Here is a 55,143-nt window from a genome sequence, read left to right on the forward strand (position 1 = left end):
ATGTTGCCGTTTGTCACCATGGTTCGCTTCGAAAGCTCACCAAGGCGCAGTCCGTCCGTTTCGCGATAGAGTTGTGAGAGTACATCGAATTGCGGCAGCGTCGCGCCGAATTCCCGGCGAAGACGGCGGCGGATTTCCTGCGACACCAGCTTTGTCGTCGACAGCAGACGCAACCAGAGGCGCAGCTCCTGCTTGCCTTCCTCCTGGTCGGTGGCGATGACTGCCTCTAGATCCAGTGCCATGTCGTATTGTTCCTCCCGATGCGAAGCACCAGAAACAATATCACTGTAGGCGAAGTCAATCTATTTCAACCTTGAAGCACCGTTGTGCCCAGCGTTGGCTTCATCAATGGAGTGTCGGGGCAAATTCGCCGGAGTGATGGGCGTTTGTTCGCAGACCGCCCATTCGCGATCGCCAGATTATGAGGCGATGCGCATGGCAGGCGAGCGGCAATTTCATAGTTCGAATTCTGCCGCTCGCCGTAAGATCCTTGGGAGCGCCGCGCGTTACTCGGGCTTGTAGGCGATGACGTCCATCTCGACCTTGACGTCGACCATCATCGGGGACTGGACGGTGGAGCGGGCCGGCGGGTGGTCGATGAAGTGTTTCTGGAAGACGGCGTTGAAGCTCGAAAAATCACGGGCGTCGTCGAGCCAGACATTGACCTTGACGACATGTTCCAGCGTGCAGTCGGCCAGAGCCAGGACCGACTTGATGTTCTCGATCACCTGTTCGGTCTGGGCAACGATATTGCCGACGATGACTTCGCCATCAACGGTCGGGACCTGGCCCGAGACGTAAACGAAATCACCGGCGCGAACTGCCTTGGCAAAGGGACGGCGCTGGCCACCGGCCTGGGCGTCGGCGACATCGTAGCGGATGAGTTTGTTGCTGCTCATGGGGTGGTCTTTCTATTCCAGTGGGGGAGTGCAGGGCGGCTTATGCCACTTCCTGCACGAAATGGCCCGGCGAAACTTCGCGATATGTGCGTTTCGGGGCGACGTAATCGAAGGGCCGCACTGGGCTCTTGATTTCTTCGGTAAGCGGCGGCGGTGTCTGGCCGCGACGCGACGGGTCGGGGATCGGCACGGCCGAGATCAGCCGCTGCGTATAAGCATGTTGCGGATTGTCGAAGATCGCGGCGCGGGGCCCGATCTCGACGATTTCGCCCAGAAACATCACGGCGACGCGGTGGCTCATGCGTTCGACAACGGCCATGTCGTGGGAGATGAACAGATAGGCGAGGCCGCGCTTTTCCTGTAGGTCGAGCAGCAGGTTGGAGACCTGTGCCTTGACCGAGACGTCTAGCGCCGAGACCGCTTCGTCGGCGACGATGAATTTCGGGTCGAGCGCGAGAGCCCGCGCGATCGAGATACGCTGGCGCTGGCCGCCAGAGAATTCGTGCGGATGACGGTCCGCCATCGCGGCGGAAAGGCCTACCTGTTCGAGAAGCTCGGAGACGCGCGCCTTGGCTTGCCTGCGGCCCATCAGGCCGTGGGCGAGGATCGGTTCGGCAATCGCGGAACCGACGGTGATGCGCGGGTTGAGCGAGGCAAACGGATCCTGAAAGATCATCTGCGAGGTGCGGCGCATCGTGCGCAATTCGCGCGTGCCGGCATTCGTCACGTCCTGCCCGCCGATGACGATCGAGCCGGCGGAGGGGTTGAGCAGGCGGATGATGGCGCGGCCAGTGGTGGACTTGCCGCAGCCGGATTCGCCGACCAAAGACAGGGTTTCGCCAGGGCGCAGATCGAATGAAACGTCTTCCACAGCATGGACGCGGCCGTTCGGCAGGTCGAAACGGACGGCAAGGTTTTCGACCTTGAGGATAGGCTCTACGGTTGCCGACACCGGGTTCATTTCGCGGCCATCAGTCGCTTCGCCGGTCGAGGCATCGACTTCGGGGAAACGTCTTGGCGCGACGGCGGCACCCATCGTTCCCAGCCGCGGGATCGAGGCAAGCAGCGATTTCGTATAGGTGGCGGTGGGGGCGGCAAAGATCTCGTCGGTCTTGCCGGTCTCGACCATGTCGCCACGGAACATCACCACGGTGCGGTCGGCGATTTCGGCGACGACGCCCATGTCATGGGTGATGAACAGCACGCCCATGTTTTCCTCCCGCTGCAACTCGCGCAGCAGGTGGAGGATTTCGGCCTGGATCGTCACGTCGAGCGCGGTCGTCGGTTCGTCGGCGATCAGCAGTTTCGGACGGCAGGCGAGCGCCATGGCGATCATCACCCGCTGGCGCATGCCGCCGGAAAACTTGTGCGGATATTCGTGAAGACGCGTTTTGGCGGCGGGTATACGGACACGCTCCATCAGCCGCACGGTTTCGGCTTCCGCCTCGCTCCATGAAAGGCCGCGATGGAGAACCAAGGCTTCGGCGATCTGGTTGCCGATGGTGAAGACCGGGTTGAGCGAGGTCATCGGCTCCTGAAAGATCATGCCGATCGAGCCGCCGCGCACCTTGCGCATTTCGGCTTCGCTGGCCTTCAGCAGATCGGTGCCGTCGAGCAGGATACGGCCTTCGGTGCGCGAGCGACCGGGGGGCAGGAGCCGCATGGTCGAGAGCGCGGTGACGCTCTTGCCCGAGCCGCTCTCACCGACGATCGCAACCGTCTCGCCGGCATCGACATGAAGGCTGATATTGCGGATGACGGCTTTCCAGCCTTCCGGCGTCTTGAACGAGGTGGTCAGGTTCTCGACCGCAAGCACCGGCTTCTTTGTGTTCGTGTCGGTCATGTTCAGCTTTCCTTGGCGAGACGCGGATCGACGAGATCGCGCAGGCCGTCGCCCAGCAATTGCAGGGAGAGAACCGAGAAGACGATGGCGAGGCCCGGAAACACCATCAGCCACGGAGCGTTGTTCATGTATTCACGGCCCGACGCCAGCATCGTGCCCCAGGTCGGCATGTCGGTGGAAACGCCGACGCCGAGGAAGGAGAGGCTTGCTTCCGCCAGCATTGCCGAAGCGAAGACGAAGGTTGCCTGCACGAGGATGGGGGATGCGAGGTTGAGCAGCACATGGCGGGCAAGGATCTGCCAGGTCGGCAGGCCCATGGCTACGGCTGCCTCGATATAGGGCAGTTCGCGCAGAACTAGCGTCGAGCCGCGGACGATACGGGCAAGACGTGGGGCGTAGGTGATGCCGAGTGCAAAAATGACGGTTGTCAGCGACGGCCCGAGGGCGGCGACCAGTGCGATGGCGAGCAGGATGTCGGGGAAGGACATCATCGCATCGAGAAGGCGCGAGATCGGCGCATCGAGCTTGCGGAAGAAACCGGCGGCAACACCGAGGATGACGCCCAGCACGGTGGAGATCAAAACCACACCGAGGCTGACCAGCAGCGAGATGCGTCCCGCAAAGATGGCGCGGGAAAAGATGTCGCGGCCGAATTCGTCTGTGCCGAAGAAATTCGTCATCGACGGCGGTTTCAACCGGTTGATGATCGACAGCCGGTTCGGCGCATAGGGTGCGATCCAGGGCGCGAGGATCGCGGCGATGACGACGATCGCAAGGATGATCGCACCGAACAGCATGGCGCGGTTGCCGAACAGGCGGCGCAGGCCAGATGCGAAGGGCATGGAGAGCGAGGCCATCGTGGTCATAGGCGCACCCTGGGATCAACGAGAATATAGAGCATGTCGACGATGAAGTTGATGAGGACATAGATGGCGGCGACGACGAGCAGCGCGCCCTGAATGACCGGATAGTCACGGCGCAGCACGGCCGAGACGACGAGATTGCCGACGCCGGGCAGGCCGAAGACGGTTTCGGTGACGACGGCACCGGCAACCAGCATGGCAACCGAGAGGCCGATGACGGTGATGATCGGGATCATCGCGTTCTTCAAGGCATGCTTGAGGATGACACGGCCCTCGCCGGCGCCCTTGGCGCGCGCAGTGCGGACATAGTCATCGCCCAGAACATCGAGCATCGCGGCGCGGGTGAAGCGGGTGATCAGTGCCGAATTGACCACACCAAGTGCGATGGCCGGCAGAACGAGATGGTGCAGGCGCTCAAAGAACGGTGTTTCGGGTCCGCCGTAACCGGAGGCCGGGAACCAGCCCTGGCCGACGGCAAAGACCTGGATCAGGATCAGGCCGAGCCAGAAGCTGGGCACGCTGGCGGCGACCATGGTGAGGGTCACGACGATCTGGTCGAAGATCGTGCCGCGCTTGACGGCCGACAGAATGCCGACCGGCAGCGCGATACCGACTGCGATCAGGATCGAGAAGAGAGTGAGGAAGAAGGTCGGCTCGGCACGCGCGGCAAGTGCCGTCGTGACCGGCTGATTGAGGAAGATCGACTGGCCGAGATCTCCCTGCAATATGCCCAGAACGAACTGGCCATATTGCATGAGGAGCGGCGCATCGAGCCCCATGCGGGTGCGCAGTTGCGCGATGTCTTCCGGGGTCGCATCCGACCCCAGCATGACGGCGGCAGGATCGCCGGGTGTGACGCGGACGATGATGAAAACCACCGTCACGACCAGCGCGAGCACGATTGCCATGCCCCCCAGCCGTTTCAGCAGCGCCTGTGCGATCCTTGCCATAGTCAGTCCTCAGTTTTTTACGCAACTCCAGCAAAACCGTTGCCGCTCTTGCTGGAGCCGTTTTCAGCCTTACTGCTTCGGAGTCACGTTCCAGAAATGCGGCCAGTAGGTCGGCTCGTAACCGGAAACGCCGTTGGCGAGGCCGGATACAGCGTTGAAGTTGCCGACCTTGTAGAGCGGTGCATCATCATAGATGACCGTCTGGATGCCGTCCCATGCCGCCTTCTTGGCGTCGTCGGTGGTGGCGTCCATATAGGTCGCGACCGCCTTGGTCTTCTGGTCGGATACGTACCAGCCTGGATAGGTATCGGTGATCGTGTTGATCGTTGTCGGGTCGCCCGGGAAGTTGGAGTGGGTGATGAAGATATCCCACTGCTTAGAATCCGCGCGACGTGTGGTCAGCGTTGCCCAGTCGACCACCTGCAGATCGACCTTGAAGCCGGCCGCTTCGAGATAGGCCTTGGCGACTTCGCCGATCTTGTAGTGGAACTCGTACTGGCGGCTGGTCAGCAGGCGGATCGGCGTGCCGTCATAACCGCCCGCTTCGAGCAGCTTTGCGGCTTCTTCCGGGTTGCCGTCACCGTAACGGGCGACACCTTCTTCCGTATGCCAGAAGGAGCCTTCCGGGAAGATCGAGGCATCGACGCTGAAGAAGCGGGTGTCGGAGAACGCGGCCATCATCATGTCGTTCGGGTTGAGAGCAACCTGAACCGCCTGGCGCAGCTCCTTCTTTACCAGAAGGCCTTCCTTCATGTTCATGTTCATCGAGGCCCAGCCGGCGTCGCGGAAGATGACCGGCTTGGCATTGGCGCTCTGTTCGACACGCTCGAAGGCGCTGACGGGAAGCGAATCCGCATAGTCGAACTGGCCGGAAATCAGACCTTCGACGCGCGTATTGGCATCCGGAACCGGAACGAAGCGGATTTCCTTGGCGATCGCCTCGCGCTTGCCGGCATAGTTGCTGGGCTCACCTTCCGGCGACTTGTAGCCGTCGAAGCGGACGAGCTGGGTGTACTGGTCGGGGCGACGCTCCTTGAGCGCGTAGGGGCCTGTGCCGACGAATTCGGTCAGCGTGTCGGCAATCTTTTCCGACGGCAGAATGACGGAGGCCTGGGACAGCGTCGCGAGCAGCGGCGCGTAACGGGACTTGAGCTTGATGACGATCGCGTGGTCGCCATCTTCCGTCAGGCTTTCGACGATGCCGGCAACCTGCTTGCCCTTGGAGTTGATCGCCATCCAGCGGTTCAGCGAGGCGGTCACATCCTTGGCATCGAAGGCGCTGCCATCGTGGAAGGTCACGCCTTCGCGAAGTGCGATGCGATAGGTGAGGCCGTCTTCGGAAATCGTCGGCATGCCGGCTGCCAGCAGCGGCACGGACTTCCATTCCGCGTCATAGGTATAGAGCGTTTCGAAAATGTGCTGGTCGATGGTCAGAACGATATCGGTCGGCGTCTGCATGACGTCGAGCGTCGGCGGCTCGCCGATCGTAGCGACGGTCAGCACGCCGTCGCCTGCCTGGGCCAAAGCCAGGTTGCTGGTGCCGGCCAATGCAGCCAGCGTCATCAGAACAAGTGCACTCTTTTTCATGGTCATCCCCTTGTTAAGTTCGGTTCGGTCAATCTTTCGGCCGGCTTTCCTGTCCGGCCGGGATTTCATGCATCCAGTCCGAGTGGATCAGCGACACGCGGCCAGAGCTTCAGGCTCGCCTTGCGATAGGGCGTCGTGGCTGGATTGGTCGGATAGGAGGTCGGCGCGGCGATGTAGACGATCTCCGAGGAGACCGGCTGGAAGCCAGCATAGAAATGGTTGGTCGACTTGATCAGCATGTAGGCCTTCGAGGCGAAATCGATGCCCTGATTGGCAAAGATGTCAGGCTCGTAGGTCTGGGTGCGGCTGGTGATCAGCACGATATCGATGTTGGTGCCGACCGGACGGATGACGGCGGCGCTGCCGAGCGTGACGCGCGAATTGCGAAAGCTCTGCCAGCCGGCATCGAAGACTTTTCTGACGGTGACGCGCAGATCGAGCGGATCGCCGCCTTCCGGGCTCGACTTGCCGCCGACGCGCAAGGACAATTCCGCGCCTTCGCCCGCCGCATGGCAGAAGGTGACGGCGATCGGGTCCCAGATGGTGGCGACGGCGAAATCGTCCATGCCGCGCTCCATCATCCGGCGCAGGATATAGGTGGCATCGCCCGCCACGCCGCCACCGGGATTGTCCCAGACGTCGGCGATGGTGACCGGCTTTTGCGGATGCGCGGCGCGGATGGCGATCGCCTTGTCGAGACCTTCCTCGGTATCGAACATCGGCATCGCGGTGGTTTTGCGCAGGCCGTAAAGCTCGCGGCCCAGCCTTTCTGCCAAGGCGTCACCCTTCATCTTGTCATTGTCGGTGACGACGACAATGCGGGTGCCCATGTCGGGCAGATCGCCGGCCATGAAGCCGTGGATGACTGAGGCTGACAGGATGCCGTCATGGCCTTCCAGCGCCTGCATGCGGTCGACGAAGGAGCGCATCGGTTCGCGGCTGGTCGGGAAGATGGTGATCATCCGGCAGTCGAAGGTGGAGATGACCGGCTTGATCTTTCCACGCAATGCCTGGAGAGCGAGTTCGACGACATGCTCGCCGCGCTGCTCGAAATCCGTATGGGGGAATTCCAGGAAGGCGGCCATGATGTCGAGATTGGCGACACGCAGCGCAGTGAGGTGGCTGTGCGGATCGAATTCAGCGGCGATCAGGACGTCCGGGCCGACCATTTCGCGGACGTGGGAGAGAAAATCGCCTTCGGGATCGTCGTAGCCCTGGGCGGCCATCGCGCCGTGCAGGCCGAGCACGACACCATCGACCGGCATGGCGGCCTTCAATTCGGCGAGGATCTGGTCGCGCAGCGTCTCGTAGGTCTGACGCTGGATGAGGCCCGCGGGTTCGGCCCAGCAGGATGTGCCCTCGATGACGGTAAAACCTTCCTCCCTGCCGCGACGGCGCAGGATCGGAACGACGGAAGAACACAGCGTCGGCGTATCGGGATGCTCGCCCGGTCCGGCATAGAACGCCGCCTTGAAGGCGTTCATATCCGTCGGAACGGGAGAAAAAGTGTTCGTTTCGGTCGCCAACGAGGCGGTGAAGATGCGCATGTCTTTTGTCCGAATACACTCCGGCATCAGCGCCGGCGTTGCCGTGGCCCGAGTACCGTTGCCATTTTTTGCTGATTTCAAGTTTGCCGAAGCCGCTCATCCGACTGTCGGTCAAAGACAGTTCCGCGCTTTCGGATCGTCCGAATTCCCATTTGCCTGAGTTCGCCCACTCACCATTTCGGTGTAATTTATTTTCTCAATAATGCGCCAAATGCGGATTAAGTCAACGGATTTTCAAATTTTGCACCAATTCGTGTAATTTATTTTCCCTTCCGCCGAATTGGCGAAAGAATTTCACGGTGCGAATGTGAAGGCGTCTGCCGAGTGAAGCGGGCTCCGCTCGCATTTCAACGTGGAATCAAACCTTTCCGGTCGGCCGGATGACAAGGAAGCGAGTTTTTCTGTTCTGCGCGCATGAAAAAGGACGCCCTCGACAGGCGCCCTTTTTTCATTCTCGGCCGGCGCGGACATGATGTCGGCCCTACATATCGGGTGTCCGCGATAAAAAATTTCAGGCCGCAGGCCTACCAGACCGTGCCGCGCGCATCGACATTTTCAACCCGCGTGACGACGCCGTCCTTGTGGAAGACCATGCGATCGAAAAGGTTGGTGACGACACAGGTGTGGTTCGGCACGACCCTTACCTGGGCACCGATCTCCGGGAAGGGCGTCGTGCACGCAGAGATGTCGACTACCGCATGTTCTTCGGAGAGCGAGACGATGCGAGCGCCTTCGTATCCGGCGATTGCGCCGAAATCGGAAAAACCCAGCAGGTCCGAGGTCAGGGCCTTGGAGCCGCTGTCCAGCACGGCGCGATCAGGCGCCGGGCGAGAGACGACAGTCGCAAGGATATGCATTGCAAGGTCGTCCGCGGTGCATTCGCCGGCGCGGACCATGCTGCGGTCGTTATAAACATAGGTTCCGGCGCGGTGTTCAGTGGCGGATGGCACGAGATGAGCGAAGAACAGGTCCGGTGAACCGCCGCTGGAGCGGACCGGGCAATCGATACCCTTTGCGGCCAGCAGCGTCATGGTCTTCGACATGAAGGCCTCGACCTGTTCGGCCCCGCCGGTGGCCGGGTAAGTCATGATACCGCCGAAACGAAGGCCAGAGGCGGCTGCGATCTTTTCGGCGAGCGCGACGGCCGCTTCCGGCGACTGCACACCGCAACGCTTGGCGCCGGTGTCGCATTCGATCAGCACGGTCAGCGGGCGAGAAGCATCGAACGTGGAAGCAAGACCGGCGACCGTGGTCTGGCTATCGGCGACGACGGCAAGTTTCGTCACACGGGCATTGAGCGCCTTCAGGCGTGCGAGCTTGGCGGCGCCAAGAATGTTGTAGGTGATCAGGATGTCGTCGAAACCGGCATCGGCAAACACTTCCGCCTCGGTGACCTTCTGGCAGTTGAGGCCGACGGCACCGGCCTCAACCTGCTGGCGGGCGACGGCGGCGATCTTGTGAGTCTTGATGTGCGGGCGGAACGCCTTGCCGTGGCTTTCACAATAGGCCTGGGCGCGTGCGATGTTGGCCGCAAGCCTTGCCTCGTCGATGACCGGCATCGGAGTTTCAACCTGTTCGAGCGGCGTGCCGGGTTCGGGCCACGGATAGTTCATTATGAGACCTCGTTGGAATGCGGCGCCACGGGATTCAGGCTGGATTGGCGCGGGGATGGTTGTTTTTATTTTCGTCAGACGAGCAAGTTTCGTTGATGCTGGCCGGCATTATGCTATCAAATTGCATTGCTGTGAAATTCATTTTCACGGTTGGGTGCGTTTTTTCCAGGACGGCCACTTTCAGGGGAAGACCGAATGGATCTGTTTCATGCCCTGTCCGATCAGGATGGACGGCTGTCCGGGCTGGAGGCGAAGCTCGCCCGGTTCGCGCTTGAAAACGTCGATTTCGTCGTCAATGCGTCAATCATAGAAGTAGCTGAAAAGGCGGGTGTTTCACCGCCGACAGTGACCCGTTTTTGCCGGCGGCTGGGTTGCCAGGGCTATTCCGATTTCAAGGTGCAGCTGGCCAAGCTTGCCTATGTTGGCCTGCGTTACCTGACGCCGGAGGCGCCGACGGCGACGGCGGAAGAGGTGGCACAGGATATCGTGTCGAAGGCGCAGAACGCGCTGTTCGAAGTGCATCGCCAGCTTGACCTCAAAGCCATCGAGCAGGCGGCGCAAATGCTCAGGGCTGCGGAATTCATCCAGGCTTTCGGTGCGAGCGGTAATTCGGCGATGATCGTCAACGAGCTGCACAACCGTCTGTTTCGGCTGAGCTGCCGGGTCAATGCCTCCAGCGATCACGGCATGAACCTGATGATTTCGGCTGCCGCACAGCCGGGCACGGTGGTTTTCGGCTCGTCCTTCACCGGCCGCGACATGGGGCTTGTCCACTGCCTCAAACTGCTGCGCGAGCGGGCAATCCCGACCATCGTGATGACCCAGAGCGGTTCACCCGTGGCGGAGGCGGCGGATCTGGTCATCGCGATCGAAATGCCGGAAGGCAAGAACATCTTCCGGCCTACCTCGACGCGTTACGCCTATCTGGCGGCGATCGACATTCTGGCCAACATGGTGGCCTATGCGGATCGAAACCGGGCGTTGAAATCGCTGCGCGCGATCAAGGGCGAACTGGTGCGCAACCGGGACGGCGACGACCGGCAACTGCTGGGCGATTGATACCCGGTAGATCGCTGCTGCATGCTTTCAATCGGGCTCTCGTGACATATTGCACACGAAATTTTGCATGGTCTCGACTTGCCAAAACAGCTGCAGTCCCGCAACACAGAGGTCAAGGACAACACGATTTCTCGACCCGGAAGACAGCTAGATGCGCTATACACACGGTTTCCTCGGCTTTTTCCTTCTGATCGCAGTGCCGGCCCACGCACTGGATGCCAACCTGCCGGTGCTTGCGCCGAAACAGGAGCAGGGCCAGGCAGCGAACCTGAGCGCACAGTTTCTGGCGCGCTACGCCTACAAGCCGGTTCCCCTCGATGATGACCTATCCGAAAAAGTTCTCGATCGCTTCTTCACGTCACTCGACCCCGAGCGCACATTCTTGCTGCAGGCCGATATCGATGGCTTCATGATCGACAGGCAGCAGATCGACGATGCGATCCAGAATGAGGACCTGAAGATCCCGTTCGCGATTTTCAGCCTCTATTCCCAGCGTGTCGTCGAGCGCATGACGCAGGCGCGCAGCCTGCTGAAGGACGGCTTCGATTTCAGCGTGAAGGAAGAATACACGCTTGCGCGCGACAAGGCGCCTTGGCTCAAGGACGAGCAGGAGAGCAACGAGTTGTGGCGCAAGCGCGTCAAGAACGACTGGCTTCGCCTGAAACTGGCGGGTCAGAACGACGACAAGATCCGCGAGACGCTGGACCGGCGCTATCGCAACATTCTTGAACGTGTCTACACCTATAAGAGCGAAGACGTCTTCCAGTCGTTCATGGCAGCCTTCACCACCTCGGTCGATCCGCATACCGACTATTTCGGCGCTGCGGCCTCTGCCGACTTTGATATTTCGATGAAGCTTTCGCTTGTCGGCATCGGTGCCGTGCTGCAGGAACGTGACGGCTACACGACCATCCGCGAGCTTGTCGCCGGCGGCCCCGCGCAGGTCTCCGAGCAGCTCAAGGTTGGTGATCGCATCATCGGCGTCGGCCAGGGCGAGAACGGTGCGATACAGGAAGTTGTCGGCACCCGGCTTGACGAAGTCGTGCAGCTGATCCGCGGCGAACAGGATTCCGTCGTGCGCCTGGATATTCTCCCCGCAGACGGGGGCGAGAACGCGACCCATCGGATTATCTCGCTGGTGCGCGATACGATCAGCCTCGAAAAGCAGGCGGCCAGCAAGAACGTGATTTCCGTCGAGGATGGCGGCGCCACCCGCAAGATCGGCGTCATCACGCTACCGGCCTTTTACGAGGATTTCGAAGCCCGCAGAAAGGGCGACCGCAACTATCGCAGCGCCAGCCGCGATGTCGCCAGGCTGCTCGGTGAACTCAAGAATGAAGATGTCGATGGTGTTCTCGTCGACCTGCGCAACAACGGCGGCGGTTCGCTGACGGAATCGATCGAGCTGACGGGGCTGTTCACCGGCAAGGGGCCGGTGGTGCAGCAGCGCGATGCCGAGGGCCGCATCGAGGTGGAGAGCGACGACATCGCCGCTCCGCTATGGACCGGCCCGGTCGGCGTGCTGATCAACCGCGGCTCTGCCTCCGCATCGGAAATCTTTGCCGCCGCCATTCAGGATTACGGGCGCGGCGTCATTCTGGGCGAGGCGAGCTTCGGCAAGGGGACAGTGCAGACGGTCGTCGACCTCGATCAGGCGGCGCGTAGCAGCACGCCCAAATATGGCCAGTTGAAGCTGACGATCGCGCAGTTCTTCCGCATCGACGGGGGCACGACACAGCTTCGCGGCGTAACGCCCGATATAGCTCTGCCGGGCCTCTCTGACCCGACCTCGTTCGGTGAATCGAGCTATGAAAATGCTCTGCCCTGGACGGAAATCCGTGCCGCCAGATACCGGGCGAAGGCAACCGTCAGCGAGGCGCTGCCGCAACTGCGCAGCCGCCATGATGCCCGGATCAAGAACGACCCTGAATTCCAGCGCTTCGTCAGCGACATTGCCGAACTGAAGGCGAAGCGCGACAAGCCGGTGATTTCCCTGAACGAGGCCGATCGCCGTGCCGAGCAGGAAGCCGCTGCCAAGAGCGACCTCCTGCGCAGCCAGGACGACGGCCTGCAATCGAACGAGCGCAGTCTGACCGCCGATCTGGCTCTGGAGAACGCGCGCAAGGGCGAAAAGGACGTGCTGCGAAACGAGGCGGCTGCCATCGTCGCCGATCAGGCCGCCCTGCTGGAGACCGTGCGCTAGAGAGTGGGTGCTAGCCGGCGGGGCCGGCTAGATGGCGTCGAAAGCCTGGTATCGCGCATCAGCCTTCGTGCGCGCTACCATAGCCTCCGGCCGTCGGGGTGATGACGGTCACGGCTTCGCCGGCATCGATCAAGGTCTGGGCGCAGCCGGCGAGTTCTTCCACCGAGCCATCGAGACGCCGCACCGAAGTGTGGCCGAGTTCGCCTTCGCCGCCACCGGCCAGCCCGTGCGGGCGGATGGTCCGATGCGACGAGAGGATGGCGCAATCCATCCTTTCAAGGAAGCGGATCGTGCGCTTGGTGCCCTTGCCGGCCGCAAAGGCGCTTTTGTCGCCGGAATTTTCGCGGATATGAAAATCCTCGAGCAGGACCGGGTAGCGCGTTTCGAGTATTTCAGGGTCGGTGAGGCGCGAGTTGGTCATGTGGACGTGCACCGCATCGGTGCCGGCAAAGCCTGTACCGTCGTTGAACCGGCCGGCCGGAGAGCCGGAGCATAGTGTCTCGTAATACTGATAAGTGGCATTGCCGAAGGTGAGGTTGTTCATCGTGCCCTGGCTGGCGGCGATCGCCCCCAGGGCGCCGAACAGCGCATTCGTCACATGCTGCGAGGTCTCGACATTGCCCGCCACGACAGCCGCCGGATATTGCGGTTTCAGCATCGAGCCTTCCGGCACGATGATCCTGATCGGCTTCAGGCAGCCGGCGTTCATCGGGATCGAGCTTTCCACCATGACGCGGAAGACATAGAGGACTGCCGCGCGGGTGACCGGCTCGGGCGCATTGAAATTGTTCTTTTTCTGCTCGCTGGTGCCGGTGAAGTCGACGGTCGCTTCGCGCCTTTCCCTGTCGACGGTGATCTTCACCCTGATCGTGCTGCCCTGATCGGTGGCGTAGGAAAATTCCGCATCGTCCAGCTTTTCGAGAACGCGGCGAACGCTTTCCTCGGCATTATCCTGCACGTGGCCCATATAGGCCTGCACGACATCGAGCCCGAATTGCGCGATCATTTTGCGCATTTCGTGCACGCCCTTTTCGTTGGCAGCGATCTGGGCGCGAAGATCGGCGACGTTCTGGGCGACGTTGCGAGCGGGATAGGGGTGGTCTGAAAGAAGTCTCGATATGCCTTCCTCGTCGAACCTTCCCCGATCGACCAGCAACACGTTGTCGAACAGCACGCCTTCCTCGTCCACCGTCGTTGCAAGCGGTGTCATCGAGCCGGGCGCGGTGCCGCCGACATCGGCGTGGTGGCCGCGCGAGGCGACGTAGAAGAGAATGCTTTTGCCCGCATCGTCGAAGACCGGCGTCACGACCGTGATGTCCGGCAGGTGCGTGCCGCCGTTATAGGGTGCATTGAGCGCGAAAACGTCGCCGGGCCGTATCCTGCCCTCGTTCTGCGCGATGATGCTTTCGACGGAGCGATCCATCGAACCGAGATGCACCGGCATATGCGGCGCGTTGGCGACAAGGGCGCCTTTCTCGTCGAACACGGCGCAGGAAAAGTCGAGACGTTCCTTGATGTTGACGGAAGAAGCCGTGTTCTGCAGGGTGACACCCATCTGCTCGGCGATCGACATGAACAGGTTGTTGAACACTTCCAGCAGAACCGGATCGGCCTGCGTGCCGATGGCCATGGCACGGGAAAGTTCCGTGACGCGCTTCAACACGACATGGTTCAGGCGGGTGATTTCGAACGCCCAGCCATCCTCCACGACAATCGTCTGGTGCGGCTCGACGATCAGGCACGGGCCGTCGGCGCGCGCACCCGGTCCGATATCGGCGCGGCGATAGATGGGCGCGTCGCGCCATGCACCGCCGGAGAAGAACGTCGTTGCCTCCGTCGTGACCGGGCCTGTGCGCTCGAGCGTGAATTCCGGCTCCGACGAATCCGCGCCGCCACCGATCGCCTCGACTTCATAGGCCTCGAAAATGATGTCGCGGTTCTCGAAGATGAAGCCGAACTGCTTTTTATGCGCGGTCTCGAATGCGGTTGTCATGTCCGCTGCATCCGTCACTGCAACCGGCAGCGTCGTATCGGTTCCCTGGTAGCGCAGATGGGCGCGGTGCAGGACCTGCGTGTCGGCCGCCGGAACGCCCTGGCCGCGCATCTCGTCGAGAACGATGGCCGTCAACTCGTCGCGAACGGCGGAGAGCGACGACAACGCGGCGGACAGTTCTTCCGAAACCGTTCGCTGCCGCGTGGCGCGAATATCGGCCAGCCCCATGCCATAGGCGGAGAGGATGCCGGAGAAAGGGTGGATCAGCACGGTGGATATGCCGAGTGCATCGGCTGTCAGGCAGGCATGCTGGCCGCCGGCGCCGCCAAAGCAGGTGAGGGCGTAGTTGGTAACATCATAGCCACGCTGGACGCTGATCTTCTTGACCGCATTGGCCATGTTCTCGACGGCGATGGAAAGGAAACCGTCGGCCACCTGCTCCGGGGTGCGGCCGTCGCCGACCGTCCTTGCCATCTCTTCGAATGCCGCACGCACCGCATCGGCATCGAGCGGCTGGTCGCGGTTGGGGCCGAAGATTTTCGGAAAGAGATCGGGCGACAGCTTGCCAAGCATGACATTCGCATCGGTGACGGTCAGCGGGCCGCCGCGACGATAGGCTTTCGGGCCGGGATTGGCGCCGGCGGAATCGGGACCTGCGCGAAAGCGGCCGTTTTCGAAATGCAGGATCGAGCCGCCACCGGCCGCAACCGTGTGGATCGACATCATGGGAGCACGCATGCGCACGCCCGCTACTTCCGTCTCGAAGGATCGTTCCAGTTCGCCGTCGTAATGAGAGACATCGGTCGATGTGCCGCCCATGTCGAAACCGACCATTCTGTCGAACCCGGCCAGTCGTGACGTTTCCACCGCACCGACAACCCCGCCGGCGGGGCCGGAGAGGATCGCATCCTTGCCCTGAAACAGCCGCGCGGCGGTAAGTCCGCCTGAAGACTGCATGAACATCAGTTGCGCGCCGTCGTCGCCGTCGCCATTCGCATCGGCGCCCAGTTCTTCAGCCACCTGTTCCACGTAGCGGCGCAGGATCGGCGACAGATAGGCGTCGACCACGGTCGTGTCGCCGCGGCCGACCAGCTTGATCAGCGGGGACACCTCGTGGCTGACCGAAATCTGGGTGAAGCCGATGTCGCGCGCGATGCGGGAGACAAGCTGCTCGTGAGCGGGAAAGCGGTAGGCATGCATGAAGACGATGGCAATTGCACGGATACCGGCGTCGAACTGCGCTTTCAGATCGGCGCGGACTGCGGCCTCGTCCGGTGCCGCTTCGATGGTGCCATCGGCGCGGACGCGCTCATTGACCTCGACGACAGCACTATAGAGCAGTTCCGGCTTGACGATCCGCTTGGCAAAAATGTCTGTGCGGGCCTGATAGCCGATTTCAAGCGCATCGCGGAAACCGCGCGTAGTCACCAGCAGTGTCTTTTGCCCCTTGCGCTCAAGCAGGGCATTGGTGGCGACCGTCGTTCCCATCTTCACGGCGCCTATGAGGCGAGGCGGGATCGGATCGACCTGCGCGACGCCCAGAAGCTCGCGGATGCCCTGTACCGCCGCATCGCGATAGGCCTCCGGGTTTTCCGACAGGAGCTTGTGGGCGACCAGCGCGCCATCCGGCTTGCGAGCGACGATGTCGGTGAATGTGCCGCCGCGGTCGATCCAGAAATCCCACTTCGCATCAATCGCACCGGTTGCGTCGTCCGCCATCATTCGCCCCTCTGAAAAGCCTGTCTGATCGCAACGAAAACAGTTCGTCGATAAAACGTCAATGATTGATTGACAGGAAAATGCCTAATGCTGCATCATGCCTATCGAACGGGCAAAGTGGCCGAGAGAGCCGCGTCCGCAACGGCAACCGAGGGGAAGCCAGATGAGCGATTTCCGCATTTCAGAGCGGAGGACCAGCCATGTCCGCCGCTAACGCCCAGCATAGCATTTTCCCCGATTGGCTCCGCAAGGGACTGGACGGGCTTTACCTCGTCTCCGGCTGGCTGGCCGGACTGTTTCTCATCGCGATCTTCCTCATCATGCTGGCTCTTTCCGCCGGCCGGCCGCTGGGCATAGATGTTCCAGCCGGCGATGACTTTGCCTCCTGGGCCATGGCGGCCTCCGCCTTTCTGGGGCTTGCCCACACGTTCCGCTCCGGCGAAATGATCCGCGTCGGGCTGCTGGTCGAGCGGTTTTCAGGCCGCAGTCGCCAGGCCTTCGAAATCGTTGCGCTTGCGATCGGAGCGGCCGCAACGGTCTACTTTGCCTGGTACGCCTTCGACATGAACCGCACCTCGTGGCGCTTCAACGATCTGGCTCAGGGCGTCGTCGCCATGCCGCTCTGGATTCCGCAGATCGGCTTTTCCGGCGGTCTGATCATCCTCGCCGTCGCGATGGTCGATGAACTCGTTCACGTTATCTTCGGTGGCACCCCGCGTTACGAGAAGCCCGAGCCGGCGACGGCGGAAGAGGTGATCGAACGCGCCATGCAGAGCGGGGCGTGAGATCATGGGAACACTGGAACTCGTAGAAATCGCTGGCGTCATTCTCGTCGCCCTGCTCGCTCTCCTGGCCGCCGGCGTCTGGATCGGCATATCGCTTCTGATCTGCGGCTTCATCGCCATGCTCTTCGTGCCGGGTATTCCGATCGGCGCGGTGCTGGCCACCAATTCCTGGAGCAACGGCGCGTCGTGGTCGCTGGCGGCGCTGCCGTTGTTTGTCTGGATGGGGGAAATCCTGTTCAGGACGAAACTCTCCGAAGAGATGTTCCGCGGCCTGTCCCCCTGGCTTGGCTGGCTTCCGGGGCGGCTGATGCATGTCAACGTGCTCGGTTGCGGCCTGTTCGGCTCCATATCCGGCTCATCTGCGGCGACGACCGCGATGATCGCCAAGATCGCCCTGCCGGAACTGAAGAAGCGTGGCTATGACGAGATGGTCAGCCTCGGCTCTCTGGCCGGCGCCGGCACGCTCGGCATTCTCATTCCGCCGTCGATCACCATGGTGGTCTATGCGGTTGCCGCCAATGTCTCGATCATCCAGATCTTTCTGGCCGGCTTCCTGCCCAGCCTGATCGTGATGGGCCTCTATTGCGGCTATATCGCGATCTGGTCGCTTCTCAATCCGGACAAGCAGCCACCGCGGCCGCCGAAGATGAGTTTCAAGGAGAAGCTGAAGGAATCGGCCAATCTCATCCCGGTCTCGCTTCTTATCATCTTCGTCTTCGCCACGCTTTTGATGGGCTGGGCGACGGCGACGGAATGCGCAGCCTGGGGCGTGCTCGGCTCGCTCGGTATTGCCGCCTGGTCGGGCTCTCTGACGGTCAAATCTTTTTGGGAAAGCGTGATGGGCGCCATGCGGCTGACCTGCATGATCATGCTGATCCTCACCGGCGCCGGCTTCATGTCGATCGCCATGGGCTATACCGGCATTCCGAATGCGCTGGCCAGCTGGGTCGATAGCTTCAACCTGAGCCCGTTCGCGCTGATTGCCGTGCTGACGGTCATGTATATTCTGCTGGGCGCTGCCCTCGACGGACTGTCCATGATCGTGCTCACCACCGTGGTCGTCCTGCCGATGATCCAGCAGGCCGGTTTCGATCTCGTCTGGTTCGGCATCTTCCTGATCCTGATCGTCGAAATGGCGGAGGTGTCGCCGCCGGTCGGCTTCAATCTCTTCGTCTTGCAGACGATGAGCGGACGTGACAGCCTGACGGTTGCGAGAGCCTCGCTGCCTTTCTTCTTCCTGCTTGTGGCGACAGTCGCCATCATCACGATCTTCCCGGAAATCGTGATGGTCCTGCCGCAAATGGCATTTCCGGGTCAATAAAAAGAGGGAACTGAAACATGAACATGACTGCAAGGTTCACCCGCTTCGGCCTTGTCGCCGCAGCTCTTCTCGCCAGCGCGGCACCGTCACTGGCCGCCAGCTGGGTTCTGCCTTCGGCCTATCCGCCGGCAAACTACCATGTCGAAAACCTCAACCAGTTCGCCAAGGAGGTCGATACCGCCACCAATGGCGAGCTGAAGATCACCGTTCATCCCAATGCATCGCTGTTCAAGGCACCTGATATCAAGCGCGCGGTACAGACCGGTCAGGCGCAGGCCGGCGAAGTGCTGTTGTCGCTGCACGAGAACGAGAACCCGATTTTCGGCCTCGACGTCGTGCCATTCCTCTCAACCAGCTTCGAACAGTCGAAGAAGCTCTATGATGCCTCCAAGCCCGCCATCGAAAAGGCGCTCGACGCACAGGGCCTGAAACTTCTCTACACCACGCCTTGGCCGCCGCAGGGCATCTTTACCAAGAAGGACATCAACACGGTCGCCGACCTGGAAGGCCTGAAATGGCGCGCCTATAACGTCGGGACCTCGCGCATTGCCGAGCTGGTCGGCGCCCAGCCGGTCACGGTTCAGGCGGCCGAACTGCCGCAGGCGCTGGCAACCGGCGTCGTCGACGGTCTGATGACCTCGTCCGCCACGGGCGTCGACTCGAAGATCTGGGAATCGTTGACCCACTATTACGACACCCAGGCCTGGATCCCGAAGAACGCCATTTTCGTCAACAAGGCGGCGTTCGAAGCGCTTGATGCGGCGACGCAGAAGGCGGTGACCGACGCGGCCGCCGCTGCCGAAACCCGCGGCTGGGCGCTCGCGGCCGAGCGCACCACGTCCTACATGGAGACGCTGAAGCAGAACGGCATGCAGGTGCTCGAACCTTCTGCCGAACTGAAGACAGGCCTTTCCGAGGTCGGTGCGAAGCTGACGGAAGACTGGTCGGCCAAGGCCGGCGCCGAAGGCCAGGCGATCCTCGAAGCCTATAAGAAGATGTAATCGCCGCGGGCGCCGCGGCTTACGTGCCACGGCGCCCGATTTCAGGGAGGCAGGCCATGTCAGAACAGAAAAGCGCACTCGGGCCGATCGTATCGTCTGAACATCTGGCGAGTGGCGCGCTTCCGGCCCTTTCGGAGATCGAGTTCGGCCTCGTCATGCTCAATCATGCCTTCAGCCGCTGGATGGTGCGCTGCATGTCGGCGGCAGGCGTCCCGGATCTTTCGCCTGTCGACATTCTCGTTCTCCATAATATCAACAGCCGCAACAAGCCGAAGACGCTCGCCGACATCGCCCTCGTGCTCAACATCGAGGACACCCATGTCGTGACCTACGCGCTGAAAAAGCTTGAGCGGCTGAAACTGATCAAAGCCGGCCGCCGCGGCAAGGAGAAGCTGGTTATGGTGACAGAGGCCGGAGCAGAGGCATGCGCCCGTTACAAGGCAACCCGCGAAAGCCTGCTGGTGAAGTCGGTCCTGGCGACGGAGGTCTCTGTGGACAGCCTGTCGGAGGTGGCCGCCAGGCTGCGGGCGCTCTCAGGCCACTATGATCAGGCGGCGAGGGCCGCTGCGTCGCTCTGAGCGGCGCGGACGTCGATCACTTTGCGCGTATCCTACGGCCATCATCGCGAGCGGATCCGTCACATGCCTTCTTGAACTCACCGCTCGTTGGGTACTCTATCGCATAATCGGCGCCGGTTCCGACTGCAGCCTGGACGGCATGCGTGCCATGTCCTTCGCGTACACCGCCGACCATAGATCCTCAAAGGAACACTGCTCATAGGGAGCGCGGCCACTTCTCTGTCTCACATCCACAGAGCGTTCAGATCTCCGCCGCACGCTGCGCCTCGAAGCACTGTTTATGATTACACAGCCGGTCACCATCTGCGTTGAATACATTCCTGTCTGTGCGCCAATCGGGAACTTCGATATTGCGGAGCCTGAATTCAAATCCGGGAAAGGCAGACGATAGTGGACGAAGAAGGTCGTCCTCATCACCGCGCTCTTCGAGTGCATTCAACACGTCCTCCACGGAAACGGCACCGGGCAAGCGGATCGCGTCAACAGTTGTTGGTGCCTCCGAAACAATCAATGCGACGAGTAAGGCGCGGTCTGCCCTGGTACCACGCCCCGGATCAGTTGCGATGGGCGAGTGGTTCGAGTGAAGCCACACATTCCTTGCGCGCCACGGCAGCCAGTTTGCGATCGAGTGTCGCCAACGGACCATTGCGGTTTGGGGCAATCGCCAGACAGGCGGCGCCATAGGCGTTCAGACCGTGGTTGGACGATAGCAGCAGGACATAGCCATCACCGCCAATCCAGAGCCGCCGCGAGGCAGACAACGCACGCGCTTCAAATAACCAGGGCGCCGCTGGCGGCAATCCGGCTGCGGTGTTCTGACACGGCCAGAATATTACGGATCTCGTGGAAGAATAGCGATGGTACAGGGATGGGTGCGTCGATCGTCGAGGGTACCGGCTTCAGCGGCGTCCGAAAACTCTGCCGGCAGCAACCACGCGGCCGCCACCAAGAGGCATCGATGATGAACGCCATCAGCGGCGCCCTTCGCCGCGCCAAGAGAGGGTCTCGTCGTGTGTGGAAGTACGGGCGATGACAAACTTTTCGCCGGGTTCGATGCGGGTGAGCAGGGCAAACAGATGCATCTTGGTTTCGGAAATTTCTACGGCTGTCGATCCAATTGATTAAGCGGAATCGACCTCTTTAGAATGTTACAGTTTATTGCCTGCTAGGATCACTGGAATCTTCCGGATTGGCCGGAATGCGCCAACACCGGACATTAGAAAGGCCGTCAACCTCGTGACGACCTTTCCCTTCTGGCTTAGTGTCCAGCGACAGCTTCGGAGTGCTCGCGCTCACCCGGTTGGAAGCCGTGTCCCTTGGCCGACCATGCGGTGATCAATGCGATTGCGACGATGATCGCCATGGCCCATGGGAGGTAGACCGCGCTGTATCCGTCGACGAGGATGCCGCCAATCACGCCGCCGGCCGCAATTGCGGCATTCCAGGCGACCGTGCTCATCGAAAGCGCCACGTCGGCACCATCACCTGCAGAGTCTGCTAGAGCCGTCTGAAGCAGTGTTGCGGCTCCACCGAAGGTGATGCCCCAAATTGCCACACCGATGAAGACCGCGACCGGAGAGGTCATAGCAACACCGAGGATCAGGGCGGCGACGAGGAACACGACCAGGCTGATAAGAACTGTTGTGCGTAGGTGACGGTCCACCAGGCGGCCGATCCCGAAAATACCGACGAGAGAGGCCACACCGAAGACGAGGAGCATTAGGTCCGTGCGGTATTCAAGCCCCGAGGGTGCAAGGTATGGAGCGATGAAGGTGTAGAGGACATTGTGTGCCAGCATCCATGCCAGTGCCGTGAACAGGACGGGGCGAACGCCCGGCGTGGTCAAGACGCTGCCGAAGGAGACCTTCGACGTTGAGGATACGCCCGGATAATCCGGAACCTTTGCGATGATCCAGCCGATCAGCACGACGGCGAGGACCGACATGATGACGAACGCCATACGCCAGCCGACGGCCGAACCGAGCCAAGTGCCGAGTGGAACGCCGATGGAGAGAGCGATAGGCGTCCCGATCATCGCCATGGCAAGTGCCTTGCCCTGCAGATGCGGAGCAACCATGCGACGAGCGTATCCACCGATAAGCTCCAGCCCAATCCGGCTGCGGTTCCGGCAAGGAAGCGGGCCGCGAAGATGAGGTAGAGGTTGGACGAGAAGGCGGTGATGAGGTTGAACACCAGGAAGGCAAAAACGGTCAGCAGCAGTACGCGGCGACGTGGCCAGCTATTGGTCAGGATCGTCAACGGAATGGCGGCAAGCAGGGAGCCGAGCGCGTAGATCGCGACCATCTGGCCAGCGAGACCATGCGAGATGCCGAGTTCCCCTGCGATCTGCGGCAGCAGGCCAGCAGGCAGCGTCTCCGTGGCAATGGAGATGAAGCCCGTCGTGGCAAGAGCCAGAAGGGCCAGTACAGGCAGGCGGTCCGTGTAGACACGACCTGCGGTTATTCCAGTGTCTGTAACTGTAGACATGATTTTCCTCGGGAGAAATCTCGCCTGCGTCCAGAAAATGGGCGCAAGGAGTTGATACCCTGCAGGCTACGCCCACAGGGTTGGTTGGGTTTCATTTGTTCGGTAGGTCCTTAGAGGGCCAGCTCAGTGTCCTTGATGTCGGCAATGGGGCCGAGGATCGAAGGATCAAACTCGCGGAGCGACTGGGCTTCCGCAAGCCGGATGGGAAGATCGGGGTTGGCGAGCGCTCCACGGCCAAGTGTCACGATATCGGCGTCTTCGCGGATGACCGATCCCGCCATGTCGAGATCGTGCAGGCTGCCGTTGGCAATGATGACAGCGGAAGGGGCATACTTCTTCGCAAATCCGGCAAGCGTCGGGCCGGTGTCGCCAAACGCGGGCTTCCAGGCTTCGAACTCGGTGACGTGAATGAAGTCGACACCCGCGCGTGCCAGCGCGCCGAAGATGATCTCGGCATCCTTCTCGCCGCCTGCCCACTTGTGGGTGAAGTCGTTGACCTTGCCCTGCGAGATACGAATGCCGACGGGCACTTCAGCACCAACCCGTGCGCGCACCTCGTCGATCACCTGGACCAGCAGACGGACGCGATTGGCCGTGCTGCCACCGTATTCGTCGGGGCGCTCATTGGTGTAGTCGGTCAGAAACTGGTCGAGCAGGTAGCCGTTGGCACCATGGATTTCGATGCCGTCGAAGCCCGCGATCTCGACGGCACGTGCCGCAGCATCGCCGAACCCTTTGACGACCTCGGTGATCTGTTCATCCGTGATCTCGGTCGGGACCGCGTAGGCATCCTTGCCGTAGTAGAACGTCATCTGCTTGCCCTTCGGCTGGATGGCCGATGGTCCGACCGTGGTGTCGCGGAAGCGGTTGCCTTGCGAGATGGCCCCTGCGTGCATGATCTGCGCAATGGCAAGCGAACCATGGCACTTGATGCCGCTGACCAGTGGCTTCCACGAACGCGCCTGAGCGTCATCGGTGATGCCGGGCTGATTTGGGTAACCCTGGGAATGGGCCTGGTCGGTGTAGATGCCTTCGGTCACGACGAGACCGAACCCGCCCCGCGCGAAACGCTCGTAGTAGCGGGTCATGATCTCGGTCGCCCGTCCGTCTTGGGTCGCAGTCACGCGGGTCATCGGCGCGACACCGAAGCGGTTCTTCACCGTCTTGCCGTTCATCCCGACGGCTGTCAGGAGCTTCTGTTGAGCGGTGTTCATATCTGTCGTCCTCATGTGGTTATGTCGTTGGCTGACCCGGATTTACCGATTGGACGGCATGACCAGTAGTGTGAGTGGACGGTAAGCAGAATATCGAATATCGATATAATATGAACCTTGAGAACGTTGCCCTCTTCAAAGCCATCGCCACGCTCGGCTCGCTGTCTGCTGCCGCCAGACAGATCGGCGTACCTCCTATGGCGGTCAGCCGTAAGCTTTCCAGCCTGGAAGACGAAATAGGTGTGCGCCTATTCCACCGGACCACGCGATCCATAGCTCTCACCCCCGAGGGCGAGGCGTTTCTGCCGTTCACCACAATGCTCCTCGAAACCAAGGATGCGGCACTTGCAGCAATCGTTTCCGGAGAAAGTGGTCTTCGCGGGGTGCTCAAGGTCACGGCTCCGAACGTCATCGGTCGCTCGATCATCCTGCCCGCGATGACCCGCATCATGGCCGACAATCCATCGCTCAAAGTCGACCTCACGCTGACCGACGGCATCGTCGATATCGCCGGAGCGGGACTGGACCTGGCGATCCGGGTTTCGCCGTTGGAATCGTCCGAGCTTATCGCGACGCAACTCGCGTCCAATCCGCGCATCCTCTGCGCGTCACCCGGCTATATCGAACGGTTCGGGAAGCCAGAGACAATCGAGGACCTTGTCAGCCATCCATGCCTGACACTGCACGGCATGCCCACATGGCCGCTCGTGGTGGGAGACGAGACGGAATGGGTCCGGGTATCCGGCCCATTCACCTCCAATAGTGTTGAAGGCGTGCGGGGCGCATGTCTGGACGGCGCGGGGATTGCCATGATGACCTATTGGGATGTCTGGGAATGCATCGAGCGCGCCAATCTTGAACGCATCGAGCTGAAGGATGCGAAGCTCGGTGACCTCGGCATCTGGGCGGTCTATCCGTCACGACAGCACCTGCCTCGTCGAATTCGCACGCTGATTGATGCCCTGAAGGATTATCTCGCCGACCCGAAAAGCAGTTGAACTGAGGCTGGAGCCACGGGTAAAAACTGCGCCAGCGAAGATTAGTGCAAAATCCGATAAGCAGCCTATCGCCTGCCGAGCTTGTTTCCGCATGCGTCCATCGTACCTTCTGGGCAACGAAACGAACGCACGGAAGATACCCATGACACCCGATATCTCGAAAAATCACGAAAAGGTCCGGGTTTACGTTTGGACAGACTTCGTATGCCCATACTGCCTGATCGCCGAGGGACCGATCAAGGAAGCCGTCGAGTCCGAAAACGCCGAACTGGTGTGGATGCCGTTCGAGCTGCGGCCATCGCCGACACCGACACTGCGCCCGGAAGACAACTACCTGCAGACAAGCTGGCGCGACGGCGTTTATCCGACCGCCCGCCGGATGGGTGTCGATATCAAGCTGCCGACCGTATCGCCCCAGCCCTATTCCCGCACCGCGTTCATCGGCATGCAATGGGCGGCCGATCAGGGCAAGCGCAACGACTATGTGGAAGCCGTGCTGCGTGCCTTCTTCCAGCAGGACCGCGACATTGGCTATGTCGAGGTTCTCAAGGACATCGTTCGCGATCTCGCCCTCGATGCCGATGCGTTCGAAGCCGCGCTGTCCGATTCCGAACTGGCTCGGAGGCATGACAAAGCTTTGAAGCTGAGTGAGGATGTTGGAGTGCGGGCAGTGCCGACGGTTCTCATCGGAAACCGACTGTTCTCGGGGCTACGTGACGGACCGAAAATGCGTGAAGCGATCCGCGACACGACGGAAAATCTCATCAATTACCCATCGTCCGCGGTCTGATATCCAACGAAAGGAATACCCATGCGTGTTGATGTATGGTCCGATGTAATCTGCCCGTTTTGCTATGTGGGTGAGAAGCGTCTAGAGAACGTGGCCCGCGAACGGGGCGTCGAAATCGAATGGGTCTGGCACAGCTTTGAACTGGAGCCTGATGCGCCGTCGACCCACTCCACTCCGAACCTGGAAATGATTGCCGGGAAGTATCGCACCAATGAAGCTGGTGCGATCCAGCATCAGCGCAATGTCGCGGAACTCTGCGCATCCGAGGGGATCGATTTCCAGTGGGAGAAGGTCAAGCCCGGAAATACCCGTCTTGCACACCGGGTCATCCAGGTAGCGCAGGCCAAGGGCTTGGGCACCAAGGCGGCCGAAATCCTATTCGAGGCCTATATGAACGAGGGCGAAGCTATCGGCGAGCGGTCGGTCATTGAGAAGATTGCTGCAAGGATCGGACTGAGTAACGAGGAGATCGATGCCGCACTTTCATCCACCGTCATCAATGACCAGATCGCAGCGGATCAACAGACCGCCATGGAAATCGGCGTCACTGGTGTGCCGTTCTTCGTGATCGACGGCAAGGTCGCGCTTTCCGGCGCTCAGCCGCGACAGGTGTTCGGCCAGGCGCTCGACCGGGTTCAATTCAGCAAGATCGAGCGCGTGGAAGACGATCACGCGGTCATCTGCGATACTGACGGTTGCATAGTACCAGGGGCCTGATGGCGGCTTTGGACGTAGGCCGTCATGACGCTGATCCGCCACCAGGAGACATGGACTACGCCATTGGGGACAGTGGTATTCCGCCCCCAACGCGGTCGCGCCTTCGCCGCAAGAAGGCGACAGGCCAAGAAACACATGAAACCTCGCAGCTAAATCACTCAGCGGGGTATCTTCGCGCTTCTAGTCTTCGTGTGCCACTGGTTCTCGTCGGGACTATCGCACCAATTTCATAGCGAATGGCTGGAAGCCGTGAAGCTTCATCACATGAGGCACCAGCGCCATGAAGGCTTCGGTCCCCTGCGCACTCTCGATCCCACCAAGGTCTTCAATCCAGCTCTCGTCCCAACCGAGGTCATGCAAAAGCGCTTTGACAACGCGTTTGGCAGTTTCATCATTTCCCGAAAGATAAGCCATGGGCGATTCAGTGAGGCTTTTTGGATCGGCCATCACTGTAAAGAGCATGGTATTTAGCGTCTTGACGACATGCGTTTCGGGCAGAGCCTTTTGTAGCAGCTCGCCGAGACTGCTGTTCGGGTAGAGTAGGCCCGACGGCATTCCGTTTTCATCGATCTCCGTCGCGTTAGCAACATCGATCAAAATTTTTCCGGATAAGCTGGACGCAAATTGACCGATAATGTCGAGGCTGACGCCGCCTGGCGTGGCGTTGACGATAAACTCAGCCTTTGCCGCTGCAGCAGGCATCGCGTCAAAAGTAATGCCCTGCTTGGGCCATTCCGGGTGCGGACCTTGGGGAGACTTGAGGCCTACGATGACCTGGTGCCCAGCCTTGGCCCATGCTTTGGCCAGGGTGGAGCCGACTCGACCAGAGCCGAGAACGCAGATGGTGGACATGATTTATCCTCTCGCGACGTTGCATGTTTTCTGTGCGCACAATATCTCAACAGTCACCCTGTCTCGCTACTCGCATTGAACCCATGTCAAAACATGTTCAGCTTACTCCCCGTAAAATGCCCGGACAGCGCCGATCAGCCGCGACGGTAAGTGCAATTATTGAAGCCGCTGCTCACATTCTGGAGCGTGACGGCCTTGGCTCCTATTCAACCAACGCGATAGCGGAAAGAGCTGGGGCTAGTATTGGCTCTCTTTACCAGTATTTCCCCAACAAGGACGCAATCACGATGGCGCTGATTGTACGGGAAAGAACCGCTCTTCGTGACAGCATGGTCTCAGGTGACAGACGGTCGCCGGGCCCTGAAAGGCTGCAATCGTTGATCGTGGCGGGTACTGCAATCCAGTTGCGTAGACCTGTCTTGGCACCGCTGTTGGAAGTAGAGGAGGCGCGTCTTCCGGTTGACCCGCGCATTCAGCGCCTTACTGACGAAATGGCTGCCGTCTTTCAGGACATCCTCAGCGCAGATGATATGCCCGTCACCGTTGGCAACAGCCACGTACTGGGTGACCTAACGACGATCATCTGCGGAATGGTCCAATCGGCAAATACTCGGGGCGAGACTGAAATGCTGGCAGAGCGCGTTACCGCTGCCGCCTTTGGCTATCTTGGTATCCAACAGGTCGCGATCCGAAACGCCCGGTCTAGCGGCTCATGGTCTTGGAACGACTTCTAGGGGCCAAAGAAAGCAGTATTGCAGACCGATTATTTGATGCCTTAAAGCCCCGTTGCTCAGGCATCACGCTACAAATTCAACGACCTTTAAAGGAGATTTGGAAAAACCATGCCCATCATCGGCATTACGACCTACGACCGCGACGAAAAGATTGTTGATACAAACTGGTACAAGGAGCACTTTTGCTCGCCCGCATTTTACGTCGATGCTGTGAGAAATGCGGGCGGCATTCCCGTGTTGCTGCCAGTCTGTGAAGAGAAGGTCGATGATCTGCTGCTTCGCCTCGACGGGTTGATTGTCACCGGTGGCGCAGACATCGATCCGTCGACATACGGCGGTGCTCAGGGGCACCCAAGAGTTGGCCCGTGCTATCCTCGCCGCGACAAGGCGGATATGGCGCTGGCAAAAGCCGCTCTTCAAATGCCCGAGTTGCCGATCCTATTCGTATGTCGAGGGATGCAACTCCTTAACGTCATGCAGGGAGGAACCTTGCATCCCCATATCCATGATCTTGGCAAAGGCAACATCCATCAGGACGACAATGCATTCTGGATTGCACAGCCAGTGACGGTGTTTCAAGATACTCTTCTGCACTCGATTGTCGAGAAATCGTCCGTGACCACGATGTCAGGCCATCACCAAGGCATCAACGAACTCGGCCGAGACCTCAAGGTCAGCGCCGTCGCTGACGACGGCATTGTCGAGGCGATTGAATTTACCGCACACCCTTTCGCGCTGGGGGTCCAATGGCATCCCGAATACAGCGCCGCAACGGATTCCGATCAACAAAGAATTTTCGATGCACTCGTTGAAGCTGCAAAGAATTAGTCAGGCCTAACGCATTTGTCCGTTTGGTCGCTCAAGACCGCTTTGGGCCGATAGCCGTCATGGTGCGGAAGTCGCCAACAGCAGTCATCGGGCGCGTTGCCTGCTATCGAGATCCGACCTTCTCCGCCTCCATGCTGACCTCTCCACGTTTTCCGACAGATGTAGCAAGCGGAGCCCCGGCACCCTCGAGCGCTTCACATGCGGCAGTCCAGTCATGGTCATAGACCGTCAGGGCCGTCCGCAGCCAGGCAAGGGTCAGCCGTTTCGTGGCTTCCAGCACATCCGGCGTCTCGATCTCGGTCTCCTTTGCGTCCAGGCCCGCGATGCCGCCCAGTCCGTGCCCGACGCCGTGCAGTGTCAGAAGGGTGTCTGCGCCCGGCGCGTCATGGAAGGCATCGGCATGCCATTCGGGACCTCGCGTCGTAAAATGCGGATCATCAGCATCGCCACAGACGACGAGGCTGCGGGTCGTCAGCGTGGAAAAATCCACATCGAAAAAGGGGAAGCGGGCAGCATTCTCCTGCGTCAGGTCACGCCCACCGCGTCCCGGAGCGGCCAACAGGATGCCCGCCGTGATCCGTGGATCGGAGAAATCCTCCCCCGCCACGCGCGCACCCAAGAGCAGTCCCACCGTATGGCCGCCGAAGGAATGGCCCGCGGCGGCGATGCGGGCATGATCCAGCCGACCAGCCACCGAGGGTGCCTGACGCTCCACTTCAGGCAGCCGGTCGAGGATCGACTTTATTTCCCCAACACGCTCCTGCCAGAAGAAGGGCGCACCCGGTGCGTCTTCAGCCAAGCCGCCGACACGCGAACTGGCATGGGTCGGCTGGATGACCGCGAAACCGCGTTCGGCCCAGAACTGCGCAAGCGGAGCATAACCGTCTTTCGACGGGATATAGTTCGACGGCCCAAACCCGTGCGAAAACAGCACGATCGGCAGGTTGTCGCCATGTGCGGGTGCGGTCAGGCGAAGCTCGAGCGGCCGGCGGCCGTCCAACGGCAGGCGGATCGGACTATAGGCGACCGTGAGAGCGGCATCGAGCGCGGGAATGTGACGGGCCAAAGTGATCAGATTGTTCATCGTCGGTTTCCTGAGTGTGAGTTTCCAAAGGCGCGCTTTAGCCGGCGGATTGGCCGGCCTCGCGAAACCAGGCCCGGGCATCTGCTCCGGCGGGGATCTTCATCGGCGCGTTGGTGTCCGTCACGGCCGCCAGAACCGCTTGCGCCACGTCCTCAGCCGTGGTGAATTCGGTGCCGGAGCGCAGGGTGTTCAGATAATCGGAGACGAATGCGCCGTAGGGTTCGGGGATATCCATTCCCATGCGGGCGACGGCATTCTTTCCGAACCCCGTGGTCGGAGCCGACCCGGGCAGGACAATCCGGACACGGACACCGAACAGGGCCGCCTCCAGGGCCAGGCTTTCCGTAAACGCATTCAGCGCCGCCTTGCTGGCGCTGTAGATGGACAGTGCCGGCAGCGGCTTGATGGTGACGCTGGAGCTGACATTGACGATGACCCCCGCCGCGCGAAGCCGCATCTGCGGAAGGACGGCCTTAGTCAAGGCGATCGCGCCAAGGAAATTGGTCTCGAACAGCTCGCGGGCTTTCGACATCTCGGAGCCCTCCAGCACGTTCAGCATGCCCACGCCGGCATTGTTGACCAGGGCATCGAGAGGCCCGGCCGCATCCACGGCCCTTGCGATGCTTTCATTGCTGGTGACATCCAGCGCCATGACGGTCAGCCTGTCGCCCGCGGGCAGCAGATCATGGCGCGGGTTGCGCATCGTCGCAACCACATCCCACCCTTGCGAGAGGAAGGTCTTCGCAATTTCGAGGCCGAAGCCGGATGAACAACCGGTGATAAGAATCCTTGGCATATGTGCATCTCTCGAAGCGTTAATTGCCAGGAAGATGGACCGCCGGGCCCGGACTTGCTATCTTGTTTCGTCCAATAGTTTTTAGCATGAGTCCGAAAATCATGACCGATCCTGTCGCGGAGGTCGTTTCGCTCCTCAAGCCAAGCCCGTCAATTGCCAAGCTGGTGACCGGCGGCGGCCGGTGGCTCGTGGAGCGGACCGAGCTTGGAAATCCCTTCTATTGTGCCGTGGTCGAAGGACAGTGTCTGATGACCATCACGGACCGGGAGCCCATGCTGCTGACGGCCGGCGACTTCGTGCTGGTTCCGGAGATCTTCTCGTTCACGATGAGCAGCCTTTTGCCGCCACCTCGCGGAGCCCTTGTGCAGCGTCTCGAGACCAGTCCGGGTGTATTCCAGCTTGGAGACCCCGATGCGCCGGCCGAGATCAGGGCGATGGTCGGGCATTGCATATTTGGCTCGAACGACAAGGCTCTTCTCGTCTCGCTCCTGCCGGAGGTCGTTCTTGTCCGCGGCGAGGCGCGCCTCACCCTGCTGGTCGGGATGATCAACGACGAAACGAGGGCTGACCGATCCGCCCGGGAAATGGTGCTCCGCCGCTTGCTGGAAGTGCTCTTGATCGAGGCGCTGCGCTCGACCGGCGGCGCTTCGGCATCGCCAGGCCTGCTGCGCGGCATGGCCGACCCGCAACTGGCGCCGGCACTGCGCCGGATCCACGATGATCCGGGTCGGACCATGACCATAGAGGGACTGGCACAGGATGCCGCGATGTCCCGCTCGACCTTCTTTGAGCGTTTCCGAAAAGAAGTCGGCTTGGCGCCCATGGAATATACGACCTGCTGGCGGATGGCGCTGGCGAAAGAACTCCTTCGCAGCGATGTCGCGACCGCCGAGATCGCACAACGCGTCGGCTATGGCTCGGCAAGCGCCTTCAGCGTGGCCTTCAGCCGGCATGTGGGCATGTCGCCCGGAGTGTATTCGCGATCACCGGAACCGTAGCGGGCGACGGCGAGGATTTGTTGGAAGGGATCTGATTGGAGAGATGACGGGTTGGCCGGTTGCAGACCAATGCGCTTCGGAAGCTTCGCGCCAATAGGAGACATTGAAGCTGTCCAAACCTCAGGCTATTGACGAGGCAAAGCTTGCGAATAGCCGATGGGAGATGAGATGCCCCGTTACGACTTCAATCACTTGGACCGCATGGCAAAGAAGCATATCGATGATTGCAATTTTTTGATGCTATTAAGATTTTCCTATTCATGTCGGATGGCGACGCCTCACTCGATGGCGGCTATCTCGGAGAGCGGCTGGGCATTTGCCACGAGCGACTAGGCGACCTCCACGCCGCGAAATACTGGTACGGACGAGCGGTGGAGAAAAATGCGGAGGTAAGGCTTGAAGCCGCAAAAGCTTACGAACGCCTGAGCAAGGTCAGCATCGACCATCTGTTGTGAGACTGCTTGGGCCGAAGGCAGTCAATCAACGACAAGCAGAAACGCGATTCACGTTCGAGAAATCATGGATATGTCCTACAAATGCAGTAGATGCAGCTCTGACATGGAAGGGGGATTCTTGCTTGAGAAGGGGGACGGCGGCATCCTGTCGTCCGAGACCTGGGTCTCAGGTGAACCCGACAAAAGCTTCTTTTCCGGATTGAACCTCAAAGGCAAGGTCGTCTACGAGGTTAAGACGTTTCGTTGCATCTCATGCGGTTATCTCGAGTCTTACGCATTGAGTAAGCAATAGCCCCGACGACCGGAATTGGGCGACAATTACCATCAAAGAAGCCGTGCCGCTCGGCCGCTTCGGCGTCCTGCACTATTGTAATAGCTTGACGCCTGCTGCACCGACCGATGCCGCGACGGCTCCATCGCCTCAGGGAGGGGTGTTCCACGATTGGCGGCTTCGGTCAGATATCCCGACCGCAACCCATGCGCCGAAAACTCCCCACTGTCGAACCCGGCCAACGCCGCCCGCTGCTTAACGATATCGTTCACCGATTTCGGATCGAGCACCCGCTTCGACACATTCCCCCAGCGATCGAACTTGCGAAACACGGCGCCCGCCTCGATCCCGGCAGCGGCCATCCAGGCATCCAACGCCTCGACCGGCCGCCCAGTGAGATAGACGACCTCGTCGTGATCGGCACCGGATGTATTCGTCCGCCGAGATGAATGGCGAGAGAGGGCAGGGGAGGGCCGTCTTCGACGACGATCGGCGGTTCGATCGCCAGCTGCTCGCGGCGCAATCCGGCAATCTCGCTGCGCCGGCGTCCGCCGGAGGCAAAGGCTACCATCAGGATTGCCCGGTCACGGAGATCGCGCAGGCTGTCGCTCGTGCAGGTCGACAGCATCTTGGCCAAAACATCGCCGGTGACCGCCTTGGCGCTCTTCCTTCTACGCGGTCGCGGCGTGGCGCGGACGGCGAGGCGAATGGCCGACTTGCGGGCAGGGGAGGCAAAGGCACCGGAAAGGCCGCGCCATTTCGTCAGGGTCGACCAGGTGGCCATCCGCCGGCGCACCGTGTCAGGCGCATGCGGGCGGGCCAGCCGTCTTCAGAAAACCCTGGCCACGAAGCTTTTGCTCCACCTCCGTCGGCATCCCATGCTCCGGATCGTTTTCACGTTTTGCCGGATCCCACAGATGATGCGCGACGAATTTTAGCAGCAAGGCTTCGGGCGCCGGCCAGGGCAGGGATTTTTTCGTAGCCGCCAGCGACCAGGACTGCAGATAGGCCAGATCCGAAGTGAGTGCCCGAAGGGTATTTTCGCCCATGCCTTCGTTGATCAGATGGCGCAGGGTTTCGACATCCTGGTCCGTCAAGAGTTCGGCCAGCTCGTCGCGACGCTCGATCGGTAAAACAGCGGCGATTGTGTCGAGTTCGCTGGCGCGGCGATCGACAGCACTCATTTTGGCAATCCATGTTCGTCGTCGAACTCGTCGTGGTTGGAGATGGTGCCGGCCTGTACGTTCGCTTGCCTCTCGGCTGCCATTGTCCAGACGTCATCCATCGTCCCTACGCCTTTCGGGATCGCGGTCAGCTCAGCAACCGGCTTTCCCGCACGGCAGATCACCACCTGATCACCGCGCACAACCAGCCCGATCAGTTCCTCAAACCGCTCGGCTGCTTCATCGGCATCGACAAAAACACGCATTCTCTTTCCCTAACCCACTATGACCGCTACAGAGCCAACATTGGTGGCCCAGCGCCCGGCATGACACGCCTCTGGCGACATCACACGTGACCTCCGAGCAACATTGCAATACTTCCGTAATTTCCGTATATTCCGTAAAAACGAGTTTTGACATGACCTCCACAGATACGGCCGCTACGGTCTCCAAGAATTTTGGCGCCTATCAGGATGCCGCCGTCCGCGATCCGGTGATTATTACGAAGAGCGGCCGGCCGCGCACCGTGCTGATCGCCTACGATGATTATTTGCGGATGGCAAAGCGCGACCGGCGCGTCGAGTTGACGTCCGCGCTCAGCGACGACGATCTCGCTGCGATCGAGGCTTCGGACATGGACGGGTCGCTCGATCATCTCAATGCGGAACTGCTGACGGGCGAACATGCTGCCGACTGAGCCAAAAGTTGGCTGGGTGTTTCGCTACTCGTATCTCTGGCATTGGCAGTTTGTTGAAGGCCGCGACGAGGGCGACAAGGTCGCCTGGTGCTGGCGATCGTCGCGCATCTCGATGACGGCACGCCGGCCGTACGCGTCTTGCCGATCACCCATAGCCCGCCCAAAAGTCCGGACGAGGCTATCGAAATCCCGCAAGCGACCAAACGGCGCCTGGGGCTCGACGACGATCGCTCGTGGATCGTGCTGACCGAAAGCAACCGGTTTGTCTGGCCGGGCCCGGACATGCGACCGGTCGACAGCGACTATTTTGGCCCATTGCCGCCGGCACTGTTCGCGGAGGTTAAAAGGCGCTTTGTTGAATTGGCAAAAGCCCAACGACACCGGGCGACACCACGCAGCGAGTAATCTTTTGGCATCATCCATCCCAGGGAGCCGACCTTGAGCGGCGCCACCATCGTTGATCGGGGGCGATTCTCGATGATTTGCGGCGAGAAGACAATCACTTCCGATAAGCAGTACTTATCGATGGTCATAACCCCACCCGTCGATCGTACCATGTGGCGAACCACAATAGTCATATAGCGTTCGTTAAAGAAATCGTTTACCATAAATTCAATGGCTTACGATTTCGACAGATCGACAATTTCAAACTTGGTTGGGCCTGCTTTTGACGCCGGCATCGCCCTGACCCGGCTCGACGAGCGCATCGCCCGCTCGCCGGTGGGATCCGGCTTTCTCGAACGGCAAAATTTCGCCGACGCCTGTGCCTCCCTCTGGATCGACGGCGAACTCGTTCATCTCGAGGACCTCGTCCTTCACGACGCCTTTCGCGATACTCGCACACCGACCCACGAACTCACCATCGCTCGCGACGTATTGCGCACGCGCCGGCGGATTTCTGGCCAGTCAGTCGACTGGGCTCTGTCCCCGGATGGTATCCGGATTTTGCGACAAACCTCGGACACAGGTGCGGGCGCCGCCGAAGCCGCGGAGCCGGCCGGCGTCATGCGGCCCGCGGTCGCGATCGATGCGGTAGGGGAGGTGGATGATGGTGATGATCCGGAAAATATTCCGGGTCTCGACTATGCTGCCATCGATGCGGTGCTCGCCCGATCGGAGGCTGCGATCGAGAGTGCCAAACGGCCCGGCCGTGGCAGCGTTCAAGAAAAAGACCCGATGATCTATGATCTCGACTGGGATGAGGATGCCCGGCTTGACGAATGGCGCGGCGTGCTGCGCCAGGCAAACGATCTGCCGGCGGTGTTTCGGGCCATCGTCGCCCTCGATGCCTGGAACGAACTGTCGGTGCTTCAGCACGCGCCCTGGCTCGGACGGCTGTTTTGCGCCTCTATCCTACGAGACGCCGACATCACCACTGGCGCCCATCTGGCGGCGATCAACCTCGGCCTCAAAACCATTCCCGTCGACCGGCGCCGGCATCGCGACCGGGAAACCCGACTACTCGCCATCGCCCATGGCTTTTTGGCGGCCGCCGAGATCGGCATGAAAGAACATGACCGGCTGGCGCTGGCGCGCACGCTCATGGAGCGAAAGCTGGAGGGGCGGCGGACATCTTCAAAGCTGCCAGAACTGGTCGAGCTGGTGATGGCACGTCCCCTTGTGTCGGCCGGGATGGTCGCAAAGACGCTAGAGGTAACGCCGCAGGCGGCGCGGCGGATCGTTTTGGAACTTGGCCTGCGCGAGATGACGGGGAGGGGGAGGTTTCGAGCGTGGGGAATTCTGTGAGCTTTGCCTCTTGGATAAGCGAGATATCAGTTCCTACTCAGAGTTACTATCACTACCCAGCCTCGCCTGATTGGCTAGCGATTCTTGCTCTGGCACCAACCCTTCCCACGCGTCATGCACCCAACGACTAACGCTTGTAACTTTCCGGGCTAGTAGCTGGTCTGCGTTTGGGCAATCGGCGAATTCGCCGTCGCGAAAATCGAAGTTCGCTTTGTGTTCTTCCAGTTCACGCTGGGCTCGGCGATAGATCATCCACAGACGCTGGGGTTTGCGAAGCTGGAGCCAGCTGGTCAACCCTCCAGCGAGAACCGACAATATAGAGGGGACTGCCTTCGCCCAAAAATCTCCGGTACCAAGTGTAACAAAGAGAGGAGCGGTCAAGGTGCTGGCAATTATGATAGAAAAGCAAGCTTGAGATTCTTGTTTGTTGTGGTTGGCCTTCTCCCGAAATCCTTGGCGCACGCTCGAGTAGTAAGCGGTAGCAGTGGCGAATTCGTCTTCTTCCAGCGTCTTGTCTTTGCGAACCATATTTCAGTCTGCTCACCTTCTGTAATAAATTATTGTAGGTAACTGTCAGAAATCGCCCAGCAATAAAGCACTCGTCAGTGCTTCGCTTCCGAGCCTATGTCTTTGAGTTCTATATCGCTTTTTATAGACAGCGGCTTAAATACCTCATTCACCCCTTTTAGCAGAGCCTCCTTTTTAGGCTTTCCGTGGTGAAACCAGTAGATACGATTTATGATAAATATCCCGAACACCATTCTCAGAAAGGGGGAATGGCCGAGGCTTTTCGAAAGATCTCTTGGCAAGTGGCTTTTACCTTGGGGATCCATGTCGAAGGCCCATAGACGCCGATAGAATTCCTCGAGCGGGGAATTCAGCTCTACACGCATTATAGGTGACAGAAGTACGTTTGTTCGCCCTGCTTCACAAAGCAGCGATAACATCGCGTGCATCGGATTTGCAGCCAGATTAAATTCGAATTCCGCGACGACTAACTCGACGAATTTATCAAGCCGTCCTTCTGCGCTTTGGTCGTCAAAAGTTACCTCTCCGCTTTTACGCATCTGCTCTACGACTTCCGCAGCCGCGGCTTTAACGTCAAACGTTGAGTAGATGGTCAGGAGATCAGTGGTAACGAGGGCAGCCAATTTTAATACGCGATTTATTATTAGCAGCTTCTCTTGATCTTGCATTTTTTCGGCGGCTGCGCCCAGCATCACAACGCCTGCAACGAACCGCGCGATGGCGACATGCTCGTCGTGGAATGAATCAGGATCTGAAATGTCTATCCGTTTCGCCGTGCTACTTTGCGCTATCTCAGCTTGCACATCCATGCGGGCTTGTTTCTCACTTACCAAACTCGTGACCTCGACGAGCTTCTCGCCCTGTCGAGATATGTCATTTGACAACTTACTGAGGTCGAGACTCTTCATGAGCAAGTGGCTGCTGAAATCTCCGTCTTTAATAATCGAGTCGTATTTTCCCAGTTTGCCCTCAAAGAAATCGATCGACGCGGAGAGGCGCTTTGAAACCGTTTCATAAAGGCCTCGGTCGTTACTAAATTCCGAGAAGAGGTCGAATGTAGCGTGGTCGAAATCTGGACTATCAAAGTCGAAGTATTTCATCCCGCTGTCGCCGTTGGCAACTAGGCCCTTTGCCAACATGTATGTCCTTATGACCGGGACAGATATTTGAGCCTTGCCGCCCTCGAATGAAATGACGCCGTTATCGACAAACGTTGTAATGAACTGAGATGGGGTGATATCAAACCCCATTTTATCTGCATAATCTTTGACGTAGGCCTCCAACCCATTCTCGTCAAAGCTGTTTTTTTCGCTGTATATGTCAACAGCAAGTTGAGAAAGAAATCTCTCTCGTGTTCCCCGGCGCAACACAACCTTTGAAGGGTCATCGGCAATGATGAGGGAAAGCAGGCCAGCAACTGCGAGCTCAATCAACTCCCCACGCTGGTTTGCTTCGATAAATGATAACACAGTATCTTTTTGGATCGAGGCTAGGTAGGTCGGATGAACTTTGAGGCGATAATTACTGAACGTTGACATTAGTCGGGTGGCAACAACCTCGGCTTCGTCCACGGACATGCCAAAGTTATCTTTCATGTACTTGGTGATCGAGGCGAATGAAATTCCCTCAACATTGAAGGTTTCAGGTTTAAGCTGCTGGTCGAGCTCATTTTCGTAGATGCCGGCTTCATTTCTGTCCGGAAAGATCATCAAACTGGCGTTCTCATATCCTTCGATTTCTTTGAGCAGAAACTGCGCCTTAGTTTTAGATCCAAGCCGCGCGTCGACCAGAATAAACACGATGTGGTAATCGACAGCATTCTTAGTGAAACGCAGATTACGTTCTTCAAGCTGCGCGTCTAGGGAATTCCGCGGTGGGCCAAACTCAGACCATTTCACGCAAACAGGCACCGTGTAGCGTCCGTGCAAACCAGCTTCAGTTAAAAGGTGAGCAAATAGCCAAGGGAGCGCGGTGTCTGGGTAATGATCCGGCAGTTGAATTAGAACGCGCCCACTCTTAGAAAGTACTTCTTCAACCTCTTGTTCTGCTGGCAGTTTTTTGCTCTTTTTGCCTGCCATCACTTCCGCTTTCCTCAGGCGGGGTACAGGCATCTTGTACTCTTGCTCAATCGTTTTGAAGACGATAGAGCGGCGAAGGAGTTCCTCTCGGATCTCCTGCTCATTAGCGGATAACGCAGCTGCTGGTTTATCCATGATGACCTCGACCGGCTTTTTATCCGAGTTTGGTACGGTTATTCCTGCGAGCATTCTTGTCAGATTATGGTGCAAAAAAAGAGCCGCGTTACTAGCAGCAATTTGCCGGAAGACGTTCTTAAATTGATCCTCTGCCAATTTTTTCGATTCGTCTGCAGTATCGGAGATCCCGCGTATGACGATGTGTGAGAGCGCCTTTATCTCAGAACAGGCCTTCGCAAATCCGGCACTTTCGGTGTCAACGCAAGCCATCTTTCGACCGCATTCGCGTACGTCGTCCACAGCGTCTGAGTCTGCCAAGACCATGTTGGTGGAAGCTATTTTTCCACCCGTAGCTTCTGGAATCTTGTAATGAGAGGTCGGGTTACCAAGTATATCCTGAGTAGCTATACCAACTAATCGTCCTTGATTTACCATTTCACATGCGTTTTTCCAGGTGCGATAAGGAGATTTACCAGTAGCACTCATCCGCGAGCGGTCGAGTGATTTAGCGATCTCTTTATCACTGGGAAAAGAGTCAGGATCATACTTTATGCGGGTTTTGCCATTCTTATCTTTTTCCTGTTTCATTCGCTGAGTTAAATCTAAGACGTGCTTGGAATAGAATACATCACCCAGTTTAGCGTCTTTCGAGATCCCGCCCGCAATTCCTATGCAGATTGCCAGCCGGCAAGTGTGGTGGTTGAGAACCTCTTTCATCACATGATAGGCGGCATCGTTGCCCCACTCAAACCCGGCAATAACCGCCACATCTTCTCCAGCCTGTCCCTTTGCTAGATAACCAGTATATGTCTCGCCATTTATATCTCGTTCTGGACGAAAACGTGCCTGGAGACTTTCGTATTCTTCCTGGAGCGGCGTGTAGATAATTGCTTGCAGATGCATCGACTATTTCCCAGTTTGACCACAAGCTGAGTTTATCGGAGCCACGAATGCAAGGCTTTGGGCAAACTGCCGCTGAAATAACTGTGAAATCTTCTGTGGATTTTCCCACGGAGTAGACCGAGCGGTCGGGCCGCGACGCGACCAGTTAAATAGCAGGGTCGTTGGTCCACACCCTTCAAGCGCAAACTGGATCCATTATTTTATTTCCCAAAACGATATTGCGGAAAATTTTGATTACAAGCCTGCCGATGTTCTGCTTTCGTCCTTCCTGTCTGTAGTGCGAATTATCAAGGGCTTTGTCAGTTGTTTAAATGCCCCTCGCGTCGTCGGACAGGGACATGCGGATCTTCGCAACAATAACCTTGCAGTCCTCTATCGAGGATTCTGGCGCGTCCTGCCAAGAGTACCCCATACATGCCGGTCTGTGACGCTTATTGTCCGGTTCCCAAGCATATCTCGGCATGATGTGGGCATGCAGTGCAGGTTCGCTATTGCCCCAGATTTCGTAGTTTATCCGCGCGCAATCGGTAGCGCTGAGGAGGGCATCTCCGGCCGCAGCCATATCGCTCAGGAATGTTGCACGCGTTTCAGTGTCGAGATCGTTCAGGCTTGGTACGACCGGATCTGCAAGCAGGAGGCAATAGCCCGGCAGGGGTTGAACGTCGCCGATGACCAGCCAGCCAGATGCCATGCGGGAAATCACGAAAGGGTTCGTTCCTGTCCGTGCCATGGCCACGCGTTTTTCGATAAGGTTCATGTCGCCCTTTCTTCTTGTGATCGCCGTCAGCGCGGGACTATTCAGTCCTTTACCGCAGCATGGGTGAGGCAAAGCAAAAATTCTTGCACTTTGCCGAGGTTCGCTGTCAGGACGGCGATGATCGGGCTGAACACGAATGCTTTGGCACAAGTCGAGACGTTAAGCTGAGCAAGACGACAGAGAGGGGCAGCATTCGGGTCATTTTCACCTCTGATGGAGCATTCACAAGTCTGCCTCCGGCGCTCTTGAGCGGGTTTTTGCAAAGCTCGGGAATTTTCTGGGCTCGCTCTGATCCGCCATGTCGTCGCGGTACCAGCTCGGTTCGTCGAGTGCACCACGCCAGCCATAAATGGCGAATAGAGGCCGCGTCGATGTCCTGATGGTGTGGCTGATGTCGCTGCCATGGAGGATAAGATCGCCGGGCCGCTTCATGAGGAAGTCTGAACCCGCGCCGACCTGAAACTCGGCTTGCCCGGCGACAACGATATAGAACTCTTCCGCCGCATGAGCATGGGCCGGATAGTCTGTCTCCGGTCCGAGAATGAACAGGCCAAGGATCATGGCTTCACTGTGGAAGCGTCCTAATGGGCCGATGCACTCGCCCGTCGCAAAACGCGATATGAACGGTTGGGACCAGGGCTGTTCCTCGTAGAATTCCGACCATCTGGCGTGGGGGAAGGCAGCGAGTGCCGGATCGAACAGCGCCGGATGCCCGGTCGATGCATCATCGAAAAGAACTGAGGCATAGCCCAGGCCCCTGACCGGATGCGATAGAGCGTGGCAAGGGGTGGGCATTCGGGTGGCTTCGGCCTGAAAATCCTCGGCAAAGCCAAGTGCAAGGTCACGCTGATCCGGCTGCGTCAACGTGGCGGCAGCCTTGCGAAGGCAGGCCTCGGTCTCGCTGAGGAGATGATAGATCGCATCCTGCCTTTTGGTCGAAACCATTGTCATGGCCAGAATCCCCCAATTTTTCGAGCCCGGACACCGAAGCGTGCTTTGGGCACGATCTGCGCGATCATTCAGCGTCCAGCGCAAAGCGCACGGCAGCATCACAATGCAGGCTGGCAGTGTTGAACATCGGAAAGTCCGGCATGTCCGGCTGGTCGATCAACAGAAAAATCTCGGTGCATCCGAGAATCAGTCCTTCGGCCTGCTCGTCTGCCCGCATCCTCTCAGCGATTGCGATATAGCGCCGCCGGGATGCGTCGCGGAAGTCGCCCTTGACGAGTTCGTCGAAGATAATCCGGTCGATTTCCTCCTGCTCTGCGTCGGTCGGGGTGATGATCTCGATCCCGAAGCGATCGCGCCAACGTGCCTTGAGATAATCCAGTTGCATGACAGGCCGGGTACCGAAGAGCGCAACACGGTTCAGCCCCGCATCTCGGATCGCCTGCCCGGTGGGATCGGCGATATGCAGCATCGGGACATGCCTTTCCGCCATGATCGCTTCAAGCGGTTTGTGCAGCGTGTTCGACACGCACAGAATGAGATCCGCTCCGCCAGCGACCAGCCCCTCGACCTTGCCGCGCATATAGTTGGCCAGCCCGTCCCAATCGTCCTCGCGAACCATGGCCTCGATATTGCCGAAGTTCATGCCGGCGATCAGCGTCTCGGCGATATCCCAACCGCCGAGACGCGCATTCACGCCGTCATTGAGCATGCGGTAATAGTGTTCGGTGGCGACATTCGAGCAGCCGCCCAGAAGGCCGATGGTTTTCTGTTGGAGCGGACGTGACATGATCGTTTCCCTTCAGCTTTTGCTGCTGGGTAGCGGAATCGGGCCCTAGAGTCTTGAACGCATTTGACATTGTGCGAATGCTCCGGGCGTCACGCCATAGACGCGTTTGAACCAGCGGGTCAGATGGCTCTGATCGGCGAAACCTGCGGCATGGGCCGCTTCGCCGATCGGACTGCCTCCGGCCATCATATCCTTCGCCACCCTTGCTCGTGTCACCGACAGGAACTGGAACGGCGACAGGCCATAAGCTGCGCGGAAACAGCGTGAAAGATGTTCCGGGGAAACGCCCACAAGAGCTGCGAGCTGCGGCAGCGTCGGCGTTGCTGCGGGGTCGTCGGCCAGCAGATCATGCACGATACTGATGGACGAGGGGGTGGTGGATTTGCCATGCAAGGCGGTCGCGCCTTGCCTGAGGGGCGTTGCCGGAAAGATTTCCAGCAGAAAATCCGCCAATGCCAGCGGGTCCTCCAGTGCTTCCCGGAACCGCAGGGCAGGGGTGGCTTCGGAATGCAGCCGATACCCGCCGACGCGGCGATCAACCTCCGAAAGTCCGAGGCCGGTCGCTTCCGCGATCTGCTCCATTTGCAGGTAGATGGATTGATAATGCCAGCCGGCATCGTCCACCGTCGCGGCCGCATGCAGGGTCTCGGGACCGATGACCAGCAGATCGCCCGCACCGATGCCGAATTCCTGTTTCTCGCAACGCGCCAGTTTGCGGCCGGCGGTATAGGCGGCGATAACGACCTCGGTATGGCGGTGAGGCGCATATTCGAACCGCCGGACGCGGCTTTCCAGCACATCGAAGCCGCCAAATGCGTCAGCACGGGAGATCGAGACCGCGTTCATCGCCATATTAAACGACCCTGCACCGACATCATTCCGCTTCGGTCGCGGCAAGCCATGCCCGCAATCCTGCGTCCAGATGATCGCGCAGTTCGGACGGCAGGCCCGCGATCAGTCGATGCTGGTTTGCGACATGCTCGGTTACAACGCGGTCGACCAGTTCGAAACCTCGTGGGGTCAACGTTACGGCTTGTCCTCGGCCATCCTCCGGATCGGGCTGGCGGGTGATCAGCGCGGCTGCTTCCAGGCGGCAGAGGCGATTGGTCATCGTTCCCGATGTCACCATCGTCGATGAGATCAAGGCCGATGGACTGAGTGTATAGGGGGCGCCCGAACGCCGCAGCGTCGCCAGAACATCGAACCCTGCGGCTGTCAGGTCATGCGCTTCATAGACGCGGCCGAGTTCGGAGGACAGATGGTCTGCCAAGCGCTTCAGCCGTCCAAACGTCCCCATTGGCCCGACATCGAGATCCGGGCGTTCATGGTTCCACTGGGCAAGGATGCGGTCGACATAGTCCATGCCGGATTTGATACCCGGTTTTATCTTGACGTCAAGAAATCATCGAGATATCTCGACGTCAAGATAAATGGAGGGCGCCATGTCCAAAGCCGTCGATCTGCTTCTTGCCGCCATTGCGCCGGTGATCTGGGGCACGACCTATATCGTGACGTCGCAAATGTTGCCGCCGGGATATCCGCTAACCGATGCAATGTTGCGAGCGCTGCCCGCCGGTCTCCTGCTGATGGCGATGACGCGGCAGATGCCGCCGGCGGCATGGCTGGGACGTCTCGCAATTCTCGGTGCTCTTAATTTTTCTGTCTTCTGGGCCGCTCTGTTCGTTGCAGCCTACCGCTTGCCGGGCGGTGTTGCGGCAACGCTTGGCGCGATCCAGCCGCTGATCGTGCTGCTTCTGGCTCGCTTCGTACTCGCAACGCCACTGAACGCAACAAGACTGCTCACCACCGTCGCGGGCATCGGCGGCGTCGCGCTGCTTGTGCTGGGGCCGACGGCAAAGCTCGACATGGTCGGCGTTGCGGCGGCACTGTTCGGGGCGCTGTCCATGGCCTGCGGCGTGGTCATGACACGCAAGTGGAAACCGCCTGTTTCTGCCCTGACCTTTACCGGCTGGCAACTGACTGCGGGCGGCATCCTGCTGGTGCCCGCTGCCTTGTTGCTTGAACCGGCGCTGCCACCGCTGACGGCGTTGAATATCGCGGGTTTCGCATGGCTGGGGCTGTTCGGCGCTGCGCTGACCTATTTTCTGTGGTTTCGCGGGATTGAGCGTGTTGGCCCGCAATCGGTCACCGGGCTCGGCTTCCTCAGCCCGCTGACGGCGGTCCTTCTGGGCTGGCTGGTTCTCGGAGAGGCGCTGACTCCGTTCCAGATTTTTGGCGCTGCCATCGTGCTGGTCTGCGTGGTGGTCGGTGCACGTCCCGCTGGCGTGAAACTGATTGGAAAGGTTGCCTGACATGACGATAGAGAACGCAGAGCCAGTGGCTGACCGACTGCCGGTCGGCGGATTGCTGGCGCTGGCCATGGCAGGCTTCATCACTCTCATGACTGAAGTCATGCCGGCTGGGCTTTTGCCGCAAATCAGCGCCGGACTGGAGATCGATGAGGGCATGGCCGGACAACTCGTCACGGCCTATGCTGCTGGCTCGGTCGTCACGGCCATACCGATGATGACGCTGACCCAGGCGATGCCGCGCCGCATGCTGCTGCTGCTCGCTGTTGGCGGGTTCGCGCTGGTCAACATGGCGACGGCCTTGTCCGCGCATTACTGGCTGACGATGGGCGCGCGGTTCCTTGCAGGAATGTTTGGCGGCGTCGTCTGGGCGCTGCTGGTCGGTTATGCCGTCCGCATGGTTCCGGCCCATCTGGCCGGACGCGCCATTGCCGTCACCGGGATAGGAGCGCCGCTTGCCTTCTCGGTCGGCGTTCCGCTTGGTACATCGCTTGGCGCCTTTGTCGGCTGGGATGTCGCCTTCATGATGATGAGCGCGGTAGCCCTGGCCTTGATGGTGTGGATCCGCGCCGTGCTGCCGGAATTTTCGGGGCAGACGGATGATGGTCGAGCCTCCACTCTCGCAGTGCTGAAGATGCCGGGATTGGTGACGATCCTCTCGGTGATGTTCGCCTTCGTCGTCGGGCATAACATGCTTTACACTTACATAGCACCGCTTCTGGTTCCCTCGGGGCTTTCCGGACGGGTCGACATTGTGCTTCTTGTCTTCGGTCTGGCGTCGCTTTTGGGGCTGTGGATTGTCGGAATATTGATCGATCGGCACCTTCGCCTTCTGGTGCTTGCCGGTCTGTTTGTGTTCGGCGGGCTTGCTGTTCTGTTCGCGGTAGCTGCCGCTTCTGCCCCGTTCATGCTGGTGGGGGTCGCGTTATGGGGGACAGTTGCGGGGGCTGCCCCGACATTGTTCCAGGCCGCCGAGGCAAAAGCCGCAGGTGACGCGACCGATATAGCGCAGGCCATATTCGTGACCGTGTGGAACACCGGTGTTGCTGTCGGCGGTTTCGCCGGAGGTGTGTTGCTCACGATCTTCGGGACATGGTCACTGGGTTGGGCAGTGTTCCTCCTGCTGATCCCTGCGTTTGTCATGGCGCGGATTGCATCGAGCGGTTTTGCCCGATGAAGGAAACCGGAAGGGTTGCACGGAGAACAGGTTAAAACGGCAGCCCTGCCGCCCGTCGGCTTGGTCGATCGCCCGGCGAGGATTTCGAGATAAGCCGACCCCCGTCCCGGCTCTGAGGCGAAGCGACTTGTATTTTCGATGCCGCAACTTGCCTCGCGGCATCGTTGTGCCAGGCGTTACATTGCGGTCGTGTCTCGACCGATCAAGCGTAAAAGATATCTCGCATAATTTAGCGTGTCAGCTGTTCGCGAATGTCCGCCGAAGCTGACGAGATTGCGAGATGACGGGCCGCTTCGCCAAGTGCGAGACCTTCTGCAGCGAACACCTCGATGTTCGTAACACCGATGAATGAGAAGATTGATTTGAGATATGACTCCGCATGTTCCGTTGGTGCAAGTGAGATGCCGTCGCGGTAAACTCCGCCGCGAGTGATCAAGAGGATCACTCGTTTTCCGCCCGCCAATCCTTCCGCACCGTCAGGGCCGTATCGGAATGTCCGACCGGACACCACAATCCGATCGATCCATGCCTTCAGTTGGCTGGGGATCGAGAGGTTGTAGAATGCCACGCCTATGACGGTCACATCCGCTTCAAGAAACTCCTCCAGCACCGTGGCGCCTACATCTACCTGTGACGGTGATGAGCCTCCCGAGTTTTTGTTCCCATCCAGGTGCGGGATCGGATCTGAGACCAGGTCCCGGTAAGAGATTTGCGCCTGCGGATGCAGTCCCAAGAGGCAAGCCGTGGTTTCAGCAGACAGCAGGCGGCTAATAGAGGCCTCGCCCGAAATGCTGGTGTCAATGTGCAGGATTTTCATATTACGCTCATCCAAATCTGTGTCATCCATGGCTCGAGCTGCCAATAATGGTCTGCCACTGCATGACCAAAATGCCCACGAATACGACGGAAAGACCGATAACTCGCGTCGGCGTTACCGGTTGTTTCGGGAAGCCCATCAGTCCCCACTGGTCCAATGTGGCCGATGCGAGTAACTGACCGAGGATGATTGCTACGATAAAATTCGCTGCACCCAACATTGGCGCGATGATAAGCGCCCCGGTGACATAGAGCGCACCGACCAGGCCGCCGACCCATATCCAGCGTGGAGCCTGAGCCGCGGCAGTAAGGAGGGGGGTATCGAGCCGAGCGGCAAGCATTATCGGGATGATGCAGATGAGGCTGACAAGTAGCGAAACTGCGGTTGCCCACAGTGGATGGCCGAGGCTGCGCCCGAGAGCGGCGTTTGCTCCCGCCTGGAAGGGGACGGCCGCCCCGGTGATGATCGCCGGGATGAGCAAATAGAGTTGGTTCATGGGGTTTATCTCCGTTCTAGGAGCGTGATGGATCATCTATTTTCAGAATGGAAATTCTTAAATATTATTCGGAATATGAGCGCGATGAATAATCTTAGGGGTGTCGACCTCAATCTCCTGGTCGTCCTAGATGCGGTCTTGGCCGAGCGGCATGTCTCTCGCGCATCACTTAGGTTGGGAATGAGCCAACCTGCCGTGAGCCATGCGCTCGCGCGATTGCGAGATATGTTCGATGACCCTCTGCTTGTCAGGAGAGACGGAACATTTGTGCTGACCACCAGGGCGCAGCACCTCGTTCCGCTACTGTCAGACACATTGCACCAGATCCGAATGGTCGTAGGTCCAGAGCAGTTTGACCCGGCAAATGAAGTGCGACAGTTCCGGATCGCCATGTCAGACTTTGGTTCGGCTGTTCTTCTGCCAAAACTGATGCCAATGCTCAGACATGAGGCCCCGGACGTATCTATCGTCGTCACCCATTCTGACCGAAGCGGCATGGTCCGGCAGATCATGGACGGGGAAGTCGATCTGGCGCTCGGTGTATTTTCCGAAAGACCCACGGAATTCACAGGTTCGATCCTGTTCAACGAGCGCTTTGTCTGCGTGGTCGCCGGTGATGCGCATGAAGGATCAGGTACCCTTACTATGGAGACCTACCTGAAGCGTCCGCACATTCTGGTTGCCATGAAGGAGTTTGGTGGTAACGAGATAGACGTCGCGCTGACAAAATTAGGGCTTTCCCGGAGAATCGCTCTGGCGCTGCCTCATTGGAGTGTCGCCCAAACCTTGGTATCGGGCACAGATCTGATTCTTACGATCGCCAGCAGAGCGGTGGGATCGCTTGGTATGTCTCGTAATACCCTTGTCCTTGAGCCGCCATTTTCCATCCCGGAATTCTCATTCACAATGAACTGGCATGATCGCCGCACGCACGATCCCGCGCATCAGTGGTTTCGCGAAGTGGTGAGGCGCGCCGTCGGGTCTAGTGATCCGTCTCGACAACTGTAACCGCACTCGACTTAAACGGCCGAAGCTGTTCGGCATCATCGGGACGTTCAGTGACTAATGTCGTGATTTCGCTCAAGGGGACGATTTGATAGGGCGATGCTGCGCCGAGTTTTTCTTTCGTAGCAATCACAACCGTCTCACCTGATTGTCTTGCAATCAAGCGTTTGATTGATGCTTCCTCTGCATCACCCGTCGTCGCGCCTGTCTCGGGATGCAGGCCTGTTACCCCCATGAAGAAAATATCGGCTCGAACGCGCGCGATGGCTTCAGCGCAGGTGGAGCCCACCGTGACGATAGAATGCTTGAACAATCGACCGCCGATCATTTCGACATCGATCGATGGATGTCCAACCAATTCGACGGCGATGCTTGGGCTGTGTGTGATAACGGTCGCTCTGAGATCCCGCGGGATTTGTCGAGCTAACTGTATGTTGCTCGTGCCTCCGTCCAGGAAAACGATCTGACCTGAGGCAATCAATCGAGCAGCGGCGAGGCCAAGGGACGATTTGGCTGAGGCTGCTGTCCCCTGGCGTGATGCAAAGTCCGCCTCAGCCGCCGACGCCGGAAGCGCTCCACCGTGTACCCGCTGCAACAAACCCTCTGCTGCGAGCTCGCGAAGATCGCGCCGAATAGTGTCTTCCGAAATGCCAAGCTCCTGACTGAACGCCTTTGCCACCAAGCGCCCATCCCGTTGCAATACCTTCTGGATTAGAGATTTTCGTTCAACCGTCAGCATGGCAATCCCGCAAATAGTTCTTGACTCTGCACGATATTGCACGAATTCTCACGAAAATCCACATGGTTTGTCGAGTAACTGGAGCAGGTAATGAGCATTTCCGATCGTGTCCACGTGAACGGGGTCACTGTGCTGTCTGACGACTGGTACATACTGAAAAAGACTGACTTCTCCTTCCGTCGAGCTGACGGCAGTTGGCAACAGCAGTCGCGCGAAACCTACGATCGAGGAAATGGAGCGACGATCCTTCTCTACGATCGCGTTCGTCGAACTGTGATTCTCACAAGACAGTTTCGCTATCCGGCATTCGTAAACGGGCATGACGATTTGCTGATCGAGGCACCTGCCGGGTTGCTGGATAATGCCGATCCGGAAACACGGATCAAGGCGGAAACGGAAGAGGAGACCGGGTTCCGCGTGCGCGAGGTTCGGCAGATTTTTGATGCCTTTATGAGCCCAGGCTCTGTGACCGAACGGCTTCATTTTTTCGTGGGAGAGTACGAGCCCGATGATCGAGCCGGCCAAGGCGGCGGTAATGAGGACGAGGGGGAAGATATCGCTGTTCTCGAGACCTCGATCGAGGAGGCGCTGGATATGGTCTCTCGCGGGATTATTCGTGACGCAAAAACAATCATGCTTTTGCAATACGCCGCGCTACACATTTTTACTCCTGTTCGCGCCTCTTCGGAGGTTAACCCGTGCTCATCTTGATTGCTGGTCCATACCGTTCAGGTACAGGCGATGATCCTGAGAAGATGGCAGCCAACCTTCGGCGACTTGAAGAAGTTTAATGGCCTCTCTTTCAGGCGGGACACGTCCCTATGATCGGCGAATGGGTTGCCCTTCCGGTCTGGCACGCGGCGGGCGGTGTTACTCTTGGCGACAGGCTATATGACAAAATTTTCTATCCGGCGGCGGGGCGGCTCCTGCAAATCTCTGTTATCGGCTCCGTTTGACGCACCAGGCAATCGCAAGACTGCATCGCGGAACGTAGCTTCGCAAGATGCTGCGACAGGGCTGACTGGGAAACGCCAGTCTCGGACGCGAGGGAACCGACATCGCGCTCCGATCGACTGACGCATATCAGAATGCGCAATCGAACTGGGTTGCTCACGATGTCGAGAAATGATGCAGCCAATTGCGGGTCAAAAGATATCTCGACCGTTTTTTGTTTCATTGAAACCGAGTCCTATTAATTCGGCCGCTGCGCTGGTCAGCATATGTCCATAGCCCTCTTATGCGCAGCAAGTAGACGCATTTGAGGCCGAGCTAAGTGGTCAAGCTGAACGCCGCCGCCGGGAGGAAAACTTTTGGGGTTGACCGATCCGGCTGCCAAGTTTTAGTCTTCAGTAGATTGCCGTCCCGCCGAGCGCTTCGACGCGTAATCTCCCCCCCCCGATAGTGTAGATAGGATGGCACATGTGTGACCAGTTATTCGTCGTGACCGGTGGCCCCGGTTCCGGCAAAAGTAGTTTGATCAACAAGCTTGCGTCGCATGGATTTCGCACCAAACTTGAAGCGGGGCGGGCGATCATCAAAGATCAGGTGAGGATCGGTGGAGCTGCCCTTCCTTGGGCGGATAAGGCGCTTTTTGCAGAGCTCATGCTCTGTTGGGAGCTGCGATCCTATATGGAGGCAAGCGCAGAGTCCTCCGTGACAATATTGGATCGCGGGATTCCCGACGTGGTCGGGTATTTGACGCTCTGTGGTCTTCCCGTGCCTGAGTACTTGGAGCGGGCTGCCGCGCTCCACCCGTATAATCGCAAAGTCTTCCTTGCGCCTTACTGGGATCGGATTTTCACGAATGATGATGAGCGGAAACAGGGGGTGGACGAAGCGAAAGCTACGGGTGACATGATGTACGAGACCTACACCCGACTGGGCTATGAGATAGTGGAGCTTCCACTGATCGATGTCGACGCGCGCGCAGATTTCGTGCGTGATCACATCGGCAGGCGTCAGTTCGAAAACTGATTTTCATACAAAGGCTCCCATGAAAATCGCTCGTGCGGAGTCTATCTCGCCATCTTTGTCGGGACATCCCACGTTAGTCGAGAGACGTGACGATATTGTCGCAAATGCTGCGGTCATAAGCCACATTCAGCCAGTCGTCCGCGCGACGCAGACATGTGCACGCTCCGCGTTTATGTCGTCACGGAGCGCTGAAACCAGAGGGTCTGAACAGTGTCTCGATCTACACCTGTTCAGCGGCGCGCTTCGGTCGCCATGCGAATGGCCAAACATCCTAAGACTGTTCCCATTACCCAACGCTGAACGATTATCCAGGTCGGTCTGCTTGCAAGAAATGAAGCTATCGTCCCGGCTGCTATTGCAATGATCGCGTTGACGGTGACGCTTACCACTATCTGGGTGGACCCAAGAGCTAGGGATTGAACGAGCACGCTGCCATGCTCAGGCTTTATGAACTGAGGAAGGAGTGACAAATACATGACGGCGATCTTGGGATTCAGAATATTGGTCAAAAAGCCCATCGAAAACAGCTTCCCCGGACCATCTTTGGGCAAATCTTTCACCTGAAACAGTGACCTTCCACCGGGCTTTACCGCCTGCCATGCAAGAAAAAGCAAGTAGAGGGCGCCAGCGAATCGTAACGCATCATAGGCGTAGGGCACCGCCATGACGATCGCGGTAATGCCGAACGCCGCGGACATCATGTAAAATACAAATCCGAGTGCGACGCCGCCAAGCGAAATTAATCCCGCCATTCGTCCTTGGCAGATCGAGCGCGAGATTAGATAGACCATGTTAGGTCCAGGGGTGAGGACCATTCCCAGGGCAATTAATGAGAAAGCAAAAAGGGTGTTTATTTCGGGCATTCATTTCCCTCGTGAAGAGTGTTTCGGGTGCGATCAAAGTTGCATTCTCAAAGCGGGCCATCGCGGCTCTCGCGGACTATTGTGCCATCTCCTTTGTGCTCGGTTTAGGAGCCCCGATTTAGAAACTGATATTCCGGGCGCTCCAGCAGTGCATGAACCCCTACGATGTCTTTCGAACTGTAAGCCTCAAGCTGCTTTTGCGCCGGGAGGCTGACATTATCGAGCGTGTCTGCTGCATGCTTCCTTTTCATTCCTTTCGATTGTGGACACCCTAGAGTGCTCCGCGTTACGACCGATTGGTCGATCCTGCGAATTTTCGTATTGCCGCCGCGCATTCGTCGGGTGCCACCTGGAATAAGAAATGCGGCGCTCTGATATCTTCTATCGTGAGGCTTCGCGCTATCCGGCCGATATCGGCTCCAGCTGCCCCGCTGATCAGCCGATCTTGCGTGGCACGAAGGTAAAGGACGGGGCGAGCGATGCGATGGCCTTGTTCCGTCATATCAACGGTCAGTGCAGCGTTTGCTCGTTTGCGCAGAACGGATGCCGAGACAGTGCGCAGAGCGCCTCTAAGCTGCCGTTCGATGATAGGTGTCGCACTTTTACCCAGCAGCAGCCATGTCAGCAAACGCATCGGCACGAGGCGAGGGGATATTATTCGAACCAATAATTTCAGCAGCCACTTCGCACGAATTTTAACGCGTGCAAAGGACGCAGCTAGTACAACCCCTTGCAGCCTCTCGCCCGCCTCGAAGGCCAGTTGAAGAGCTAGGGGGCCGGAAAAGGATTCAGCGACTATGATGTAATCGAAATCAGGCAACTGCCGCCGCAAAAGGACAAGCAATTCTTCGTAGCCCAGTGGGACATCTGTCGGATAGGATATGATCGCTACCTCGAAATGGGGCTGGAGCGTTGCTGCGAAGTCCTGAAGCAAGACGCCGGTACCGTCCAGCCCGGGCAAAAGCACGAGGGTGGGAATGCGCATAGGTGCCTGGATCGCTGGATTAGCAGGCATAGTGCATGACCATGTTGTCTTCGCCATTGGCGTTGTCCATGCCGATGACGCTCCAGCCCAGATTTCGATAATAAATTTCTAGATCAGGCGTGTAGAGATACAGGTTGGAAATTCCGAAGGCGGTCGCTTGAGATACGATCGCATGCATCATCAAGGTGCCAATACCACGCCCGCGCTGATCCGGCGCAACGATGACATCGCTAACCCAAAACTTCCATTCGGGGAAATGGGGCAGTTCATTCCGCGTAAGGCTTACACTTCCCGCAACATTATCGCCGTTTAAGGCCACAAAAGCGATCGGAGCTTTCAATCCGGTGCAGCGCTCCTGCAACGAGTGCTCCAGGCCTACCGGATCGCTCCATGCAGCAAGTTTGCCCCATTCATTGTGCAAAAGGTAAGCGACAGCTCTGACATGTTCCGGATGCATTGCCAGTGGTTCGACCCGGATCATTTCTGTCTCCTCAATTCCAATGCCATAGCTGCGATCCATCACACCAGTCGCCTCTCTCCAACGTCGACGGGAGTAGCGCAATTCCCGTGACGAAATGTTCTCGATGGCTCCCTAGAATGCCCAGTTGCTGAGTTCTCAGAAGAGCTGGTCATTCAGAGTAACCTAGTTCCAGCGGCAACTATCTTATCTGGGACGCAGAGCGCCACTGCACCGTTTTCCAAATGGAAGCCCGTAACCAGACATTCTGATTGTATAGGGCCAATCTGTTTCCTGGGAAAATTTACCACGGCAACGACCTGCTTCCCGATCAGGGCTTCAGGCGTATAAAGGTGCGTAATTTGAGCGCTGGACTTCTTCGTACCGATCTGCGGCCCAAAATCGATTTGAAGTATGTACGCAGGTTTCCGGGCTTCCTCGAATATGGCCGCTACAATTATCGTTCCAACGAGGATTTCAACCTTGGTAAAATCGGACCATGTTATCTCTTCCATAAATCGCTCCTGACGACACTTTTGAGACTCATTGGCTGTCACATCGAACGACTAAGGCCACCGTCGACGGGAAGTGCAACACCTGTGATGTAGCTTGCTTCAGCGCTGCTCAGAAAAGAAACGACTGCACCGAATTCCTCCGCGCTCCCATATCGGCCCGCAGGGATTTCGCGCTGGCTTTCGGCAGCAACAACCGTCTGGTCCAAGCCTTTGTCTGCTGCATCCAGGGCGTCCAGCCTAGCCGTTCGTTCCGTTGCGAACCGGCCAGGAAGGACCAAGTTGACCGTCACACCGTCGCTTGCAACTTCTGTTGCAAGCGTTTTCGCCCAACCCGCAAGTGCCGCGCGTAAAGCGTTTGATGCAGCGAGGCCTGCAATGGGCTCCCGAACACTCGTTGACGACACGGCTATGACGCGACCGAAACGCTTTCGCCGCATTTCGGGAAGGAAGTGTGTAGCAATGCGGATTTGACTGAGGAACATCGCCGAATATTGGGCCTCCCAGAAACCGAGGTCGAACTTCGATGCGGCTATGGGGGGCGGTCCGCCGCCGTTCAGAAGTAGGATGTCAATGTCTTGAACTTTCTGCTCCATTTCAACGAGAAACTCCTCGACACTGGTCCGCGAACTAAAGTCACAGGCGACGGAAGAAGCAATTCCGGGTCGACCGCGTAAGCGGGTTTCCGCGGTTTGCAGGGCGGACTTGTCGCGCCCCACCAGGATCACGTCAGTACCATTGCTGGTCATCGCGTCGGCCACGCCAAATCCCAGTCCTTTGCTTGCACCCAGAAGAAGTGCGGTTCGTTTTTTGCCGGAACTCATCTGGTTGCTCATTTCAGTGTTGGTTGAGATGATGAAATTGCTGCGACCGCCTGAGCGAGTTTATCGATATCTTCGCTCGAAGTGGTCAGGTGCACCGAAGCCCGCAGGAGTTCTGAAATGCCCCTGAGATCAAGATCGTAAGGTGTGTACTCACGCCCGTTCATCCCGATGGAAATTCCTCGTTCAGCGAGCGCGGCCTTGACCGTTGCGCAGGCGAAGCCATCCATCACGAATGTGACGCACGCTGACTTTTGCCTTCCAAGATCCAGAACCCGCACTCCAGGAATTGCAGCAAGTACATCTCTGAGCTTTGTGGCCGTTCGATCAAGGGCCTCACGCGTCTCAACGATTCCGACCGCAAGAGCGTGATCAATCGCAGATGCGAGCCCCAGCTTCAACGCGACGGAAGCTTCGCCGATCTCGAATGTTTTTGTGGTTTGGAGCGGCAGGCAATTTTTTGAGTCCCACGCGGCTGGAAAGTTGTCGATTTTGCGAGGAACCGCTTCCTGCGCCAGACGCTGAGAGATGTAGGCAAGTGCTGTGCCGCGGGGCCCGCGCAGGTATTTCCGTCCGCACGCCACAAGCGCATCGCAGTTCAATTCTTTCACATCGATCGGGATCTGACCGACTGCCTGGCTCGCATCGATTAGATACAGCGCCGAGGACCCGCTCTCGCGAATTGCTCTGCCGATAGCGGCCGCCGGATTAATCAAGGCACCACTCGCGCCTATCCACGTCAACACCACAAGACGAATTTCCGAGGTCAACGACGCTCTGAGCGCCTCGACGTCAACGACGGTGTCTTCATCGACCGGCATGACGGATAACGTGGCCCCGCTCAAGTTTGCGGCATTCTGGAGACAGGCAATGTTGCCCATCCATTCCTGACGGCTGACCAATATTTTGTCTCGGGCCTTGAGCGGCAGGGCGGAAACGATATCGCCGAACAACTGGCCGTGACCCGAACCGAATGCGACTTGTTCAGGTTCGCAATTCAAGAGGCGTGCAGCAGATTTGTAGGCGCTTGCTTGTTTTTCGGCTGTCATGGCACTCGCTTCCATGGGCCCGAAATC

At 58.8% G+C, this 55,143-nt stretch carries 55 protein-coding genes and 4 pseudogenes (2 of these 59 running past the window's edge); 23 read left to right on the forward strand and 36 right to left on the reverse strand.

Going from position 1 to position 55,143, the window contains the following annotated elements; all coding sequences use genetic code 11:
* The 7 genes from AC0JZ4_RS20425 to AC0JZ4_RS20455 all read right to left on the reverse strand — a co-directional run.
* Positions 1-242, reverse strand: the beginning of a protein-coding gene (locus AC0JZ4_RS20425) for a MarR family winged helix-turn-helix transcriptional regulator (protein WP_471888332.1). 262 nt of this gene lie to the left of the window's left edge; 242 of the gene's 504 nt are visible here — the first part of the coding sequence; the start codon lies at positions 240-242; its stop codon lies off the left edge, out of view.
* A 264-nt stretch (positions 243-506) separates the two neighbouring features.
* Complete coding sequence (locus AC0JZ4_RS20430) at positions 507-899, reverse strand: RidA family protein (RefSeq protein ID WP_471888333.1); 393 nt, start codon at positions 897-899, stop codon at positions 507-509.
* Between the two features lie 40 nt (positions 900-939).
* Positions 940-2,742, reverse strand: a complete 1,803-nt coding sequence (locus AC0JZ4_RS20435) for an ABC transporter ATP-binding protein (RefSeq protein ID WP_471888334.1) — start codon at positions 2,740-2,742, stop codon at positions 940-942.
* Positions 2,743-2,744: 2 nt separating this feature from the next.
* Positions 2,745-3,599 carry an ABC transporter permease gene (locus AC0JZ4_RS20440; RefSeq protein WP_471889048.1) on the reverse strand — a complete coding sequence of 285 codons (855 nt, stop codon included), beginning with the start codon at positions 3,597-3,599 and terminating at the stop codon, positions 2,745-2,747.
* A gap of 5 nt (positions 3,600-3,604) precedes the next feature.
* Positions 3,605-4,546 carry an ABC transporter permease gene (locus AC0JZ4_RS20445; protein WP_471889049.1) on the reverse strand — a complete coding sequence of 314 codons (942 nt, stop codon included), beginning with the start codon at positions 4,544-4,546 and terminating at the stop codon, positions 3,605-3,607.
* 78 nt (positions 4,547-4,624) lie between these two features.
* Positions 4,625-6,142: an ABC transporter substrate-binding protein gene (locus tag AC0JZ4_RS20450; protein ID WP_471888335.1), complete on the reverse strand. Its 1,518-nt coding sequence runs from the start codon at positions 6,140-6,142 to the stop codon at positions 4,625-4,627.
* Positions 6,143-6,207: 65 nt separating this feature from the next.
* Complete coding sequence (locus AC0JZ4_RS20455; protein ID WP_471888336.1) at positions 6,208-7,689, reverse strand: M81 family metallopeptidase; 1,482 nt, start codon at positions 7,687-7,689, stop codon at positions 6,208-6,210.
* Here AC0JZ4_RS20455 and AC0JZ4_RS20460 point away from each other — a divergent pair.
* Positions 7,613-7,849 carry a hypothetical protein gene (locus tag AC0JZ4_RS20460; RefSeq protein ID WP_471889091.1) on the forward strand — a complete coding sequence of 79 codons (237 nt, stop codon included), beginning with the start codon at positions 7,613-7,615 and terminating at the stop codon, positions 7,847-7,849. The two genes, AC0JZ4_RS20455 and AC0JZ4_RS20460, sit on opposite strands and share 77 nt — an antisense overlap.
* Positions 7,850-8,213: 364 nt before the next feature.
* On the opposite strand, the gene AC0JZ4_RS20465 is transcribed toward AC0JZ4_RS20460, so the two are convergent.
* Positions 8,214-9,302, reverse strand: coding sequence for a D-TA family PLP-dependent enzyme (locus AC0JZ4_RS20465; protein ID WP_471888337.1), 1,089 nt, complete (start codon positions 9,300-9,302; stop codon positions 8,214-8,216).
* A 195-nt stretch (positions 9,303-9,497) separates the two neighbouring features.
* On the opposite strand from AC0JZ4_RS20465, the gene AC0JZ4_RS20470 reads away from it, so the two are divergent.
* Both AC0JZ4_RS20470 and AC0JZ4_RS20475 read left to right on the forward strand, forming a co-directional pair.
* Positions 9,498-10,361, forward strand: a complete 864-nt coding sequence (locus AC0JZ4_RS20470; protein WP_471888338.1) for a MurR/RpiR family transcriptional regulator — start codon at positions 9,498-9,500, stop codon at positions 10,359-10,361.
* Positions 10,362-10,512: 151 nt separating this feature from the next.
* Positions 10,513-12,564 carry a carboxy terminal-processing peptidase gene (locus tag AC0JZ4_RS20475; protein ID WP_471888339.1) on the forward strand — a complete coding sequence of 684 codons (2,052 nt, stop codon included), beginning with the start codon at positions 10,513-10,515 and terminating at the stop codon, positions 12,562-12,564.
* Positions 12,565-12,622: 58 nt separating this feature from the next.
* Here the strand turns inward: AC0JZ4_RS20475 and AC0JZ4_RS20480 are convergent, their stop codons facing one another.
* Positions 12,623-16,276, reverse strand: a complete 3,654-nt coding sequence (locus AC0JZ4_RS20480; RefSeq protein WP_471888340.1) for a hydantoinase B/oxoprolinase family protein — start codon at positions 16,274-16,276, stop codon at positions 12,623-12,625.
* A 200-nt stretch (positions 16,277-16,476) separates the two neighbouring features.
* Between AC0JZ4_RS20480 and AC0JZ4_RS20485 the strand changes: the two genes are divergently transcribed.
* The 4 genes from AC0JZ4_RS20485 to AC0JZ4_RS20500 are packed head-to-tail and all read left to right on the forward strand — an operon-like array spanning position 16,477 to position 19,961.
* Positions 16,477-17,061, forward strand: a complete 585-nt coding sequence (locus AC0JZ4_RS20485) for a TRAP transporter small permease (RefSeq protein WP_471888341.1) — start codon at positions 16,477-16,479, stop codon at positions 17,059-17,061.
* Positions 17,062-17,065: 4 nt separating this feature from the next.
* A complete protein-coding gene (locus tag AC0JZ4_RS20490; RefSeq protein WP_471888342.1) occupies positions 17,066-18,382 on the forward strand; it encodes a TRAP transporter large permease in 1,317 nt (438 codons plus the stop codon).
* A 23-nt stretch (positions 18,383-18,405) separates the two neighbouring features.
* The gene (locus tag AC0JZ4_RS20495; RefSeq protein ID WP_471889050.1) at positions 18,406-19,383 is read left to right on the forward strand and encodes a TRAP transporter substrate-binding protein; all 978 of its coding nucleotides are present in this window, start codon (positions 18,406-18,408) and stop codon (positions 19,381-19,383) included.
* Between the two features lie 56 nt (positions 19,384-19,439).
* Positions 19,440-19,961 (forward strand): winged helix DNA-binding protein, encoded by a 522-nt coding sequence (locus tag AC0JZ4_RS20500; protein WP_471888343.1) that lies wholly within the window; start codon positions 19,440-19,442, stop codon positions 19,959-19,961.
* Between the two features lie 241 nt (positions 19,962-20,202).
* Here AC0JZ4_RS20500 and AC0JZ4_RS20505 read toward each other — a convergent pair whose 3' ends face one another.
* From AC0JZ4_RS20505 to AC0JZ4_RS20525, 5 genes and pseudogenes are all read right to left on the reverse strand, one after another.
* Entirely contained in the window at positions 20,203-20,400 is a 198-nt protein-coding gene (locus AC0JZ4_RS20505) for a hypothetical protein (protein ID WP_471888344.1), read from the reverse strand.
* A 115-nt stretch (positions 20,401-20,515) separates the two neighbouring features.
* Positions 20,516-20,722 carry a hypothetical protein gene (locus tag AC0JZ4_RS20510; RefSeq protein ID WP_471888345.1) on the reverse strand — a complete coding sequence of 69 codons (207 nt, stop codon included), beginning with the start codon at positions 20,720-20,722 and terminating at the stop codon, positions 20,516-20,518.
* Positions 20,723-20,732: 10 nt separating this feature from the next.
* The gene (locus AC0JZ4_RS20515) at positions 20,733-20,933 is read right to left on the reverse strand and encodes a hypothetical protein (RefSeq protein ID WP_471888346.1); all 201 of its coding nucleotides are present in this window, start codon (positions 20,931-20,933) and stop codon (positions 20,733-20,735) included.
* Between the two features lie 286 nt (positions 20,934-21,219).
* Positions 21,220-22,448 (reverse strand): annotated as a pseudogene (locus AC0JZ4_RS20520) (MFS transporter).
* 110 nt (positions 22,449-22,558) lie between these two features.
* Positions 22,559-23,662, reverse strand: coding sequence for an NADH:flavin oxidoreductase (locus AC0JZ4_RS20525; protein WP_471888347.1), 1,104 nt, complete (start codon positions 23,660-23,662; stop codon positions 22,559-22,561).
* Positions 23,663-23,772: 110 nt separating this feature from the next.
* On the opposite strand from AC0JZ4_RS20525, the gene AC0JZ4_RS20530 reads away from it, so the two are divergent.
* The 3 genes from AC0JZ4_RS20530 (at position 23,773) to AC0JZ4_RS20540 (ending at position 26,167) form a co-directional block, all read left to right on the forward strand.
* Complete coding sequence (locus AC0JZ4_RS20530) at positions 23,773-24,660, forward strand: LysR family transcriptional regulator (RefSeq protein ID WP_471888348.1); 888 nt, start codon at positions 23,773-23,775, stop codon at positions 24,658-24,660.
* A gap of 142 nt (positions 24,661-24,802) precedes the next feature.
* Complete coding sequence (locus tag AC0JZ4_RS20535; RefSeq protein WP_471888349.1) at positions 24,803-25,450, forward strand: DsbA family oxidoreductase; 648 nt, start codon at positions 24,803-24,805, stop codon at positions 25,448-25,450.
* A 21-nt stretch (positions 25,451-25,471) separates the two neighbouring features.
* Positions 25,472-26,167 carry a DsbA family oxidoreductase gene (locus AC0JZ4_RS20540; RefSeq protein ID WP_471888350.1) on the forward strand — a complete coding sequence of 232 codons (696 nt, stop codon included), beginning with the start codon at positions 25,472-25,474 and terminating at the stop codon, positions 26,165-26,167.
* Between the two features lie 213 nt (positions 26,168-26,380).
* On the opposite strand, the gene AC0JZ4_RS20545 is transcribed toward AC0JZ4_RS20540, so the two are convergent.
* Positions 26,381-27,019, reverse strand: coding sequence for an NADPH-dependent F420 reductase (locus tag AC0JZ4_RS20545; protein ID WP_471888351.1), 639 nt, complete (start codon positions 27,017-27,019; stop codon positions 26,381-26,383).
* Positions 27,020-27,102: 83 nt separating this feature from the next.
* Here AC0JZ4_RS20545 and AC0JZ4_RS20550 point away from each other — a divergent pair, with 83 nt between their 5' ends.
* Positions 27,103-27,753 (forward strand): TetR/AcrR family transcriptional regulator, encoded by a 651-nt coding sequence (locus AC0JZ4_RS20550; RefSeq protein ID WP_471888352.1) that lies wholly within the window; start codon positions 27,103-27,105, stop codon positions 27,751-27,753.
* Between the two features lie 108 nt (positions 27,754-27,861).
* A complete protein-coding gene (locus tag AC0JZ4_RS20555) occupies positions 27,862-28,581 on the forward strand; it encodes a gamma-glutamyl-gamma-aminobutyrate hydrolase family protein (RefSeq protein ID WP_471888353.1) in 720 nt (239 codons plus the stop codon).
* Between the two features lie 103 nt (positions 28,582-28,684).
* Here AC0JZ4_RS20555 and AC0JZ4_RS20560 read toward each other — a convergent pair whose 3' ends face one another.
* Entirely contained in the window at positions 28,685-29,665 is a 981-nt protein-coding gene (locus tag AC0JZ4_RS20560) for an alpha/beta hydrolase family protein (protein WP_471888354.1), read from the reverse strand.
* Between the two features lie 37 nt (positions 29,666-29,702).
* Positions 29,703-30,461 carry an SDR family oxidoreductase gene (locus tag AC0JZ4_RS20565; protein WP_471888355.1) on the reverse strand — a complete coding sequence of 253 codons (759 nt, stop codon included), beginning with the start codon at positions 30,459-30,461 and terminating at the stop codon, positions 29,703-29,705.
* 101 nt (positions 30,462-30,562) lie between these two features.
* On the opposite strand from AC0JZ4_RS20565, the gene AC0JZ4_RS20570 reads away from it, so the two are divergent.
* Positions 30,563-31,459 carry an AraC family transcriptional regulator gene (locus AC0JZ4_RS20570; protein ID WP_471888356.1) on the forward strand — a complete coding sequence of 299 codons (897 nt, stop codon included), beginning with the start codon at positions 30,563-30,565 and terminating at the stop codon, positions 31,457-31,459.
* 224 nt (positions 31,460-31,683) lie between these two features.
* The gene (locus tag AC0JZ4_RS20575; RefSeq protein WP_471888357.1) at positions 31,684-31,914 is read left to right on the forward strand and encodes a hypothetical protein; all 231 of its coding nucleotides are present in this window, start codon (positions 31,684-31,686) and stop codon (positions 31,912-31,914) included.
* A 324-nt stretch (positions 31,915-32,238) separates the two neighbouring features.
* On the opposite strand, the pseudogene AC0JZ4_RS20580 reads toward AC0JZ4_RS20575, so the two are convergent.
* A pseudogene (locus AC0JZ4_RS20580) lies at positions 32,239-33,369 on the reverse strand (site-specific integrase).
* Complete coding sequence (locus AC0JZ4_RS20585) at positions 33,366-33,614, reverse strand: type II toxin-antitoxin system Phd/YefM family antitoxin (protein WP_471888358.1); 249 nt, start codon at positions 33,612-33,614, stop codon at positions 33,366-33,368. The pseudogene AC0JZ4_RS20580 and the gene AC0JZ4_RS20585 overlap by 4 nt, the downstream one beginning before the upstream one ends.
* 152 nt (positions 33,615-33,766) lie before the next feature.
* Between AC0JZ4_RS20585 and AC0JZ4_RS20590 the strand changes: the two genes are divergently transcribed.
* From AC0JZ4_RS20590 to AC0JZ4_RS20600, 3 genes and pseudogenes are all read left to right on the forward strand, one after another.
* Complete coding sequence (locus AC0JZ4_RS20590) at positions 33,767-34,045, forward strand: type II toxin-antitoxin system Phd/YefM family antitoxin (RefSeq protein WP_471888359.1); 279 nt, start codon at positions 33,767-33,769, stop codon at positions 34,043-34,045.
* Positions 34,032-34,450 (forward strand): annotated as a pseudogene (locus AC0JZ4_RS20595) (plasmid maintenance toxin (PemK-like)). The gene AC0JZ4_RS20590 and the pseudogene AC0JZ4_RS20595 overlap by 14 nt, the downstream one beginning before the upstream one ends.
* A gap of 210 nt (positions 34,451-34,660) precedes the next feature.
* The gene (locus AC0JZ4_RS20600) at positions 34,661-35,791 is read left to right on the forward strand and encodes an RHE_PE00001 family protein (RefSeq protein WP_471888360.1); all 1,131 of its coding nucleotides are present in this window, start codon (positions 34,661-34,663) and stop codon (positions 35,789-35,791) included.
* 33 nt (positions 35,792-35,824) lie between these two features.
* Here AC0JZ4_RS20600 and AC0JZ4_RS20605 read toward each other — a convergent pair whose 3' ends face one another.
* From AC0JZ4_RS20605 to AC0JZ4_RS20635, 7 genes are all read right to left on the reverse strand, one after another.
* Complete coding sequence (locus AC0JZ4_RS20605) at positions 35,825-36,319, reverse strand: DUF4231 domain-containing protein (protein WP_471888361.1); 495 nt, start codon at positions 36,317-36,319, stop codon at positions 35,825-35,827.
* A gap of 74 nt (positions 36,320-36,393) precedes the next feature.
* Positions 36,394-39,417 (reverse strand): 5'-methylthioadenosine/S-adenosylhomocysteine nucleosidase family protein, encoded by a 3,024-nt coding sequence (locus AC0JZ4_RS20610; protein WP_471888362.1) that lies wholly within the window; start codon positions 39,415-39,417, stop codon positions 36,394-36,396.
* 307 nt (positions 39,418-39,724) lie between these two features.
* A complete protein-coding gene (locus AC0JZ4_RS20615) occupies positions 39,725-40,174 on the reverse strand; it encodes an HIT family protein (RefSeq protein ID WP_471888363.1) in 450 nt (149 codons plus the stop codon).
* Between the two features lie 222 nt (positions 40,175-40,396).
* On the reverse strand, positions 40,397-41,209 hold the full coding sequence (locus AC0JZ4_RS20620; RefSeq protein ID WP_471888364.1) for a dimethylsulfonioproprionate lyase family protein: 813 nt from the start codon (positions 41,207-41,209) through the stop codon (positions 40,397-40,399).
* Positions 41,190-41,912, reverse strand: coding sequence for an aspartate/glutamate racemase family protein (locus AC0JZ4_RS20625; RefSeq protein WP_471888365.1), 723 nt, complete (start codon positions 41,910-41,912; stop codon positions 41,190-41,192). Before AC0JZ4_RS20625 ends, AC0JZ4_RS20620 begins: the two co-directional genes overlap by 20 nt.
* A gap of 45 nt (positions 41,913-41,957) precedes the next feature.
* Positions 41,958-42,764, reverse strand: a complete 807-nt coding sequence (locus tag AC0JZ4_RS20630; protein WP_471888366.1) for a helix-turn-helix transcriptional regulator — start codon at positions 42,762-42,764, stop codon at positions 41,958-41,960.
* A 22-nt stretch (positions 42,765-42,786) separates the two neighbouring features.
* The gene (locus AC0JZ4_RS20635) at positions 42,787-43,287 is read right to left on the reverse strand and encodes a MarR family winged helix-turn-helix transcriptional regulator (RefSeq protein ID WP_471889051.1); all 501 of its coding nucleotides are present in this window, start codon (positions 43,285-43,287) and stop codon (positions 42,787-42,789) included.
* Positions 43,288-43,342: 55 nt separating this feature from the next.
* Here AC0JZ4_RS20635 and AC0JZ4_RS20640 point away from each other — a divergent pair, with 55 nt between their 5' ends.
* A complete protein-coding gene (locus AC0JZ4_RS20640; RefSeq protein ID WP_471888367.1) occupies positions 43,343-44,224 on the forward strand; it encodes an EamA family transporter in 882 nt (293 codons plus the stop codon).
* A gap of 1 nt (position 44,225) precedes the next feature.
* Positions 44,226-45,398 carry an MFS transporter gene (locus AC0JZ4_RS20645; protein ID WP_471888368.1) on the forward strand — a complete coding sequence of 391 codons (1,173 nt, stop codon included), beginning with the start codon at positions 44,226-44,228 and terminating at the stop codon, positions 45,396-45,398.
* A 229-nt stretch (positions 45,399-45,627) separates the two neighbouring features.
* On the opposite strand, the gene AC0JZ4_RS20650 is transcribed toward AC0JZ4_RS20645, so the two are convergent.
* Positions 45,628-46,215, reverse strand: coding sequence for an FMN-dependent NADH-azoreductase (locus AC0JZ4_RS20650; protein ID WP_471889052.1), 588 nt, complete (start codon positions 46,213-46,215; stop codon positions 45,628-45,630).
* Positions 46,216-46,237: 22 nt separating this feature from the next.
* Positions 46,238-46,711, reverse strand: a complete 474-nt coding sequence (locus tag AC0JZ4_RS20655) for a DMT family transporter (RefSeq protein WP_471888369.1) — start codon at positions 46,709-46,711, stop codon at positions 46,238-46,240.
* Positions 46,712-46,738: 27 nt separating this feature from the next.
* Here AC0JZ4_RS20655 and AC0JZ4_RS20660 point away from each other — a divergent pair, with 27 nt between their 5' ends.
* Complete coding sequence (locus AC0JZ4_RS20660; RefSeq protein WP_471888370.1) at positions 46,739-47,719, forward strand: LysR family transcriptional regulator; 981 nt, start codon at positions 46,739-46,741, stop codon at positions 47,717-47,719.
* Here the strand turns inward: AC0JZ4_RS20660 and AC0JZ4_RS20665 are convergent.
* Positions 47,694-48,455, reverse strand: coding sequence for a DeoR/GlpR family DNA-binding transcription regulator (locus tag AC0JZ4_RS20665; RefSeq protein ID WP_471888371.1), 762 nt, complete (start codon positions 48,453-48,455; stop codon positions 47,694-47,696). The genes AC0JZ4_RS20660 and AC0JZ4_RS20665 overlap by 26 nt on opposite strands.
* 90 nt (positions 48,456-48,545) lie before the next feature.
* On the opposite strand from AC0JZ4_RS20665, the gene AC0JZ4_RS20670 reads away from it, so the two are divergent.
* Positions 48,546-49,166 carry an NUDIX domain-containing protein gene (locus tag AC0JZ4_RS20670; protein WP_471888372.1) on the forward strand — a complete coding sequence of 207 codons (621 nt, stop codon included), beginning with the start codon at positions 48,546-48,548 and terminating at the stop codon, positions 49,164-49,166.
* Positions 49,154-49,390: pseudogene (locus AC0JZ4_RS20675) on the forward strand (DUF4406 domain-containing protein); the annotation flags it as partial. The gene AC0JZ4_RS20670 and the pseudogene AC0JZ4_RS20675, both read left to right, overlap by 13 nt.
* Here AC0JZ4_RS20675 and AC0JZ4_RS20680 read toward each other — a convergent pair.
* Entirely contained in the window at positions 49,360-49,632 is a 273-nt protein-coding gene (locus tag AC0JZ4_RS20680; RefSeq protein WP_471888373.1) for an ArsR/SmtB family transcription factor, read from the reverse strand. The pseudogene AC0JZ4_RS20675 and the gene AC0JZ4_RS20680 sit on opposite strands and share 31 nt — an antisense overlap.
* Positions 49,633-49,874: 242 nt before the next feature.
* Between AC0JZ4_RS20680 and AC0JZ4_RS20685 the strand changes: the two genes are divergently transcribed.
* The gene (locus AC0JZ4_RS20685) at positions 49,875-50,429 is read left to right on the forward strand and encodes an AAA family ATPase (RefSeq protein ID WP_471888374.1); all 555 of its coding nucleotides are present in this window, start codon (positions 49,875-49,877) and stop codon (positions 50,427-50,429) included.
* Positions 50,430-50,659: 230 nt separating this feature from the next.
* Here AC0JZ4_RS20685 and AC0JZ4_RS20690 read toward each other — a convergent pair whose 3' ends face one another.
* From AC0JZ4_RS20690 to AC0JZ4_RS20715, 6 genes are all read right to left on the reverse strand, one after another.
* Entirely contained in the window at positions 50,660-51,292 is a 633-nt protein-coding gene (locus tag AC0JZ4_RS20690) for a LysE family translocator (RefSeq protein WP_471888375.1), read from the reverse strand.
* A 286-nt stretch (positions 51,293-51,578) separates the two neighbouring features.
* Positions 51,579-52,334: an alpha/beta fold hydrolase gene (locus AC0JZ4_RS20695; RefSeq protein WP_471888376.1), complete on the reverse strand. Its 756-nt coding sequence runs from the start codon at positions 52,332-52,334 to the stop codon at positions 51,579-51,581.
* A complete protein-coding gene (locus AC0JZ4_RS20700; RefSeq protein WP_471888377.1) occupies positions 52,297-52,797 on the reverse strand; it encodes a GNAT family N-acetyltransferase in 501 nt (166 codons plus the stop codon). Before AC0JZ4_RS20700 ends, AC0JZ4_RS20695 begins: the two co-directional genes overlap by 38 nt.
* A gap of 113 nt (positions 52,798-52,910) precedes the next feature.
* On the reverse strand, positions 52,911-53,249 hold the full coding sequence (locus AC0JZ4_RS20705) for a tRNA-binding protein (protein ID WP_471888378.1): 339 nt from the start codon (positions 53,247-53,249) through the stop codon (positions 52,911-52,913).
* A 38-nt stretch (positions 53,250-53,287) separates the two neighbouring features.
* Positions 53,288-54,070 (reverse strand): SDR family oxidoreductase, encoded by a 783-nt coding sequence (locus AC0JZ4_RS20710; RefSeq protein WP_471888379.1) that lies wholly within the window; start codon positions 54,068-54,070, stop codon positions 53,288-53,290.
* Between the two features lie 8 nt (positions 54,071-54,078).
* Positions 54,079-55,143, reverse strand: partial view of an aminotransferase class V-fold PLP-dependent enzyme gene (locus tag AC0JZ4_RS20715; protein WP_471888380.1) — the 3' portion only. 90 nt of this gene lie beyond the right edge of the window; 1,065 of the gene's 1,155 nt are visible here — the last part of the coding sequence; its start codon lies off the right edge, out of view; it ends in the stop codon at positions 54,079-54,081.

This window comes from [Rhizobium] kunmingense, assembly GCF_977018605.1.

Excerpts from the sequence above, each read along its gene's own strand:
- AC0JZ4_RS20560 (WP_471888354.1), bottom strand. The coding sequence starts at position 29,665 with ATGAACAATCTGATCACTTTGGCCCGTCACATTCCCGCGCTCGATGCC.
- AC0JZ4_RS20475 (WP_471888339.1), top strand. The coding sequence starts at position 10,513 with ATGCGCTATACACACGGTTTCCTCGGCTTTTTCCTTCTGATCGCAGTG.
- AC0JZ4_RS20680 (WP_471888373.1), bottom strand. The coding sequence starts at position 49,632 with ATGAAACAAAAAACGGTCGAGATATCTTTTGACCCGCAATTGGCTGCA.
- AC0JZ4_RS20480 (WP_471888340.1), bottom strand. The coding sequence starts at position 16,276 with ATGGCGGACGACGCAACCGGTGCGATTGATGCGAAGTGGGATTTCTGG.
- AC0JZ4_RS20630 (WP_471888366.1), bottom strand. The coding sequence starts at position 42,764 with ATGGCGATGAACGCGGTCTCGATCTCCCGTGCTGACGCATTTGGCGGC.
- AC0JZ4_RS20705 (WP_471888378.1), bottom strand. The coding sequence starts at position 53,249 with ATGGAAGAGATAACATGGTCCGATTTTACCAAGGTTGAAATCCTCGTT.
- AC0JZ4_RS20685 (WP_471888374.1), top strand. The coding sequence starts at position 49,875 with ATGTGTGACCAGTTATTCGTCGTGACCGGTGGCCCCGGTTCCGGCAAA.
- AC0JZ4_RS20660 (WP_471888370.1), top strand. The coding sequence starts at position 46,739 with ATGGATCATCTATTTTCAGAATGGAAATTCTTAAATATTATTCGGAAT.
- AC0JZ4_RS20435 (WP_471888334.1), bottom strand. The coding sequence starts at position 2,742 with ATGACCGACACGAACACAAAGAAGCCGGTGCTTGCGGTCGAGAACCTG.
- AC0JZ4_RS20625 (WP_471888365.1), bottom strand. The coding sequence starts at position 41,912 with ATGTCACGTCCGCTCCAACAGAAAACCATCGGCCTTCTGGGCGGCTGC.
- AC0JZ4_RS20525 (WP_471888347.1), bottom strand. The coding sequence starts at position 23,662 with ATGAACACCGCTCAACAGAAGCTCCTGACAGCCGTCGGGATGAACGGC.
- AC0JZ4_RS20455 (WP_471888336.1), bottom strand. The coding sequence starts at position 7,689 with ATGCGCATCTTCACCGCCTCGTTGGCGACCGAAACGAACACTTTTTCT.
- AC0JZ4_RS20710 (WP_471888379.1), bottom strand. The coding sequence starts at position 54,070 with ATGAGTTCCGGCAAAAAACGAACCGCACTTCTTCTGGGTGCAAGCAAA.
- AC0JZ4_RS20600 (WP_471888360.1), top strand. The coding sequence starts at position 34,661 with ATGGCTTACGATTTCGACAGATCGACAATTTCAAACTTGGTTGGGCCT.
- AC0JZ4_RS20615 (WP_471888363.1), bottom strand. The coding sequence starts at position 40,174 with ATGAACCTTATCGAAAAACGCGTGGCCATGGCACGGACAGGAACGAAC.
- AC0JZ4_RS20465 (WP_471888337.1), bottom strand. The coding sequence starts at position 9,302 with ATGAACTATCCGTGGCCCGAACCCGGCACGCCGCTCGAACAGGTTGAA.
- AC0JZ4_RS20605 (WP_471888361.1), bottom strand. The coding sequence starts at position 36,319 with ATGGTTCGCAAAGACAAGACGCTGGAAGAAGACGAATTCGCCACTGCT.
- AC0JZ4_RS20670 (WP_471888372.1), top strand. The coding sequence starts at position 48,546 with ATGAGCATTTCCGATCGTGTCCACGTGAACGGGGTCACTGTGCTGTCT.
- AC0JZ4_RS20585 (WP_471888358.1), bottom strand. The coding sequence starts at position 33,614 with ATGCGTGTTTTTGTCGATGCCGATGAAGCAGCCGAGCGGTTTGAGGAA.
- AC0JZ4_RS20550 (WP_471888352.1), top strand. The coding sequence starts at position 27,103 with ATGTCAAAACATGTTCAGCTTACTCCCCGTAAAATGCCCGGACAGCGC.
- AC0JZ4_RS20545 (WP_471888351.1), bottom strand. The coding sequence starts at position 27,019 with ATGTCCACCATCTGCGTTCTCGGCTCTGGTCGAGTCGGCTCCACCCTG.
- AC0JZ4_RS20530 (WP_471888348.1), top strand. The coding sequence starts at position 23,773 with ATGAACCTTGAGAACGTTGCCCTCTTCAAAGCCATCGCCACGCTCGGC.
- AC0JZ4_RS20610 (WP_471888362.1), bottom strand. The coding sequence starts at position 39,417 with ATGCATCTGCAAGCAATTATCTACACGCCGCTCCAGGAAGAATACGAA.
- AC0JZ4_RS20650 (WP_471889052.1), bottom strand. The coding sequence starts at position 46,215 with ATGAAAATCCTGCACATTGACACCAGCATTTCGGGCGAGGCCTCTATT.
- AC0JZ4_RS20555 (WP_471888353.1), top strand. The coding sequence starts at position 27,862 with ATGCCCATCATCGGCATTACGACCTACGACCGCGACGAAAAGATTGTT.
- AC0JZ4_RS20700 (WP_471888377.1), bottom strand. The coding sequence starts at position 52,797 with ATGGATCGCAGCTATGGCATTGGAATTGAGGAGACAGAAATGATCCGG.
- AC0JZ4_RS20430 (WP_471888333.1), bottom strand. The coding sequence starts at position 899 with ATGAGCAGCAACAAACTCATCCGCTACGATGTCGCCGACGCCCAGGCC.
- AC0JZ4_RS20470 (WP_471888338.1), top strand. The coding sequence starts at position 9,498 with ATGGATCTGTTTCATGCCCTGTCCGATCAGGATGGACGGCTGTCCGGG.
- AC0JZ4_RS20665 (WP_471888371.1), bottom strand. The coding sequence starts at position 48,455 with ATGCTGACGGTTGAACGAAAATCTCTAATCCAGAAGGTATTGCAACGG.
- AC0JZ4_RS20485 (WP_471888341.1), top strand. The coding sequence starts at position 16,477 with ATGTCCGCCGCTAACGCCCAGCATAGCATTTTCCCCGATTGGCTCCGC.
- AC0JZ4_RS20655 (WP_471888369.1), bottom strand. The coding sequence starts at position 46,711 with ATGAACCAACTCTATTTGCTCATCCCGGCGATCATCACCGGGGCGGCC.
- AC0JZ4_RS20570 (WP_471888356.1), top strand. The coding sequence starts at position 30,563 with ATGACCGATCCTGTCGCGGAGGTCGTTTCGCTCCTCAAGCCAAGCCCG.
- AC0JZ4_RS20535 (WP_471888349.1), top strand. The coding sequence starts at position 24,803 with ATGACACCCGATATCTCGAAAAATCACGAAAAGGTCCGGGTTTACGTT.
- AC0JZ4_RS20500 (WP_471888343.1), top strand. The coding sequence starts at position 19,440 with ATGTCAGAACAGAAAAGCGCACTCGGGCCGATCGTATCGTCTGAACAT.
- AC0JZ4_RS20450 (WP_471888335.1), bottom strand. The coding sequence starts at position 6,142 with ATGAAAAAGAGTGCACTTGTTCTGATGACGCTGGCTGCATTGGCCGGC.
- AC0JZ4_RS20690 (WP_471888375.1), bottom strand. The coding sequence starts at position 51,292 with ATGCCCGAAATAAACACCCTTTTTGCTTTCTCATTAATTGCCCTGGGA.
- AC0JZ4_RS20515 (WP_471888346.1), bottom strand. The coding sequence starts at position 20,933 with ATGGCGTTCATCATCGATGCCTCTTGGTGGCGGCCGCGTGGTTGCTGC.
- AC0JZ4_RS20565 (WP_471888355.1), bottom strand. The coding sequence starts at position 30,461 with ATGCCAAGGATTCTTATCACCGGTTGTTCATCCGGCTTCGGCCTCGAA.
- AC0JZ4_RS20640 (WP_471888367.1), top strand. The coding sequence starts at position 43,343 with ATGGAGGGCGCCATGTCCAAAGCCGTCGATCTGCTTCTTGCCGCCATT.
- AC0JZ4_RS20695 (WP_471888376.1), bottom strand. The coding sequence starts at position 52,334 with ATGGCGAAGACAACATGGTCATGCACTATGCCTGCTAATCCAGCGATC.
- AC0JZ4_RS20590 (WP_471888359.1), top strand. The coding sequence starts at position 33,767 with ATGACCTCCACAGATACGGCCGCTACGGTCTCCAAGAATTTTGGCGCC.
- AC0JZ4_RS20645 (WP_471888368.1), top strand. The coding sequence starts at position 44,226 with ATGACGATAGAGAACGCAGAGCCAGTGGCTGACCGACTGCCGGTCGGC.
- AC0JZ4_RS20440 (WP_471889048.1), bottom strand. The coding sequence starts at position 3,599 with ATGGCCTCGCTCTCCATGCCCTTCGCATCTGGCCTGCGCCGCCTGTTC.
- AC0JZ4_RS20540 (WP_471888350.1), top strand. The coding sequence starts at position 25,472 with ATGCGTGTTGATGTATGGTCCGATGTAATCTGCCCGTTTTGCTATGTG.
- AC0JZ4_RS20495 (WP_471889050.1), top strand. The coding sequence starts at position 18,406 with ATGACTGCAAGGTTCACCCGCTTCGGCCTTGTCGCCGCAGCTCTTCTC.
- AC0JZ4_RS20490 (WP_471888342.1), top strand. The coding sequence starts at position 17,066 with ATGGGAACACTGGAACTCGTAGAAATCGCTGGCGTCATTCTCGTCGCC.